Consider the following 51,527-nt stretch of genomic DNA (forward strand, 5'->3'; position numbering starts at 1 on the left):
ATGATCCGCAAGAGGGTGTTGCGCTTGCCCGGACGATTCGGCACCAGCGTGCTGGACAAGGCGTACAACAGCACGCCCACACTTTGCAGCACTGCCGCAGTGACCTTTCCCGGAAAGTCTTCCGCCCAAAAAATGCTGAAAAGGCAGCCCAACCCCAAAAAGAGCGATCCCAAAAGACTCAGTCGCAGGAGCTTCGCTGTGTCTACCGAATTGCGGAGGCGCATAGCGCCGTCATATCACTTCTTCAGCGCAGTAGGGCGCAGTTATGACCGGGAATGAAGCGCAAATGACGAGAAGAAATGCTCTCATGCTGCCTGAGGGTCAGGAGAAACAGGTTTGCCTGAAGAGAGGAGAATTAAGGCGACAGCAAGCGGTAGCGGCCCCGTGCCACCCGTTCCAAGTCTGGATATTTGCCTGCACCCTGACCGACCGCGTTTTGGCACATCTCGCTGGCGACATGCCGCCGAATGGTGGTGTCGAGGTGCTGGGTGCCTTTGGCTCGCATGGCAGCCACCACGTCTTGTGCGGAAAACGTTCCGTCTGCTTGTTGTTTGCTCAGCTTGCGAGCCACAGCAAGAATGTCGTCACGGCACGTCATCCCTGCATTCTGCCTCAGCCGGTGAGCCGATGACTGCGCTTGTACATGCGCAAGCATGGCGGGCACGTTTTCCAAGCCTCGCACATGTTGAGCGGTATCTGAGCACCATTGCCGATCCTGAGGTGCGGGCCAACACCCGGCTGAAGTTGGGGCTGGTGGAAGTGGCGCAGCTTGTCCCCCAAACGAGTCCACTTGTGCAGCCGCGCCCAGTGCAGGAAAAACAGCCTGAGTGGACTTCTGAGCCGAAACACGCCGAAATAAGTCCACTCGGAACCCTGACCTTTACCCTGCCTTACCCACCGTCTCTGAACAGCATCTGGCGTTCGATCCTCGTGCGCTGCAAGCCTAAGAATCCGAACGCCATCCCGTACCGCGTGCAAGTGCTGCTGAGCGAGCAGGGGCGCAACTACCGGAAGGCCGTCATCTCGTGCGTGCAGAACTGTGGGCAGCCGAAAACCCCGCCCGGCGCACGGCTCGCCCTACTGCTCATCGTCTCGCCGCCGGATCGACGAGCACGCGACCTCAGCAACATTCCTAAGGCCCTAGAAGATGCCCTAACTCACGCAAAGGTGTGGGCGGATGATTCGCTGATTGATGTGCTGATCGTGCGGCGTGCCCCGGTGCATCCAGGTGGGCGGGTCGTGGTGCAGATCACGCCCTTGACTGAGACACTGTTTGGAGTGGAGTGAAGCTCAGCTTAGGGTTTATCTGTGGGTTTCAAGCGGTACACATTCAGCTCCAGTCGTTCCAAAACCCCTTCATTGGCCAGTTCTCTCAAATAGGCTTGAATCGTGCCCCGTCCCCAAGTGATGCCCCGTTTGTAGAGGGCGTCTTGGAGGTCGCCGACCAAGACCGAGCTATCTGGGCGTTGTCCTTGCAGGTGATGCATGGTGCCCAAGATCAGAACTTTGCTGTGCATCCCACCAGTCTGGAAGGCTGGCCCTCACGTCATTCTGACAAGGGCAAACAGGAACAGCTGTGAGACCCCGTGAGCGCAAGCGGCTCGCCAAAGCCCTGCTGAGGGTGCAGGCGGTACTGGCGGGGTTAGAAGACCCGGTAGAGCGTGCCCGCGTCATAGCGGCCCTGAAACGACGCAAGCAGGGGTATCTGGAAATCAAGGACTGTGAACCGCACTATCTGCGGCAATTGGGTCTGGAAGACGTGCTGTACGGGAGGAACTGAAATGAGTGAACAGGTGTTAGGAACGCGACAAGAGAGCGAACAGTACGGCACCCATGAACAGCAAGCCGAACGCAAAACAACCCCAGATGAAGGCTCGTCGACGCTTGGACGTCGGCGTTCGGTTAGCCTCCAAAGCCGAATTGAGCGCGAAACAAATTACAAACAAGGCCGTAAACAGGTCTCCCCAGGTGATGCCTGGAGGGCCCCCAGGCATCACCGCCTCCACCCAACTCAGCAGCAGAAAGATGGAACTGAGCAGGATCAAGAACTGATTGATCACAGGGGTACCCCACCAATTTCTGGCCTCAGTTTGAAAGTACTGTCGAAGAGCCTGCATCGGCTTCAGCGTATAGGAGTGAGCGGGAGCGGTAGGCCGCACATCCGTCAACAGGTTCACCGATGACCCTCACCCTTCCCCGCCCACAGGAGGCGCACTTGAAGCAACGCCAAGCCAAGCGGCCCATCGGTGTCAGCCGGGGCCGTCAGCAAATCGAGAAACTCACCGCGCAACGCACCGAACGCCGGGACACCCGCCTGTATGCTGAACAGTGGTACAACGCGCTCTACATTTGGGACGTGCGTGTGGTCAAGATTCTCAGCAGCTTCCACTATGAGCCGCATTCTGATCTGGACTTTCTGACTTCAGGTGACGCGCCTGCGCCACTTCGCTACCTGAAAACACCCGTTGGTGAATTTACTGAGGGTGAGGTGGGCAGCATCATTACGGAGATGAGTCTCTCTTGGGTGCCCGAGGCCCGGCAACTCGGCAAGATGCTGGACAAGTTGCGGCGTGAGCAGAGTACGTGCATGGGGAGCTTGTTGCGCGGTGCGTCGTGGTCACAGCACCGCGAACGGGCCTTACGTTATGGCGTGGCTGTCCTGACACTGGCCGTGCGGTTGGGGGATGTGTATGCAGAAGGGCCGCTGCAGCAGGTCAAGCAGGAGCTTTCACAACTTCCACTTGTTAATTCTGTCCAAAGCTGTTAACGTTTTTGTAAGCTCCACGAAAAGACCAATTTAGCCGCCCTAACGGGCGGTTTTTCGTTGAGCCTTACCCCATACCCGCGCCTCAGCCATCCCCTCCGGTGGCGGGCGCAGCATCAGAGGCCTACGCGGAAGCAGGCGAATTCACCCCCGTCGCTGGCACGGTGCAACTCCATGCCCTCCGACCACCACCAGCAATCAAAGGAGCGACCCCATGTCTGACACGAAACATCTGTTCGAGTATCAGCATTCCGTGTTTCGTTTTAAGGTTGTCTTGTGGGGTCGGGGATGAGGAGAACGGTTCCTGCACCAGAACTGCCGGTTTCATTGATGAAAAACGTCCCCGTAGTGGGCGGGCCTATGGGCGTACCGAGTGGAAACGTCATCTCCACCCTGAGATATCGGGTGCCTATTCCGCCGCCCGTTGAACCTGTGACCTCAATATCCAGGGTGTTGTTGGTGACTTCGGCTGACAATAAGGCGTGGCCGGGGCCTACGATCAGCAAGGGATACCAACCAGAATAGGAGCCGTTTCCATCCGCTTTGAGACAGAAATCGACCAGACGTCCGAACTCTGCGCCCCCGGACGTCATGGTGTACTTAGCGGTGTAGCAGCCTGTCAGCGGATCTGGAGCGGCACCCAGCAAGGGCGGTCTGGTAGTAGGTGCTGGGGTGGGGGCCGCAGGCTCTGGTGCTGTTGAGCAGGCAGTAAGCACGGTCAGGGCAAGCAGGGCCAGTCGCTTCATGAAGGAAAGTGTGCGTCCCAGAACCAAACAGCTCTCTGACAGGCACTACGGGTGCATTTGCGCTTGTGGGCCAACAGAAGCGATTGTTTTGAACTACTCCGAGCGCACTACGCGGAGCTTTGCGCCGTTGCCCAGGCTGATTAGGCTCACTGTGCCGTTGATGGTGAACACTGGGCCGATGACTTCCACCGTTTGGTTGTTGCTGACGGCTTCTTCTAAAGCCTTGATCTCGTGGGATGAGCTGCCCATTGGGTAATCCACCCACGCGAAGCTTTGGCCGCTGCGGTACATCTGGCCGTCAGTGATTCGGATAGCAGGGACAGGCATGAGGTATTTGAGCATGCCTTTCAATCCATTCGGGACATTCCCCTGACGTTCCCTCGCTAGCTTCTCTTCATCCCAAACAATTCAGAGTGACCCGCCAACAGTGGCGGGTTTTTATCCTCCCGGTGCCGCATTTATTTTTTCTAACAACGGCAAGGCATGTTCGTAAACCGTTTCAAACAGCTGCTCTACGTCATGCCCAACATGGGTGGACACCAAGTGATCGCCATTCAGCAGCTCAATCACGAGATGTTCGCCCAGGGGTTGAGGCTCACCGTCTTTCACCTGAACTTGCACGGAGAGCCCATGTCGCTTCATGTGGCCTAAGAGTTCCCGGTTCTCTGGACTTAAAGCGACGTACCACGCCTTCTCTATTCCATTGGGGTATCTCGACATTCCTCAACATACTTAAGGGGGCGATCTATGTTGGTCAGCTCCCATGACAGAGAGGCAGAAAGCGAGCTGTGATTAAGATTCTGACCCCCTACGACAGCGGTGGGGGTTTTGCATTGCCCGTGGAGGCCGCATGTTGATGCAACGGTTCCAACTGATCAGGCGGGAGGATGTCAGTGGTTGCAGCGGTACCGGGGCGGTGGCTGAGGGCGTGATCTTCAGCGACGGCACAGCAGTGATGCGCTGGAACGTCGCGCCGTACTCCTTAGCGATTTACGGCAGTGTGGACGATCTGATTCAGGTGCATGGTCACGAGGGCCGGACAGTCCTCCAGGTGATTGACCAGCCTGCGCCTCGGGAGTTTCCCAGTGGCTAAGAAGTTGCTGAACCGGGCTGCCCGCCGTGCCCACCTTCAGTCCAGCACCGATGAGGGCCGTGACCGGGTGATGGAGCAAGAGGAGCGAGGGGAAGTCGAGATCACGCCAAAGCAGTGGAAGCAACTCGACCCTGCGCCTTGGTACCTGCCTGAGCTGGGACTGGAGCGCGAGCCGTTTATGGGACTCGTGCCGAGGTATCAGGTTGGGGTGATCATCCGGAAGCGGCGTCCTGCCGCTCCTTGTTCTGAACATCATGGATAGCCTGAAGAAGTTCGCGGGCCATTTCATCCGAAATTTGAGACGAGGGGTGTGACTTCACAACCTGATCCCCAAGCCAGCCTGCCAGCACAAATTGAGGATCGATTACCCCTCCGACGACGTAAAAGCCTACATCGTCGGCCCCGAGATCAGTGGCTGTTTGGAACGCGGTTCTGATGAACAGGCTGAAGCCATCCAAGTCCACACCCATCTGTCTGAACCCGGTCAGCGGGTAGCTGTTGTCATTCAGCCCCAAGTCAATCTCGTTGGGGTTGGAGCTTCTTTCGGTCATTGCCATCCCGCCACCCTACACCTGAGGAGGTGAACCGTATGACCCAGCCCGAGACTCTCAATACCGCAGACGAGCTAGGGCAGACCAGCAGCAGGTTCACCTCCTGCCTTCCCGCTAAGAACCTTATTGGGTGTGATCGATGTGATTCCGCGCACTCTGCAGGTAGATCTCCATGACGTCAAGGGTGGGGAGGGGTTGAGGCCCAGCAGTTGCCTGTCCGTCGATCAGCACTTCAACCATGCTGCCGACGACACCACTCCCGACGACTTCCGGTTCGTGCGCGGCCACAGCACGGACTTCAATGGTCTTGCCTCTGTAGACCTCAGTTTTGAGAACCATTCCCCACCCTATACCTCAGGAGGTGAGTTATGTTTCCATCCTTTCGGCTGATGGTGACGAGACCATTGCGCTGTAGACTCTGTTTACCCCACAACTCAAGCCGACCGGGTGAAGTCGGCGGGCAGCCTCGCAGAAGCGGGGCTTTTTGTTTATCTGATCAAAGGCAGGGCTAAGATAAAAATAAACAAAATGATTATAACAATCACAAAAATGATTGTCATTTTTGCCCATGTGTTCTTTCTTGTTCCTTCTTCGATAAAAGGGTCTAACCGATCTGACCCATTAGGTGGAGGAGAGTTGGAGAGTTTTCTGCGAAGTGCTTTGAAGCCTTCAACTAGATAAGCAAACATGAGTAAGGCAACGACAAAATTGAGCCCTACTACTATCCAAAACCAGAGGATGTCAACTGTCATTCGTTCATTTCCCCTCTTCTCACCATGACTGATGTGGTGTGAAACTCCCTTCACCCTGCCAAGGAGGTGACCAATGGCATCCCCCAAACGAGACAACGCCAAAGCTGCTCGCGCTCTGGTGGACGCCGCCCTCCAAGGTGACGCGCAAGCTTGCACAACCCACGGAATCGCGCTCAGGACGCTCCAAAACTACCGTAAACTGCTCGAAACCGACGAAGAGCTTGCGCAGTTTTACGCCGAGCTTTCGCGCAGCGTCACCACTCAGAACTGGGCCAACGAACTCAACCTGACCCTGACCATCGCCATCCGCAAACAAGGCGAGATGATCCGGGGTCTGGAGACGAACACTGCGGAGAACATCAGTGCCGTGACCGGGGCCATTAAGACCCTCTCCGAGATTGCTATCACCCGTGACGTCCTCGGACAGGGGGTGGACGATGTTGGAGATGGTGACGCGGATTAAGAGCGCTCAGAAGCGCGCGGCCCGAATCCAGCCGCGTAAACCATTGGTTGTCAAAGGGCAGACTGCCCGTCAACGCTGGCTACTTACTGCCCGCTTGAATCAACTGCCGCCCGCTGGGGATTGGTTCGTCTGGTTGATCCTGGCAGGCCGCGGCTTTGGCAAAACCAGAACCGGAGCGGAGACCATCGCCGAGTGGGCACGCAACACCCCGCGAGGCCGCTTCGCCCTAGTGGCTCAAACCATTGCCGATGCCCGAGACACGATGGTCGAAGGGCAGTCCGGCCTGCTGAACGTGCTGGATGAACGCGAGCTGCGAGGGGGCAGCATCGACACCGCCTGGAACCGGTCGATGGGAGAGCTGTACCTGCGGAATGGGGCCAAGTTCAAGTGCTTCAGCAGTGAAAAGGCCCGGTCGTTGCGTGGGCCTCAGCATCACGGTGCTTGGGGAGACGAGCCGGCCACCTGGAACGATGCCGATCAGGGCACGGCAGAAGACACCACCTGGACAAACCTGCTGTTCGGATTGCGCCTCGGCAACGATCCACGGGTGGTGCTCACCGGCACACCTCGCCCAGTCCGCCTGATCCGCGAGGTCAAAAAGGATGAGGGCACGGTGGTCACTGGTGGCAGCACCAGCGAGAACATTACGAACCTTGCCGAGACCTTCAAGCGCAACGTTATTCGGAAGTACGAGGGTACGCGCTTAGGCCGTCAGGAGTTGGACGGCGAGCTGCTCGAAGACACGCCAGGCGCCCTATGGAAGTACGCGATGTTCAACCGAGAAGGCTTCCGGATCAAGCTTGAAGACCTGCCCCCTATGGTGCGGATCGTCGTGGCTATCGATCCACAGGCCAGCCAAGGGAGTGAGAACGCCGAGACCGGCATCATCGTTGCTGGGAAGGATGCGGCGGGTAAAGGGTACGTACTCGATGACCTGAGTGGGGATTACAGCCCGACCGAGTGGGCGGAGAAAGCGATTGGAGCCTACGAGTACTGGAAGGCTGATTGCGTGGTGGCCGAGCGGAACAACGGCGGGGACATGGTGGAGAACACCATTCGGGCCGTGAATCCGAGGATCAACGTCAAGGCGGTCTGGGCCAGCCGGGGCAAACACACGCGAGCGGAGCCGGTCAGTGCTCTGTACGAAAAGACCAATGTCCAGCACGCCAAGATCTTTCCGGATCTGGAAGGCCAGATGACGACCTGGGTACCGGGGGACAAAGTCAGTCCTGACCGGATGGATGCGCTGGTCTGGGCCTTGACCGAACTCATGCTGGGTGTCCAGTTTGAGCCCGAAGACGATACCGGCAGCATCGTGACCCACTATTAGGAGGTGAACCCATGACCCTGAAAGCCCCTGCTCTTCCTGCTGTCTCTGGCACGCTGGCCGTGACCACCTCCCTGATTGATGCGGTCACGCTTGGCTTGCCCACCGCATTGCCGGGTCTGCTGAGCGCGGCCCTGAGCCAGAAGACCACCGACCTCGATGTCCTCTACGACTACGCCCACGACAACCAGATTGGGAAAAACGGTCAGTACTGGAAAGGCCGCAAGCCTGCCGACGGCAACTTGCAAGACGCTCTGCCTCAGCTGGTGCAGGATGACCAGATCGGGCCAGCGCAGGAGCGTGAGGTGGATGCCCAGTTCGCCAAAGACCCGGAGTGGGAAGTGCAGGAAGCTGGCCAAACTCTTGAAAATGCTGAACTGGTTACGGCCCTGACCGACTGGCACCGCGAGGCCGGACTGACAGCGATTCTGAAAGACGCAGCCCGTGCCCGCTGGTGGGCTGCCCGCATGGTGGGCCGGGTCTACATCCCCGAAGACTATGCCGAGCAGTTGCAACGCACGCCCAAGACTCTGGCCGCCATCCTCGAACTGATCCACGTTGAGCCGGTTGATCCCCGCTACGGTGGCCCTCTCTTGGATGCCCACAAGCGCGTGCTGGGTTACTGGAACCGCTACGGGCAGATCGTGAACGGTGAGAAAGTGATCATCGTGGAGCTGTACACCCCAGACCGTTTTCTGGTGTTTCAGCAAGGGGTAGACGGGCACCTCACGCACCTGCCTGAGCGTGACGCCGACAGCCCCTTCAAAGGCGCCGGCACGGCTCGCCGCGCCGAATACCTGATGTGGCACGCCGACCGTGATGGGGGGAGTTCGATCACCCGCAGTGTGCGGGACGCCCAAGACCGGCTGAACGTGGTGGGTACCTACATGGGCCGCAACGATGAGCAGACGGGCTACCGCCAATTCATCGTCAGCAACGCGGAAGGCCCGGTGGATCGGGAGGGTAAACCTGCCGCTTATCAAATGGGGCCAGGCGTGGTAGTGAACCTCAAAGGACTCACCATTGACGCGGTGAAGACGACGGCTGGCGAGCGGCCCCAGCGCCATACGCCGACCTGGCAGATCGTGGATCCTCTGAACCCAGAAGAGTTCCATATTCCCAGCATCAACCAGTGGAAGCGCAGCCTGCTGGAGAAGCTCGATCAGCTCTGGACGCTGACCCCGGAAACGAATGTCAGTGGTGAAAGCAAACGCCAGAGCCGCAAGCCGTTCGACAAGCGCGTGACCTTCGGGAGTCAGGACACAGGGGGTTTTTTGGCATGGGCACTGCGGGCCGCGTTGATGCTGGCCGCACAGGTCATGGAGAAAACCAGCGAATACCAGAACGTCACCTTCCTGCCCAAGCTTTATCTGGACGTGGACGCCGTCAACTTGGAAGAGCTGCGCGTCAAGCTCGCGATGTGGCAGGCCGGAGCACTCAAGCTCACGACCCTGCTCGAAGCCACACCAGGTGTGGCCGATGCCGCCGCAGAAGCCAAAGACCTGGACGAAGGTGGGGGCAGCCCCGAGAGTCAGGCTCAGCAAGCCGCACTGAACCGGTTGGTGAATCCTGACGCCGGGAACACCGGGTGAGCGTCCGCTGGGCTGACCTGGCGCTGGAAGTGGCCCAGCTTCAGCAGGGGGTCACCGTTGATCTGACAGAGTTGCTGCATGACCTGTGGAGCAAGGCCCAGCAGGAGGCTGATACCTCCCGTCTGTTGGCCGCACTGGAAACCCGTGCCCGCCGCGGCATCTTCCAGGCCTGCGATGTCAGCGCCCGGTTCCAGCATGCCGAGTTGCGGCCTGGTGTGCGGCATCCACAGGTGCTGCTTGATACCGCTGAACAGTTGGCGATCTTGCGGGCCAAGGTCGTTCGAGACCGCGCAGAGACCGTGATCCTGAAGGCTACCCAAGGGCTGGTCAGCCCGTATGCGCGGCTGGCCGCTCAGGTCTTGATCACAGATGCCGCCCGCACTGGCACCACGGCGGGCGGTTTGGTGGGCGGAGCTACGCACAAAGAATTCATTCGAATTCGGGGAGCCAAGGAACCTCGAACCCATAGTCGCTACGAAGACACCGTACGGCCCATCAATGGGACATGGCTGATCGCAGGCATCGAAGTGGACGGCCCCGGCGATGCACGGCTGCCGTGGTCGGAGAAGGCTTTCTGTGGGCATATCTGCCGGTACTTCCGGCAATAGGAGGTGAGGAATGTTGCACCACAAACGTCAAGCAGAGCTGTGGGGTTGCCTGTATCACACGCTTTACGCCTTGACCGGAGATACAGCCGTACTGGAGCATGTGCGGGATATCAGTAACGCCCGCTTTTACTGCCGTCTGCACGAGATGGGCTTGATGGCCGTGGCCCTGCACAAGGGTGCGCCGGCTGAACCGGAGTTCTGGGAGACGCTGAACCCCGATGGGGCGCACAGCTTGCTTCTGACCGTACCTGCTGACCATCTCCAAGGGGTTGAGCATGCGGTGGCGGTTGAACTCTGGCCGGGGCGCAGCGCGTGTATCAGCGACAGCAAGCAGCCCACACACCAATGGGTGGACTGGGCCGCGTTCCTGGCGAGCCCGTATGGACGCCCACTCAGCGTCGAAGTGTTGGCGGTGGCAGATCTGAACCGCTACCCCGCTGAAGACGCTGAATACACCCTCGGTCATGCCCTGATTCGGAGCCGAGACCGACCTGACCCACACCCTGACCTCGTGCTCTGACCGTTTCCGGCACCCAGACAAGGTTTGGGGTAAGTCCAGCCCACCCCCAGTTGCCCCCGCAAGGTCGGGGGCTTTGCCGTTCCTGCCAAGGCGCAGGGCCGCGCATGCCCAAGGAGGCATAGACCGTGCACAAACAGACCTTTTCCCGTTCGCTGTTCCTGACCGCCGCCCTCTCGCTCGCCTCCCTGATGCCAAGGGCCGAAGGGAATGAACCCGACGAGGCCACCAAAGCCCGCAACCTGCAGAGCCTGCTGGACAAAAAGAACGGCGACTCTGTGGCGCTGGCGGCGCAATTGCTGGCAGAGAACAACGAAGCCCGCGAAACGATCCGCACCCAACGGGCCGACCTGCAGAAGCTGCAAGTCCCGGAAGGGGGCGTGGTGTTGACTAAAGAGCAGGCTGCTGCGTGGGCAGAGTATCAAGCCCACGGCACGCCAGCCGAGGTCAAGACCAAGATCGAAACAGGTGCGGCGGCTATTGGTGAGCGCGACACCCTGAAGCAGGAAAAAGCGCTGACCAGTGTGGCCGAGGCCGCAGGCTACAAGCCGCGTGTGCTGGGAGACCGGTTGACCGCCGATAAATTGACCCCAGAAGTTCGGGAAATTGATCAGGATGGGAAAAAGGTCAAGGTTGTCTACGTCAAGGGCGAGGACAACAAAGAGCACCTGCTCAGCGAGTACGCCAAAGCGAATTGGGAAGATTACCTCCCTGCACTGACCGCTCAAGGCAGCGGCACAGGCAACGAGCAGCAGCAAAACAACGTCTTGCGGGTGGCCCTCGGTGGCAACGGCAGCAGCGCCACCACCACTCGTACCCCTGAGCAGATCGCCGCGGACAAGAAGTCCAGCGGTGATTACTCAATGTGACCTAGGAGGTCATGACAGATGGCAAATATCACTCGTAGTCCGCGCTCTTCGGTGGACACCACCAGCGCCCAGTTTGCTCAGCAGCACGCCGGGAAGATCCTCGGCGAAGACGTCGCTGCCGGTCAACCGATGGAACTCCGTACCAACGGCCAGCTCTACCGCTTTGTCGGCACCGCTGGGGCCGTGTTCTTCGGCATCGCGCCCCGCAGTGGCCGCACGGGTCAGCCCATGACCGCGTTTGGCCTCAGCGTGCAGTTCCGCGCTTCCGACGTCGCGCTGGTCATCGGCAAGACCTACTTTCTCTCCGACACCGTGGGCGAAATCGCTGACGCGGCAGGCACCAAGGACACCACGGGCAGCTTTTTCGCCGTGAATGCCAACGATCTGATTCTCACCCGCAGCTTCGGGAAGGTGGGCTAATGCGTAAATTTGTCTCTCTGGGCAGCCTGACCCTCTTGGGTGCGGCCCTCTCGATGTCCAGTGGTGCTCGCCGTGGCGTACGCACTGGCACCTATGACCTGCGTGACCTGCAGAACGTCACCAACCAGACCGTGATCCAGTTCGGCTTGGAAGACGTTCAGGGTGCAGTACAGGCTGAACTTGCGGTGCACAACACGCAGGTGAACGACATGGTGGGCACGCTGGTGTCTGCCGCGCCCAGTCGAATTGTTGCGGATGCTAGCGGCCTGATGCTGGACGGCGAAATGCGTGAAGTCGACGAATATGGCCGGGTGGCGACCCAGAAGACGGGCGCTCCAGACCAGATCGGTATTCCCATGCGCCGTTATCAGTTTGGTGTGGGCTTCACGGGTGACTTCCTGTCCCGCGCTACTCCTGCACAGGTAGCCATTGCCACCTACAACGCGGAGTCTGCCGACCGCCGCAAGACCATCCAACTGGTTCGCAATACGCTGTTCAACCCCTTCAACACCAGCTTCTACGACTTCCTGCGCGACAACATGGAACTGAAGACCAAGGGGCTGTACAACGCCGACGGCACGACGCCTCCACTGGGGCCGAACGCCGAGACGTTTGACGGCACGCACAACCACTACATGGGCTTTACAGCGTTCAACCCTGCGGCCCTGGACGCCCTGATCCTGAACGTTGCTGAGCACACCAACAACGCCAAGATCGAGGTTGATCTGAACGTGGCGCAGGAAGCCGCCGTGCGGGCGTTCCCCAACTTCACGCCCGCCGTTGACCCCAACGTGATCGTCAGCGTGAACCAGCAAGTCACGGTGCAGCGCCTGAACACTGGGCGTCAGAACAACCGCATGATCGGCATCTACAACGGCGCGGAAATATGGATCAAGAGCTGGATCTTCCCAAACTACGGTTTGGCGGTAGACACCAACGCTCCGGTTAAGCCGATTGCTCGCCGTGAGCCTGTGGGCGAAGACAGCATCATCGGTCAGCCTGGCCTGCGCATGGTTGGCACCATCGTGACCTTCCCGCTTCAGAGCGAGTACTGGGGGCGTGAAGCTGGCTATGGCGTTCGCAACCGTGGTGCAGCGGCTGTAGCTCAGTTCAACTCGGGTACGCCCGGCGTGTACGCCGACCCAACCAATGGAGGTCTGGCATGATCTTTTTGAACTCAGAGGGAGTCGAGGTCGATTCCAGCGGCAAGCCTGTGGCTGAAGTTAAGGCTGAGGGCACGTCCGAAGTGGACACCCTTAAGCGGCAGGTGGCCGACCTGGAGAAGAAGCTCCAAGACGCTCAAACCGGAAGTGCGTCTGAAGTGAGCACGCTCAAAACGCAGGTTGCTGATCTGACCAAGAAGGCCAAAGACGCAAAGGCTGAAGGCTCAACTGAAGCGGCTGGACTGAAAACGCAGGTAACCGATCTCAACAAACAGCTGAAGGAAGCTAAGGCCAAGCCTGCGCTTCCGGAAGATGCAAGAGACCGTCTGGTGGGCGTTGACGGGATCAATGAAGCCCTGGCTGATAAAGCCCTCGCCGCGCTCGCTGCGAAGTAACTGCACCACAAATCCAGCTTTGGAGGTGACTGACCTTGACGCAGCCAACCCCACAACCGCGCTCCTACGATGAATCGCTGCTGCTTCCCGTCGACCTGACTTCAGAAGACTGGGGCCGGACGTGGGTGCGGCAGTTCATGCGTGACTACCCAGAAGTCAGAACAGGTGGCGTGAGTCCACAGCAGCCGCAGCGTGATCCGATGTGGCCTGAGTTCAGCCGCACCGACGCGGCCCTGAACGCCAGCCTGTTCCTTGACGCGGTGCAGTTGGACGTGAATGGCACCGTGACCCCCTACTACCGCCCGCACTTCACGGCGGCCCGCCTGTACCTCGGTGACCCCAACCTGTGGCGCACCCGCAGTGTGGACGGCTCCAGCGAGACGCGGCGTGATCCGCTGGAAGTCATTCGCGCCTGGCTGAATCAGGGCCGTGCATTTGACGCCCTGTTTCCGTCTGGAACACTTTTACCCGCCTTCGAAGTGGAAGAGGTAGAAACGGTGAGTGGAACGCCGGACTACTCCCCTTCAGCCATTCCGTTGATCATTGGGGGCCTGTGAACGGCTTCGCTGCACTTCAGCGTCGTCTGGCAAGCCTCTCGGATCCTCGCACTCTGGCTGAGCTGCATAACCTTGCTGGCCGTGACGTGGCGGAGCTGGTCGATGCTGGTTTTGCCGGTGAGCATGACCCGAACGGTGACCCCTGGTTACCGAGTCGGGCCGCACAGAAGGAAGGCCGCAAGACTCTGCGAAAGATCGGGAACCTGCAAGACGGCATCCAGTGGAAAGCAGATTCTCGCGGCGTGGTGTTCCAGACCACCGGCAAAGCCAACCGCTACGCCCGCTACCACCAGGACGGCACACGCCGAATGCCGCAGCGTCAGTTTCTGCCGGAAGGAGAAATCCCTTTGCCTTATGAGCGGAAACTCGTTGCGACCTTCCGCGATTACTTCCAGAGTCGGTTCGGCTGATGGAAGACTTCACGCAAGCCCTTCAGAACGCGCTGGGCGGCATCCCGGTCTACCTCGGAGCGGAATACACCGAAGAGCAGCCGGAGATTCCGCATGTGGTTGTGGTGCCCAGTGGCGGCACGTACGGGCCACCTGTTGCTGGCACTAAAGATGCGCTAGCGACCGGCACACAAGACATCCGGGTGCTCTGCAAGTGCTGGAAGTTTCAGGAAGCACAGGACTTGGCGGATCTGGTCTACGCCGCTGCGCCAGGTCGTGCCCCGCTCGCCAAGTTTTCACTTCGAAGCGAGGTCTGGGGTAAATACACCGCCCGCGTGGCCGATCTGTTGCTGACCCTGCCGACCACCCTGACCCGTCAGGACATCACTCGCGTGCGCGTGGAGACCTTCACGCAGCTCGTTGATCTTCTTCCCCTCATCCCGACCCCGGAGGTCTCGAATGACCCAACCGTCCCAGAAGGGCAAACAACCTTTAGCCCCTGAAGACAAGCCCACTGTTCAGTCGGTGGTACAGCCTGACCAGGCCGTGCCCACTGCTGCCGCCACCCATGTTCCCTTTGAACACCTCGCCGCCGAGCAGGGCGTGACGGGCTGGCGCTTGCCTGCCCTCAGAGCGTCTGCGGGCTGGCTCCCCGGCCAGGAAGTGACGGCAGAAGAGTTCACCGCTGCTGTGGAAGCCCTTGATAAGGAAGTGATCCAGTGACCCTTCCGACCGTCAAAACCGAGTTCACCGACTTCGGTCTCGGCATCGTGCCGCCCGCTGGAGCCGACACGCACGCCAAAATCGGTGTAGCTTCCGTTGGTCCGCTGACGCCCCAGAGTCTCACCCGCGCCGATCAGGTGGCTGCCATCTACGGCGGAGGCCCCTTAGCTGGGGCGATGGCTGTGGGTCTCACTGAAGCGTCTCCGATTATCGGGGTACGAGTGGCTACCGACGTGCCGGGCGTGCCTAGCGCAGTCGTCAAGACCGGCACCGGCACCAGCGTGGCTACCGTCACAGGCAGCCCAGTGGACGCGGCCACCATCAGCGTGCGGGTCACCCGCGCTGCCACTGGCCCCACCGCAGGCACCGCAGGCGTGATCGTCAACGTGAACGGCACTGACCGGGCCGAGCGTGCCCTACCTGTCTCTGGGGCATTGCTCATCGACGGTACCGGCTTGACCCTGACTTTTAGCGCAGGCACTCTCGCTGTAGGCGACGTGCACAGCCTCACCGCCACTGCGCCAAGCGCCACCCTCGCTGCTGTGGTGACGGCACTGACCGATCTGCTCAGCACCCGGCCCGCCATCCGTTTCGTGCACATTCTCGGCGTCGCCACTCCAGCCCTCGCGGCGGCGGTGGATTTTGTCTTGCAAGAGCGTGAGTCGGTCAACTACTTCGTGCACGGGGTCATCGAGGCGCGGCCCATGAACGCAGGCGAAACCCTGAGCGACTACAAAGCCGCGATTGATACGCTGTTCAGCGCGTTTGCTTCGGATCGTCTGGCGCTGGCGTTGGATGGCGGCGAGGTCTACAACCCCATTACGCGCAGCCTCGAACCCCGTAACTCGGCATGGAAGGCAACGGCTCGCCGCGCCACCCAGCCGGTCGGTGACAGTGCCTACCGCGTCCGGACTGGGCCGCTCTCCGCGATGGGCAAACTCACCTTCGATGCCAACGTGCTGGGTACCACCGGGCGCTACTTGGCCCTGCGAACCCTTGACGGCAGAGCAGGCGTGTACGTCGCCAACTGGCCGATGCTGAGCGTGGCGGGCAGCGATTACGACGAGGTGCAGGCTCGCGAGTGTGCCGACGAAGCGGCCCGCATCGGCTACCTGAGCGCACAAGAATTTCTGGGTGAAGACCTGCCTGTCGATCTCACGACCGGGTTCATCCTCGAACCCACGGCGCAGGCCTTCGAAGCCTACGTGGCGGGCCGCATTCAGGCCGCGCTAACCGACAACGTCTCCGGCATCCGCATCACCGTTGACCGGGGCGTGAACATCCTGTCCACCAAATCGTTTGCCTTCACGGTGGGCATCATCCCGAAAGGCTACGCCCGCCAGATCACGGTGCGGGTCGGCTTCATCAATCCCGCCCTGCTCGTGCAGACCCTCGCGGCGCCGACCGCCGCACCCGCGGGAGCGTGATCTGAATGCCCAAATTAGATATTGAGAATCCCCGCGCCGGGTTTGCCAGTCTCGTCCTCAACGTCGATGGCAAAGAATTTCTGGTGAAGTCTGTCAGCTATTCGGACGGCATTGACCGGGGGCAGATTGAGGGCAACGCCCGCATGAGCCTCGGCGTGTCCGAAGGCATGTACAAGGCCGAAGAAAGCACCCTGGAGCTGTACCTGGCCGAGTACGACGAAGTGATGGACGCTTTTGCAGACGAGTTTTTCAACAAAGCGTTCACGGTCACAGCAGCCTTCGAGTCGGCGGGCAAAACCCGCACGGACACCCTGGTGGGCTGCCGCTGGACGAAGCGTTCCAGCGACAACCAATCTGGCCCCGATGCCTTGACGCGCTCGCTGAGCTTTTTGCCGCAGTACATCAAGGTCAACGGGAAAAACCCCCTCAAGAAAATGCCCACGGGCGCAATTTAAACCCACACTGGGCGGCCTGGCTGCCCGGTGAAGACTTCCTTTTTGAAGCACAGGAGACGCCATGACCGACTTTGACCAGCCCACGCAGCCGCAACCCGAAAAGCCCACCACCTTCGCCGGAGCCACCCGCACACAGGTCAAAGACTGGCAGAACGAACACGGCGAAGACCGCGTCAAACTGTTGAGCGTGCCGGTGGGACAGGGGCGGCAGCAATTCATCATTCGTGCGCCCAGTCGCGGAGAGTACAACCATTATCTGTCCAACATCGCCAAGTCTGATCGCTCGTTTGACCGGGTGAACCTAGCCACACGCAACCTGTTCAGCACCTGCCTGCTGGCCCCCGACGTGGACACCATCAAGGCCATCTGGGAACAGTATCCCGCGCTGACCGACACCATGACTGAACCGGTCATGAAACTGGCGGGCACCGATCTGGAGGTCAGAGAAGAAACGTTTTGAGGGCCTCTGGCGGCGGTTCGAGAGCGACAACCGTCAGAGCAAGCTCAATCCGCTGGCTGAAGCGCTGCTGGCGTTCCAGTTCTGCGAGCGGGATGACGAGGGTGCACCCAGCCTCAAAGCCCGCTTGGGTGCGTTTTTCATGGCTGAGCAGCACTTGACGCTGCGGGCATACGTCAGGGGAGGTGGAGAATGAGCACAGCATCTGTCGAGTGGGTTTTAAGGCTTGTTGACCGCATCAGCGCCCCCGCTGCCCGCGTGGAGAAACAGCTCAGCCTTGTCGAGCGTGTCTTTGCCCGGATCGACCGCGCCACTGCCATAACGGGCGGTGGTTTTGGAGGGATGGCCACCCAGGCCGAACGCGCTGCGGCCCGTACAGGTCGGGCGTGGGAGCGCGTCAACAGCACTATTGGCACTACCCGGGCCAGCTTGCAAGGGGCGGCTACGGCTGCCCTCGGCATCGGCGCAGCGGCTTACGGTGCTGGGATGCTGGGTAAGTCCATCGTGGATGCCGGAGCGTATAAGCAAGACCAGCTCACTAGCCTCGGGCAGATGCTCAAGAGCAATGCCAAAGGTGCGGCGCTGTTTCAGCGGGCGCAGGCCTTTGCAGCGGCCACCCCCTTTACCACTCAGCAAGTGCTGGACGCCACCAAACAAACGATTGGGGCAGGCTTTACCGATAAGCAGGCCATTCCTGTCCTGAAGTTGGCAGGCGGGCTGGCCAGTGGTAACAACGTGCCCATCGAGCAGGCCATTCGGGCCTTTGCTGCGCTCAAAGGCGGCGATTTTGGACAGGCTTTCGGTGTGGGGCAGGGCTTCAACCAGCTCGGTATCTCGCGGGAGCAGTTGGTTAAAGCGGGCCTGAAATTCGACAAGGGCGGCAGTTATCAAGGCGGCATCGCCGAGGGTTTGGCTGCCGTTCGCAAGATTACTGAAGACAAATTCGGCAAGAGCATGGAGCTGCAAAGCAAGAACCTGAGCGGTCTCGGTTCCACGCTCGCCAGTCGTCCCCAAGAGCTGTTCATGTCTCTGGTGGACGCCAACGGCAACAGCAAAGCCCTCGCGCCAGTGCAGCAGCTCATGTCGAATCTGGCTGATCTGACCGACTTCACCAAAGCACCGGGCAGCCGGATTCAGGCCCGCTTTCAGAAATCAATGGAAAGTCTGTTCGGGGCGCTGTTCAATCCCCTCGCAGGGGCAACAGGCGGCACCGCAGGTGAAAAGTTGATCAACAGTTTGCTCGACAAGTTGGATCAATTCAGCTTGTGGTGGGCGGCGAACGGCCCCGGCATCCTGTCCAACGCTCAGGCGTTCGGCAGTGGGCTGATGAGCGTTTTCGGCGTCATCAAGACCGCCACCGCGCCCTTCGCCTGGCTGATTGAGAAACTGGGCGTCCTAGGGGGTGCGGGCGACGGCAGTTTTGCCCGCATCATCGGACAGATTGCGGGCCTCGCGCTGGCCTGGCGGGCCCTGAATGCTCTTACGGGTGGCGGGGCAAGTGGGGTTGCTGGTGGCCTCTCCGGGTTCCTGTTTGGCCGCTCTGACAAAGGCGGGAACGGCAGTGCGGGCGGCAATATCGACGCCAAAAACGGGACACTGGACGCCGATAACGGTGGTTTAGTGGGTTCCATCGCCGAAGCCCTCAACAAAGCGGGCATGGAGACTCAGGGCGAGTGGCTGGGGGCCATCGGCGCAGCGGCGTCGGGGGACTTCTCCCAGCTCGGCTCTCTGGTGGGGGGCACGATCCTGACCCGCACTGAAAACCTCCGCAAGAAAATCACCCTGGCCAGCAAGCGGGCCTACCGCCTCTACAAAAGCGGTGCGGGCACAACAGCAGCGTGGAACAGTGCCATGAAAATTATGGGCTTCGGTGGGCAAGCGGCCACGAGTGCGGCGGGCCAAGCGGCAGGCACGGCGGCGAGTCGTGCGGTGGCCGGAGCAGCTGGTGGGGCAGCCGGAGCCGCAGGCGCTGGAGCGGCGGGTGCCGCTGGAGCAGGCGCAGCGGGCGGGATGCTCGGCAAACTCAAGGGCCTCTTCAGCAAACTGATCGGGCCGATCATGGCGGTGGGCCGTACCGTGCTGGCCTTCCTGACTGGACCAATTGGACTGGTCGTCGCAGGCGTCACTTTGCTGGCGGGCGGTCTCGCGCTGCTCTACAACAAGTGGAAACCCTTTCATGATTTCGTGGATAAAACGGCAGACAACTTCCGGCCGGGCGGCGCGATCTACGACTGGTTCAGCCAGAAAAACCAAGCGGTTCAAACTTGGAGTTCAGGCGTCGATAACCGCGTGCGGGCAGCCTTTGGCGGCGCAACGGGCACGGCGGCCCAGCAATCGTCCAGCTCAGCGCTGACAGGTGTAGCGCAGCGCCTCGGCATCGATCCGAAGGCCCTCTTAGCGGTGGCCTTCAAGGAAAGCGCGTTAGACCCCACGGCAGTGAACCCCGACAGCAAAGCAGGCGGATTGATTCAGTTCCTCCCGTCTACCGCGGCAGAGTACGGTCTGAGACCCGGCCAGATGGAACGGATGAGCGCCGCAGATCAAGCGCCATACATTGAGCGGTATCTGAAAGATCACGGGGTTAGGGCAGGCATGGGTTTAGAGCAGGTCTACGCCGCTGTCTTCGGGGGCAATGCCAGTCGCGCCGGAAGCACGCTCTACACCACGGCTGACGGCGAGGCTTACACCAACAACAAAGGGCTTGATCTCAACAAAGACGGCTCTATTACGAGTGCAGAAGCCGCACAGGCCGCATTAACTGCCTTCCAGAAATCCGGCATCACGTTCAATCAAACCGTGATCGTGCAGGGCAATGCCAATCCTGCGGCGGTGGCCGCCATTGAGCGGGCCGGACAAACGAGCCTGCTGGCGGCTCAAGCTAGTCAAAACGCCGAAGCAGGCGGGGGAGCCAGACGATGACCAGTCCCATGAATGCGCCCGGCCTGCACGACAGCTTCGTGCTTCTCGACGGAGCCAAGCGCCGCCCGCTCCCCGGTGTGGCCCGTGTGACAGTGGGTCTCGCTGCCAACATCGACACCCAGCAGCCTGCCGGGGACAGCACAGCCGTGACGCAACTGAGCGAATCCACTGCTGAGGTCACGGTGCAGCTCACCATGTGGACCCATGCCCAATGGATGGCGTATCAGAGCCTCTTGCAGGTCTTCCGGAGGGGCACCAAAACCGGGCCAGCCGTGTTCACCACCGCGCATCCGGAAGTCACGGCGCGGCGGGTGAAGCGGCTCTATTTCGTCTCCGAGCAGGGGGAGCCCTATAACCCGGCGGTGGGCTATAAGGTCAGCATTAAGTTCTCCGAGAAGCTCAAGGAGAAGTCCGCCACCCAAAGTGTGGGCACCAGTGAAGGCAGCATTGACAACGCGGTGGGTGTAGACCCCAGCACGGGCAATACACCGGCCAACAGCGAGGCAGGGGCGCGGGTGGTCGCAGCGGCACGGGCCAACGGGGCAGGCACGCCAGCAGCCAAAACCCGCAATGGTGTCAACGATATTTCGGAGGGTGGGTACTGTTCCGCGTGGCAGCGGGTGGTAGGTACCCAAGCGGGCTTCCCAGCCACTCTTTACGGTGAGACCGCGCTCCAAACCGAAGCCCAATTCCGGGCGGCCAAGCTCTCTGAGCCGTGGTCAAGCGCGAGTCAGGGTCAATTGCAGGTCGGCTCTCAAATCTTTTACGGCAATGATCCTTCGGATTCCGGGCACGTCGGCACCTACGTTGGGATGCGGGCAGACGGCACACCGATGGTGCTTTCAAATAATTTGGTCACCTATCAGGCGCGGGGTGGAATCATTGACCGCGCCACTGGACGGGCCACTGGGTACGACTCTGCGGGCAAGAAGGTAGACGCACGCGGGGAAGTGCCCTTGCTCGGCCTCGGCACGCCCACCAGTGTTGCGCCTCCCCCCGGTCAACCGGTGCGGGTGCGCCAAGGGCCAGTCGCCCCAGCTCCAACTCGCAGCGGAGCAACCACGCCGCGTCCGACTCCGGTGGCCCTGCCTCCCAACCGTCCCAGTCAGAGCGTCCCGTTGCCACCCACAGCCGCGCTCTTCACGCCGACACCTAGTCCCCTGTTCAATCCGAGGCGGTGAGTCCCAATCGCATACCTGACTGTTTCCAACATCCCGGCAGGCCAGCCGAGTTTGCTCACACTCCCGCTTCAAGGCCGGGCATGGGCCGATGTCACGCTGGCGTTACGGGCCGTGCCTTTCAAAGCCTTTGACCAAGTCCAAGTGGCCCTGCAAGACGGCAAAACCTACCAGATGACCGTCGAGCGCATCGGCGGGAAGGGCGGCTTCACCTCGGCTTACCTCGTGGGCGGCACGGGCGGCCTCTCCCGCGACATCGGCCCGAAGTTCTACCAGAAGATTCCGGCACAAAAGGTCTTGGCCGAACTCCTACATGACTGCGGCGAAGTGCCTGGAACGATTGACTTACCTGGCATCCTGCCCATGTGGGTGCGGGCCGCTGGGCCAGCCCATGAGGCGCTGAGGGCGCTGATGATGCGGTATCCCGAACGGGTGTGGCGGATGCGCCCCAGCGGAGAAGTTGACGTCATGGTTCCAACTTGGCCCGAGCACGCTCAGGCTCAGCGCATCCTGCATGAAGACGCGGCGGTGGGCAGTTACACGGTGGCGCTCGATCCCACCCTGCGGCCTGGCAGTCACGTCACCCTGAGCCGAGGGGACGAAGAGTTTGGCAAGCGCGTCACGCGGGTCTCTCACAGCCTGACCGAGGAATACGGCTACCCCCACAACCAAGTGGTGCTACGTTCCCATCTTGGTACAGGCGACGGCGAAGATATGGGCATTACCGGACTCGAAGCCACGGTGCAGCGGGCCATGCGCTGGACAGATTATCTGGCGCTCTACGACTGCGAGGTCTTGCGCGATCACGGTGACCACACCCTAGACCTGCGCCCCAGCAACCCGCAGTTGCCGGAATTGACCAAAGTTCGGCTGGTACAGCCCATCGCGGGCTCACGGGTCAAGATCAAAGCCGGAAGCGTGGTGTTGCTCAGCTTTCAGGCCGGTGACCCTTCCCGCCCGGTGGTGCTGCATTACGGCACGGCTACCCTAGAACGGTTAGAGATCGCCACAGGGAAAGGCCAACTGATCCGCATCGACGATGATCGGGGCGAGGTCAGCCCGGAAGATGCGCTGTACACCCGCCCTCACATCCGCCTTCAGGACAAATCAGGTCAAAGCATCGAACTCTGGGCACAGGACGGGGCAGAACGCGTGAAAGTCACCGACAAGGCGGGGCAGACCGTGACCCTGACACCCGGAAGTGGGGATATCAGTGTCAAGGCCAATACCTCCGTGAACGTGACTGCGGCGGACGTCGTGAACATCGTGGCGGACGTCATCAACGTCAACGGGGGGATCGTCAATCTGGCCGGGGGCGGCCCAGCGGTTGGACGGGTTGGAGATCAGGTGCAAGTGGTAGGCGTGATGCCCGGCCCAGCAACGGTGACCGGCACGATCATCAGCGGCAGTGGCCGAGTGTTCAGCGGCTGATGGGCCTTCTTCATGCCCTCACGCAAGCCGGGCAACGCGGCACCCAGTGGGAGCTGGGGGAATTGGCCCGCGCCGCTGGCGTGCCCCCGCTGCCTGACCTCAAACTCCCCCAGCTCCCCGCGCTGATCGGTGGCTGCAATCTCGACTCTTTGGCCGCCAGTGTGGGGCCGATTGCCGCCAACGCCATTGCCGCCCAGTTCAGCGATCCGGTCATTCAAGCCCTGATGACCAGTGACCTGAGCGCCAAACGTACGCAACTCCTTGGCTATCTGGACAGCTTAGACCGTCAGAAAGACACCCTGTTGGGCCAGATCGCTGATTCACTCGGCTCTGAAGGCGCGCTGGGTACGGCACAGGACACGCTGGGCGGCATTCGCTCAGCGTTGGGCGGGGCAGTGGGTTCTCCCCTAGGGGCTGAGGTTCTGGGGGCAGTTGCAGAGGCCTGTCCTGTTGCAGCAGGACTCATTGCCTACGCCGAAAACACCTTAGACACACTCAGCGGCAACATCGCGGGCGTGCAGAGCTTCTCGCAAAGTCTGACCAGCCAGCTTGCCAGTCTGACCAGTTTACGGGCAGCGGCAGAAGACGCCCTAGCGGAGCTGGACGCCCATCTCGATATTCTTCCCGCCCTCTTTACCAGCCTCGGAGGTGGCCCCTGATGCCTGATCCACTCGGAACCGACTTCAACCTGCGCCCCCTCACCGGGGCGCTTTTAAGTGGCCGCGCACTCCTCACCGAAGACTTGGGGCGCAGGCTTCGCACCCGGCACGGCGCACTGTTCTATGACCCCGACTACGGCTCCTACTTGCCCGAATACCTTGGTGAAGGGTTCCAAGATGGCGGGGCGGAAGCTGCCGCCATTTGTATGTTGGATTTGGAAGAGGATGACCGCGTTCTGAGTGCGAGTGTCAACGTGCTGAGCACCGATCTCCGCACCATCCAACTCCGTGCCGATTTAGAAACCGTGTCCGGCCCTATCAGCCTGATCGTCGAAGCCGGAGACGCCGTAAATGTTTTGGGGTACGAGGGGGTGGCTCCCTTTGGCGTTGGCTGACCTCATCCGCCCGCGCACCCGAGAGCAGGTCATCGCCCGGATGCTCACCGCCATTAGCAACAGTCCGAACATCTTTGAGCCGACGTCCTATCTTCCCGGCGGCAGTCTCCGCACCTTGGTCGAGATTCAGGCAGAAGCACAGGCGGATACGGAACGCACGGTCGCGGCCCTTGCTGCTGGGGGTTACCTCGAAAGTGCGGCGGGGCAGTGGTTGGATGCTTTGGTCGCCAGTCATTACGGGATTGCGCGGCAACCCAGCGGCTTTGCTCAGGGCACCGTGACGATGCGCTGTCTGCCGTTGTCCGGCCCGTATGAACTCGCGGCGGGCACCGCCATTGTGGGCACCCTGAACGGCCTACGGTACACCAGCACGGCCAGCGTGACCGTCCCAGCCGGGGGCATGGTTGAGATGCCGGTACAGGCAGAAGCGGCGGGCAGTGGGTACAACGTGCCCGGTAACAACATCACCCTGCTGCATACCCCACAACCCGGCCTGAGCGTCACCAACGCGGCCAACTGGCTCACCGTTGCCGGGGTGGATCAGGAGTCCGATACAGCTCTACGAACCCGCGCCCGGTTGCGCTGGGCGGAGCGGGGCGGCGGGGCCACAGCCGACGCTTACCGGAGCTGGGCGTTGTCTGCTGACCCTGCTGTGGATCAAGTGCGAATCCTCGACGAACATCCGAGGGGACAAGGCACGGTGGACGTGGTGATTTGGGGTTCTGGTGGCATTGGTACCGACGTGGTAGCCCGCGTGAACGCCTACATCCAGTACCGGCGTCCACTGACGGCAGATGTGCAGGTCTACAGCGCTATTCCCCGAACCCTGACCTTCACGCTGGAACTCTACGCACCGGGCGCAGACGCGATCCGGGTGAGAGCTGAAGTGCTGGCGAATCTTGCGGCACTTCAACAGGCCGCCAGCATCGGCGGCACCCTCTACCGCTCCGAGATCATCGAAGCGGCCATGCTCCCTGCCGGAGTGCTGGACGCCCGCCCCGGTGCTGAGGTGCCCGAAGCGTTCAGGTTGGCCCCCACCGAAGCCCTCTTGCTCGCACCCACGCTGGTCTTGAGAGCTGGCCCGTGACCTATACGGCCTATGTTCAGCGGCTCAGCCGGATCAACTCCGAAGACTTTCAGGACGCCGGTACTCAGACCCATCTGGGGGCAGTGGGTGTGAGTCTCGACGACTTGGCGTTACGGGCCTACACCGCCATGCTCAGCCGCCTGATTCTGGTGGCCCCCGAAGAAGCCGTGATGCTGGCTGGAGGCGAGCGTGGCCTGAAGCGGTACCCGAGTGAATCTCTCGACACCTACCGCCGCCGGGTGATCGATGCGTGGGCGTACTGGGAGATGGCGGGCACGCTACCGGGAATGATTCAGGCTTTAGCGAGTGCAGGCTACCGGGCCACCGTGACCGAGCACTGGCGCACCCAGCCCGAGAAATGGGCGGAATTTAGCGTCACCGTCAGCCCACTCAATCCTCTGCCGAACAATGCCCGCTGGGATGGGCAGCGCCGCTGGGGAGAGGGTGCCCGCTGGGGCGTCGATCCCAACGCCGTACCCACCGACTACCTCGCCGACTTGGTGAATTCCGTCAAGCCTGCCCATGCCCGCCTGCGCGAACTCAACTACTACCCGCGTGGCCGTTTCTGGGGCGGCGAAGTCGAGTGGGGCGAAGGCCGCCCACCGCCTGAACCTGCGTTTGGATGGGGCCTGAACTACGGCATTCCCGATTACCGCGATACCGGCACCGACTCTGGCCCCCGTTGGGGCACTGAACCGCCCCTTGTGCTGTACCGAATGGAGGGCTAAATGCCAAAAACCATCAACGCATCCACCAATCAACCTCAAATTAGTCTCTCGACCGAAGTGCCGATGGACACTGAAAGCATTGATGCCGCTGATGTGGTTGTCCCGTTTCAGGCCCTGCTCGACAATGACGGCTTTCTCTACCGCCGCCAGCAAGTGATGCTTCAGCGGCTGGATGAGCTGGGCCGCCAGAGCGCCAGCTTCCAGTTGCAGAGCGCGGTGACCAGTCTGCTCGCAGAGCCTGCCCGGACGTACACCTTTACCGGCGCGATCCAGGTGCAGAAATTCGGGGGCCTCGCCGTCGACATCGCCATCACGCCGATTAACGCGCCTGCTGGGGTGACCGTCACGGTGGTCCCCAATCCGGTGGCAACGACTGCCGACCTGACTATCACGACAGCAGCCAACATCGTGGCAGGTCAATATGACTTGATTTTGCGCGGTGAAGCAGGCGGGCGCATCGTGGATATCCGCATCCCGCTGACGTTGGTGGCCGCCACCCAACCGGCCACCTTTGCCATCACTGCGCCCTCTGCCCTGATCATTGACCGCGCCTCAGGAAACAGCGCCGCCGCTGCGTTTATCAATATCAGCCGTGAAGGTGGTTTTAACAGCCCGATCAATTTCTCTGCCGATCTTCCAGCGGGTATCAGCGCCAGCTTTACTCCGGTACAGGTCACGGGCAATGACACCTTGCAGCGGAACGCGACGACGGTGGCTTTTACGGCGCTGGCAACGGTTCCAGCAGGCACGTATAACCTCCTGATTCGGGCGGTCAGCGGCTCTCTGGTACGGACCATCGGCCTCGCCCTGAGCGTCGGCACTGCTCCAGTGGTGGGCACGCCTGACTTCACCATGAGCATCGTCTATGACGCGGGCGATCCCCTGACGGTCAACGGCGCGACCCTATACATCAACCGCTCTGGCGGCTACAGCGGGCCAGTGTTTCTCAAAGCGTCTCAACCCTACGCCGAGGCTGGAACTGGGCCACTGGTGACCATTAATAACTCGCTGGGCATTGTGCAGGTGGACGGCAACGCCGTGCGCGTGACGGCAGATGGCGTGTCTCAGGGCTGGTCTGGCAGCGGCGTGGCCCCGCAGACGGGCGGCCTGAGCGGGGCCAGCACCTACGTGGTGGGGCAGGACAATGAGCAGCAACTCCGGGACAGTTACGCCGGACCGGAAGTCCTGCGGCGTTACGTGGGCGTGGAAGTGCGGCGCGGCAACCGGACGGTCGGCGGATGACCGACATCAACATCCCCCGTCCGGAACTGGGGCGACCCAGCGACAAACGGGTGACAGCGGAGTTCCTCCAGGCCCGCAATCTGAACGGCCCAGCCTTCGATCCTACGCGGGACGTGGATGTGCTCGACGCGGTTGAGGATGCTCTGGTCGATCTGCACGCACTGGTGGCCTATGCCGACCCTGAACTTGGCCCGGCCTTGCAGGAGCTGGTGGTCGAAGCCGAGCAATCGCTGGCCGATATCGCGCAGAGTACGGCAGGGCTTCAAGCTGCCGCTGCTGGAGCCGTGCCCTACGTCAATCTTGCGGCGTTCCCAGCGGCCAACCTGTACAACGGCAAATCTGCTTGGGCCACCGATACCGGGTTTGTGTACAAGAGTGACGGGGCGGCGTGGGTGAAGACAGGGGAAGTGGCGACGCCGGGGGCCGTGCAAGCGGCTTCAACCGCTGCGGCAAGTGCACTCGCACAAGCCAATCTGCTCGCGGGTGACTTCTTGCTCAGCGCCTCCGTTGCCGCCATCCCCAATACGGCGGGCACCTACCGGGTCACGCAGGGCATAGACGCCGGACAGGTGCATCAGCGGCTTGGCAACGGCACGCTGGTACGGCTGAACGGCCTAGAGGCCATGAGCGTCGGCGGCCTAGAAAGCCGTGATGGTGTCAACGTTCTGGATTACCGCCTCGCCGCAGACGGGTTTGACATTGCCCCCGCTGTTCTGCGGGCGGCTCAGAAACTTGGCGCGGGCGTGGTGAGGCTGGCACCGGGGCAAATCTACACTTGGAGCACCAATATCACGATCCCGGCAGCGGTAGCCGTCCTTGCCACAGGCGCGGTCATTCAGGCCAATCCCGCCGCCCTGCTGCCCCGTGATGCCCTGATCAACTGGGACGCAGGCGCAAGTGGCGGCCTGATCGAGCGCGTGCAGATTCAGGGCGGCGCATGGTACGGCAACGGCTACATCGGCAAGATTGGCGTCCTCAAAGGAAGTGGCACGGTCACCCCCGGAACCGTGCGGGGCGTGAGCATCACCCATACTTACGCCGAGGGCTTCAACGATCAGTTTTGGCGCATAGGGGCAGACGGAGACGCCACCAGTAATTTTGTTGTCGAGGATGTGCTGTATGCCCACAGTACGGCCAAAAACGGGGGCCTGCTCAACCGGATCACCGCTACAGGTGCGAACGGAGCCAGCACGCTCACCCTCACGACTCAAGATGAGTTTCCGTTGGCGTCAAAGTTGGGCATGGGTGCGGGACTGCGGTTCAAACTCGGCGGTGGCCCAGAAATTTACACCATCACCACCTACAACGCCGCTGCGGGGACAGTGGCGATCACGCCTGCGTTGACTCGCGCCGTCACCGACGCTTGGATGTATACGCAGGCCAACACGTTCCCAACGGCAAGCGGCACGGCAGGCCAGACCGCCGTGACCCTCGCCAGTGCCTCGGCAGAGATGATGCCTGGAATGCGGCTGGCCTTTTTCACCTGCCCCGGACAATACGTGGTGTCCAGTGTGGCCGGAACGACTGTCACGCTGACTGCCCCATTGCTGGGTACGTTCGTCGCCCAGCGCATCTTTAACGGGGCAGGCGAGACAGGCAACGCCCTTTATCTGGGAGCCGAAACGAGACGCGCCACCGTGTTTGCCAACGTCTGCCGAGGCATGTCCGCAAACTTCATGGGCAAGCAGGGCGATAAACGCCCCTACACCAAAACCAGCGACGGCGATTTCGTGCTCCTGGCGAACCGGATTGGATACGTCCGTATGGCGTTCGAGAGTGCCGCTCTCGGAACCACGGCCAGCACAGGCACACGGCCTACCGCCACAGGCACAGCGGGGGGCACAGTGCTGACGGTCACCAACAACGGCGGGGCGGGGACGTTTGCCTCACGCGGCTGGACAGTGAACAGTCTGATCAATGTGGCCCGCATTCCGGGGCTATACCGCATTACCGCTGTGGATGACGCCGCAGGAACGATCACAGTGACCCGGTACAACCTCACCACCCGGGCTGATCTGACGGGTGGTCTGACAGAGAGTGTGACGGCGGCAAACCTCTGGATGGTGGAAACGGCAGCAGGTATGGCCGCCACAGAGATCGGTGGGCACCGTGTGATTGTCGTTGGCAATATTCTTGACGAAATCACATGCGAATCAAACGGGTATTTCGTCTCGTGGGGCGCGAATCAGGTTGTCCTCAGTGACAACATCGTGCGGATCACGGAACGCACCGCCATTGAATGCAGCGCAGAAAATATCAGCGGCGGAAACAATACGTACCTGATTCGTAAATGGTTGCCGGGGATGATTGCCCCGCAGAGCATCCTGACGACCCCGAACTGCGGCTGGCTTGTGGGTCACTTTAACTCTGGCACGTTGACCGGGGATACCGTGACGTTTGACGGGTTTGCGTCTTCCGATGTGGTGCAACCCTTCGGGTTTTACGCCCGGAATGGATTTGCGCCGCAGAGCACGGGTTTCACGTTGTCCCATGCCCGGATCACAGGCTTTACCCGCTTCTTTTCGCTGGCAGACGCTGACGCCCGCGCGGATCATCTGCGCTTGGATGATTGTGTGTTTGACGCGCCACTCTGTACGAACCAATTTCAGGTGCGCGGACGGGGGTGGCGGGTCACAGGCGGGCAGATGAAACTGGGTGCAGGACTGGGTGTGTTCATTGCGCCGAGTGGTGTACTTGCCAGCATCGTTGACGGCGCTCTGGATTTCGCCGTGAAGCGTGTGGAAGTGCAAAACCGGGCTGCACTGATTGACGCCACCCTGACCGCCAATACCCGACTCGTCAACAACGAATATCTCAGCGGGGGCGTGTGGGCCTATGACATTCCCGCAGGCACTCCGCCCCTTCCCGGCTACCTCACCAAAGCAGCCGCAGTGCTGGGGCTTGATCCCAAAGCCGTGTTTGTGGACAACTGGCGTACCAAAGCGGACAGTGCCACGCTCACGGCTCCAGTGGTGGGCAGTGGGTACGGCAAGATCATCTTTGGTGGCGCAGGGGATTGGAGCATCAGCGGCGGGAAGGCCACGCTCGCCACCGCCGCCCAGTTGATTGCCTTTGAACCGCAGATCGGCGGCGTTGCGATCTCCCGTGCAGATGCCGACGTGAGTTGGGTGATTGGCGGGTCAGGCGAGGCCAGCCTCCGTTTCCGAGTGGCCGCAGACAACAGTGAGTACCTCGTGTTTGGAGCCAACAATTACCAGGACGGCGTGGCGACGAGTGCCGAATACATTCTGAGCAAGCGGGCAGGCGGCGTGACGACGCGGTTGTGGGGCAGCAACATCGGCACTGATGGCAAAATCGGGGATGAGGTGCGGGTGGTCTACGTGGGCAGCCTCATTAAGCTCTACGTCAATGACGTGCTTAGAGCAACGATCACAGAAGCCGCCCTGACGACCAATACTCGCTTGTTCCTGCTGGGCTTTAACAACGGCACCCGCGCTCCGGCCCTGAAGGATTTCATCGTCCGGACTCCCTGATCCCACACGCCATCGGGCGTTTATCGGCCCCACAACACGACCGCCCTCGGCCACCGCTTAGGGCGGTTATGTTGAAACAGGTGTTTGCGGAAGGGGTGAAGGCGGCGCTGTGAGGAAGCAGGATCAATATTGGTAGATGACCCCTCTTGCTGTCGCTCCTTGTCCTTAGGTAACGCACTAGAAGCGTTTTTGTGACGCCTCACACCTATGCTGATACAAGATGGAAGCTAAGAGTCCACTATAGAGGCCTCGCGCACTCATCCCAAGCTCATTTCACAGCAGTTAGCTCCCTCTAAAACACTTGAGTAGGAGTCCTTTTCAAAACCGTGAGACGGATATCTGTGTGAGATATCTAACTTTGGTCAACCAAAGAAGCCAAAGAAAGAGTGTAAGACTTGTGGCTTGACAGAGGATTGTCCCTGCTAGGATATCTCTAGGAGTGATAGAATGACAGCAAGTATGGGAGACGATATGCACACAAAAAATGCGTCAGGGACGGATTTTTACGTTAAAGCATGTCAGGAATTGCAAGCCGCACTAGAATTTATGCGCAAGAAGTTTGCAACTGTCTCTAAGTATCACGGCAAGGCTGCGAAGGCTTTTTGGAGTGAGTCGAAAGGTATGGCCGAAGATGCTATCGACTGCCTTGAGAGTAATCTCGGTTATTTAAACGTCAAGAGTCAGGACGATTGGGAAAGCCTAGAGGACGCGATCTATCGGATGAAGAGAGGCTACAACGCTTACACCGATCAGATGTCTTTAGCCTACTGGACAGCCACTGCCGCCGTTGAACTACGAGACAGACTTGAAGGACGCAAGCTCATAGTTCTCGTATCGCAGGCTGAACTCCTGATGGAAAGTCTTTTTGATGTAGACCTCAGAGATCTCGACTGGGATTTTCCCGCTCCAAATAAAACGAAACCTGTGGCTGCCCGTCCTCACCAAGCTTGGAGCCCCCCGCCCTCACATCCGAGAAGTAAGTCACAAGCCCCGGCAAATGCCGGGGTTTTTCATAACGCTTAACTGTAGGATAGCGAGGTGCTAAAAATCACTCAGAATCCTCACCCTGTTTTCCTTCGAGAGGTTCTCTATCCTCGCTTTGAATTTAAACGCAATCCCAGTGCCAAGACACCGCTCCAGTTTCCAAAGTTTGAGATAACTGCTTCAAGTTTTATGAAAGACGACGATCAAGCCCTTTTCATTGGCATTAACGTCAAATCAAAGGACAAGAGGAAAAGTACTGCATTGAGTTTCGATGTACTTTGCATGGCAGTCTATGAGTGTACCGATACAGAAAACTTTAAAGAGATACTGAACCAATTCTCAACCTTGGATTCTCCCTACACTATTCTTTGGGCATATGTAAGAGAATTCATGTCACGTACTATCGGACAAACCGGTCTACCAGAGTTCTACTTACCGCTTGTAATCGGCTGGGTGATAGAGGAGGGGAGTGCGCAGGGAAGGGTAGATGATCCGAAGGAAGTCAATTTCCTTAGGCAGAGATAATGCCAACAAAGTTAAACCCAAGCTCAGGAAACGCTGTGGATATCGAAAGCCACAGGGTTGTATTAGACGATTTAATGAAGCTGATAGATAACCGCTCAACGGCGATCATGGATTTCAAAGATCTCATGAATCCGAAAAACAATCTCGCCGAATCTCTTAAACTCATAAAAAGCTCTAGAAAGGCTCATGTGGGGGATGTACCTGCTATGGATCTTTTCTTGAAGTTAGAAGCTGTTGCAAATGCATGCGGCAGTGACTCAGACTGGTGGAAGGTTTTAGGAGAGATTACGGAGTCTACTTTCATAGCACTTCTGCAACACAAGTATGGTCAAGTACCTCTCCAAGAGAAAACAGTAATTTTGGAAAACCCTCAAGGAGTAGAAATTTTTAATTTAGAAGGGAAATCTATGGACGCTATTGTATGGGATGTAGATTTAGATTGTGGGGAAATGCATGAGGTTAAGAAAGCAATCATATCAAGAGTAGGAGATAAAGGATTTGGAAGGAAGTTGCAACTTTTAGCGAAATTCAAGAAGTTGGCAATGAAGCAGAGTGGGAAAACTAACTTTATTGGAGTGTCAACGATTTTTGAACAATCGAGGCTAATCGCTAATCTTTTGGAAAGCAATTTCTCCATTAAAGAGAGGGATATAGACGTTTTGGGTAGAGATAGAATCCACGTGTGGCTAGGGAAAAAGTACGTTGGTAAAGCTAGTTAGTTTCAATAGTATAAGCGCGTACATACCCAAAGACTAGAGGCCTCTATCGAAAACAATGCCTCTTCCGTCAACGAAAAAGAGAAGCCCCCACCAGTTCGGTAGGGGCTTTTGATTGGGAGGGGAATGAGTTGCACAACCTTACGCACCCGCCACCGCCCCGCCCGTTACGCTGGCAAGGCATGTAAAAATCTTTGAAGTTTTTCACTGAATTTAATGGAAGCCATGTCTCGTAGTAGCCGACTGGAGAGAGAACAGACAGATCTACTGGCCCAACCCCTTGAGGGAACTTACAGGTAGATGAGCGCGTACAACTTTTATGGACTTAGATAAAATCACACAGTATCTACCTGCACTGGCGAGCGTCATCGCTGTGGTTGTTTCTTATATTGTGTACGAGTCAAGTAAGATAAAACAGCGCATTGATTCCGGAAAGCTAAACATTGATCTTGTTGATCAGCTTGAAATTAATTTAGCTGGTGGTAATATGCGTAAAGTCGAGTATGCTTTTTTATCTTTGACCGGAACAATGGCTAACGGTAAGTATGTAGATAAGATTTGGTCTTCTGGAGCAAGTATTCATCAAATGGCATATCTCGCAAAGTCGTGCAATGTATATCTGAAGGTGAGTGGGGGAGTAGTTGAGCTTAAAATAAAGAGAATTCGTTTGCAAATGATCATCAGGCTTGCTTGGTTGTTTTTGTCAGCCTTAATAATCTGCTCTTTTTTCTTATTGTCTGTGGCAGAACTTGACCAATCCAATCCAAATCTATATATTTTCTTTCTAATAGTATTTATTTACGCATGTTTTATGTGGTCTTTTATGAGCACTATGGTCTCTATAGATAGGATTTCTGATGTAATGACTTTGATGGGAGCAAGTAGTGTTCCTTGGGTAAACAGTCTGATAGCGTCAAGAAAGTTATCTACAATTTGAGTGTTGAAGTCCAATTTTTTAGGAGTAGCTTGTAAGCAAGGCCCGCATTTGGTTGCGGGCTTTGTCGTTGGAGGAAACATGACCAAGAAAAAACCCGCATTGGGCGGGCTTATCGTTGCTTTGAGATTCGTAGATTTACGAATTTGACTCTTCAAAGGTGAAGAGGTCACCTACAGTCAGGGATTCATCGCCCGTGAGGGTACGCAGGGCAACAATCAAATCGTAGAGCGTAGTCCGGTCAACCCGTTTTGACCGCCCAGCCGCAATCTCGTAGGCGCTATTCCGGTTCACTTTCCCGGCTAACGCCTCGGCCAATTTATAGGCCGTCAAGTCGTGCTGCTTAAGGATTTCCGGTACTCGCCACTCAACCACAACTTCAGGGTACGTCATCGCCGCCGTCATACGAAAATCCTACCATACTTCTAGCGTCCATAGAAGTATTGACGTAGTACATAGAAGCATGTACTATAGGGGAACCAAGAGGGGGCAGAAGCCCTAGGAAGCTTCCCCTCTTGGAATCCGAGTTAAAGGTGGATTGACCCATGATACGAGTTCAGACCCAGAAGGTTCCCCCCGCCATCACCCGCACTTGGGCCGTTGTGACCGTGTACCGCGAATGCGGCGTGATCACCAGCGTTGAGCGCGACACCGTGACCCTCACTCGCACGGCGGCAGGCATTGAAGGCACGATCAACGGTGAGCCTGTGGAAGCCATCAAGGCTATCCGCTTGCTGCACGGCGCTCACGACCTGACCGTCATCAGTGAGGAACTGGAACCCGCCACCATCGGCAACGCTACCGCTGCCAACCTTCATCGCCGTCTGGCCCGCGCTGGCATCCCTGCCAAAGAGCATTACGGCTTTGCCACCGCTGCGCTGGACAAGCCCGTGTACAGCCTCGCGCTGCTGACGCCTGAAGAGCATGAAGTGGTGCTGGACTTCTTGGCCTTCACCCATCCCGCTCCTGAAGCCGAGGCGGTGGCCGTATGAGCGACCTGCCTTTCACAAAGCCGGATGGCTCGCCATTACCCCATCTGACCAACGCCCGCCTGACTACCGATAAAAAGACGCTGATCTTGTTCATTCAGGACAACGGTACTCACTACACCCGGCGCATCGACATGCGGCGCAGCGGCGCGGGGCTGAGCAACTTCACGGAGTATTGCGGCCACCTCATGTTTGCGCGGGGGGTCAAGGACTACCCACCCACTGACGCTACGCCGTGGATTCACACCATCCGAGATGTGGTGGGAGTATTCACAGCCCGCCGTGATTTGGCAGAAGCCTTGGTGTTTTTCCTCTGGGGTGAAGAGGTCAGTTTGACTCAGTGGCCTGAGCCGGAGGGCGTTCCAGCCGTCCAGTCCCTAGCTGAAGCTGCCGACTGACAACCACTGGTTGACACTTCCCCGCCCGCCCTCACCCGGCGGGCGACACCTTAGCCGCACCCCGGAGACACCATGACCCGTACCAACAACGCACCTCAGCCCGTTATCCCCGCCGCCCTGCTTCAGCGCCACGCCCTCGAAGTGCCCTACCAGCGCGGCAAAGTTTCCCAAGCCACCGTGCGCCGTGTCTTTCGTGAACCGGGTACGGTACTGGGGAATTTTGTCAACAACTGGCTGGGCGGCGGACTGTTCGCCACCATGCTTCACAACGTCTTTTTCGGAGAGGAGGAACGCTATGTAGAAGCCCGTAAAACCCTACGTGAGGCTGGCCTCCGCCGCCGCCCCCGGCAACTGCACTTTGACGCGCTGGCCCTGATTGAAGAAGCTCACCCCCGCCTCCTTTCCAGCGAAGATTTGGCCGCAGGTTTGGAAATCAGTCTGAGTGAAGTCAACCAAGTGGTGACCTACTTGCGTGGGTTCGTGCTGGCGATGTGCGGCGTATGCGTGCTGAAGACCAGCAAAGGCGAAGTTTGCATTGCCACCATTGATTTGTGGATGGATTGGCAAAACCAGATGACCCGCATTGAAAACGGCATCCGCAGAAGCAAGGAACGGCACGGCATGAAAGAGGAGAACTTGAAGAGCAACAAATTGCAGGTGGCCGAGCGGCTGCCTACCTACCAGCCCGTGATGTTGGAACTTATGCCCCCCGCCCGAAAGCAGGTGCTTCCCAGTGATACGAACTGAACTCGAACCCTTTGAATACGCCGCCCTTGCCCCGGACGTGCGGGAGATGGTGCAGGAACATACAGGCGAAATCCGCAACCTCGCCCGCCGCGCTGCACAAGACATTGTGGAGATCGGAGAGCGGCTGACTCAAGTGAAGAGTGCGCTTGAGCATGGACAGTTTGGATATTGGGTCAAGAGTGAATTTGGTTGGAGCTATCCCGCTGCTGCCAGATTTATGCAAGTGGCTGACAGCTTCAAAACTCTCAATTTGAGAGATTTGCAGATCGCCCCCTCTGCCCTCTATGCGCTCGCCAGTGGTACGACTCCCGCACCTGTTCGGGAAGAGATTGTGCAGCGTGCTCAAGCGGGGGAGCCGATCACTCACAAGGACGTAAAGGCCCGTCTTGTGCAGCATCAGCAGCAATACGAGCCAGAGCCGCCTGTACCTGTTGTGGCTCTTCCTGTAGCCGCGCCGATCCCTGCCCCTCCCGGCCCAGCTCCGGTTAAGAAGCCTTACAAGCCGCTGCCCGTGGAATTTGAGCCGATGGAACTGCAAGACGGTTCGTTCATCCAAGTGCCTAAACCGCCCGTGTTGCCGATGCAGCGGGAGTTGCAAGAGAAGGATTACGGCAAAGCCGCCTCGCGTTTTGACAACGTGGCGTCCAAGCTTTCCGCTGCCCTGACCGCAATGGACGGCTACAGCATGAAAGAGATTCAGGAGATTGCGGACAGCGTAGAGGGGCGGCAATTGTTCGCACCTGTGCGGGTGACCCGGATCAGAGAACTCTTAGGCGAGTTGCATCGCAAATGGTCAGCGTCCGAATCCAAGGGGCAGATCATAGAAGCTGAGTCCCTGTTTGACGATCCGCCCAGAGTGGGACTGAAGACGCTTGACGCGCTGAACTGAAGACAGACTAAAGAGTAGGCCCGCATGGTTGCGGGCTTTGCTGTTGGAAGTGGCTGGATTCAACCACGCTGTAGTGTAGAAAAGGGCACGTAGTATTCTCAGCATATGAAGGGGTTTGTACATATTAGCGGTGACGCGCCGGGGTTAATCCCTATCGACTACTTTGATGTCATCCTTCTGCCGCTCAAAACATTCATTACAGAACTCAGCGAACTAGAACCACAAGAAGTTTATAGCGAGTGGCTGAACGAGCTGTATATCGATGAGGTTTCGAGAAAAGATTTTCGAACGATAGTTTCAATGCTTAAGAACCATATCGAGTCTACCCATAAGGCTGATCTTCCAGACGGATTTTTGGAGTTCTGGAATCACGAGATTATGCCTTTACTGGATGGAGATCCGAGAAATCCTGGGGAGGATGCCAGAGAGATTTAGCCCGCCAGAGGCAAAGGCAGCAGATTAGGGTGTGTCGGCCAAGGGTGAAGAGCAGACTGTGGGCATGGATGAACCATTCAATCGTTCTCAGCTTGTTGCGCTAGTGCAGCGTCTCCTTCAAATGGACTACCACAATGAGGAAGAAGCGGATCAAATAATCATGGAGGTGCAGCGTCATGTCTTGGATCCTCAGGTGATTGATTACATTTTCTGGACAGATGAGGGAGTAACTGCTGAGAAGGCCGCTGAGGAAATTGTTGATCGCGCTCTTGCCTACCAGCCAATTATCGCAACTTGGTCGCTTGATCAGTAACAACCTCACTTAGCCGACACGCCCTAGAAAGAAGGCCCGCAATCACGCGGGCCTCTGTTATTGGAGGTGAGATTGGAGGACAGTCAAAATAAGACGGTCTGGTGCCACACTACCGGCCTGTTATCAAGGCCGCAAATACAACACTTTCAAAGGGTCGCGTTCTAAACGCGACCCTTTGCCTTGGAGGTTTATGAACCGAATCCTGCTCTTGCTGGCCGTGTTCCTCTCGGCCTGTTCTGTCACCGCGCCGCCGAGAGACTCGGGGCAGTGGACTACGACGGTCTTCGACACCTCGATCACTTGGCGCTGGGTCGCGCCCGGTGGCCTTGGCCCCAACTGGGGCTATGCCAACAGCGCACCCGGCGGTGGGAGTTGCGTCGTGGACTTAGACCCAGCCCTCGCCCGTGACGTTCTGGTGAGGGTGGCCGCCCATGAGGCTGCCCACTGTTTCGCGGGGCGCTACCTCATCTCTGGCTTTCCCCGGCCTGACCTCGGCCCCTACTACAACACGCCGTTCGAAGGGTACGCCCAGACCTATGCACTGGCCTACCTCGCAACCTGTGGAGAGTCGCTGGCCCCGCTCGGCTGGGTAGATCCCCGGCCTGCCCTGTGCGCCTCTCCGCCTGATCCCCGTTCGATTCGTCAGCCTGAAACGCTGTAGTCCGCTTGCCCATCCTCTGTCCCGCCCATGCCCTCGGCTGCTGGGCGGTTCTTCTTGCCGATTGGAGGCCCATGCACCGACTACTCTTGCCCCTGCTCTCTTTGCTGCTGGCCTCTGCTATAGCCCTGCCTGCGCCCGCCCCCACCTACTGCCGCACCATTGTCATTAAAGACAGCGTGGTGCTGGTAGCCTACAAACCCGTCATCCGTCTCGCCCCGGACTGCCCCCCAGACGCACAGGCCCGTGTGCGAAAGTCCAGTACGCTCAACACCCGGCGCAACGGCGCACCCTACCAACCCATCCGCCCGCTGATCGGCGCATGGATCGTCACCCCGTACGGCAGCACCATTCCCGCCAACGAACTCTGGACGCTGCTGACGTGGCGCTGGGAATGGTGGGACGGTACGCGTTGGCAGGCCAGCGAGGTCTTCTGATGATTCGTACCCATCTTGGTATCCGGGCCGTCGTCATCGCTGTGCATTTCGGCTGGGCAGCAGCGGTCTATCACAAGCCGAACGCGCCGCTGCTGTATCAGTCCTACAGCGCCTTCACCGACTTCGCCCCCTGGCACGCTTTTGGATGGTCAGCTCTCGCCATTGCCCTGCTGATGCTGCTGAGTCGGCCTGGCACCATGGCCGCGCAATGGGCCAGCTTTCTGAGCAGCATCTTCTTTTTCACCGTAGTAGCCGCCATTGGGCGCGGCGTGGGCTTTACCACCGGCGTCAGCACTTACAGCATCTTGGCATTCGCGTCGCTGGCGATGTTCGCGCTGGATTTTCGGGCGTGGTTCTCGCAGCGTGATTGGGTGAAGCGGCTGATCGCCAACCCACCCCAACGGTGGCGCAAATGAGCGGGATCGACTTCAGCGCCTTCCTGCCGATCATCGCCAAATCTGGCGCGGCCACCATCATCCTCGCCATCCTGTTCGGCCTGTCCTACGTCATTCGGGAGTGGCGCGGCGGCAGCATGAGTGAGAAGAAAGACGAGGAAACCCAGAAGCGACTGGCCGACGTCGAAGCGCGGCTGGCGACGGCGGAGAAGCGGATTGCGTCTCAAGGGCGGCAGATCAACGACTTCCGCTTCCAGCGAGATCAAGCGCGGGTACGGGTCGAATTCTTGGAACTCAAACATAGCGAGGAACCACGCACGATCTGGGCACCAGACCCACCAGAGGACACCTGATGATTACCAAAGAACTGCTGCTCAAAATCCGCCCTGATCAGTCCCCTCGTAAAGCCGAGGTGGCCGCTGAGAAACTTGCGTGGGCACTCCCTCAGTATCAAATTGATACACCGCTGCGAGTGGCGCACATGCTGGCGCAGCTGGCCCATGAATCCGGGTTCATGCCGATCAGCGAGAACCTGAACTACAGCGCCAAGCGCCTGCCGCAGGTGTGGCCCACCAGGTTCACGACGCTCGCTAGTGCTCAACGGTATGCGGGCGATCCAGAAGCACTGGGCAACTTCGTTTACGCGGGACGGCTGGGCAACGGTGGCCCCGAATCTGGCGACGGCTACCGCTACCGAGGCCGGGGCATGATCCAACTCACCGGACGGGAAAACTACCGCACCTACGGTAAGATCATCGGCTTTGATCTGGAGCGTGATCCCGACCTGCTGCTGCAATACGGCGTGTCTGCGCTGGCAGCTGCGGCTTTCTGGAAAGCTCATGGCCTGAACCGCTGGGCCGACATCGATGACGTGACCAGTGTGACGCGGATCATTAACGGCGGGCTGAACGGCCTGCAAGAGCGGGTGGTGTACCTACAACGTGCCAAGAAAGCCCTCGGCATCTAAACCCCTCCCATCCCAATCCGCCCTTTCCCGGCCCTGCCTTCACGGTGGGGCCGTGCACTTGGAGTGTGCCCATGTTGAAAGCTCAGATCTTGTCTACCCTTCTTGCTCTCGGTACCGCCACCCGCGCGGGAGACGCCCTCACCCCTGACCTCGTGAAGCCGTGGCTCGACAAGCACATCGGCAACCTGACCAGCAAAGCTCAAGCGCTGCGCGACGGCGCGACGTGGACAGAAGTGGGGGCGCTGCTCGAAGCCGCAGTGCAGGCCGCACAGGAACTCAAGCCGGTGCTGGCGGGCACGGCACGCGCCCAATTCGTGCTGGCCGTTGTTCAGGCACTGGTGCGCGAGTTCGCGCCGCCTTCCGCGACGTGGCTGACCGTGATGCTCAGCAGTCCGTTCACGCTGATGCTGATCGAGATGGCCTTCAAGCGCCTGTTTCCCGGCAGCTAAGTACCAGACAACTCAGGCGAAACGCCCCGTACTCCCAGCCCTGAAGCTGTGGAGTACGGGGCGTTTTTTTGCGTCTAGGGCACGTAGCGCAAGCGGACAGAGAATGGATAACCGAGCGATGAGGTACTGAAATTGTCTATAGACCGACTCAGATAAGCGGTAAATTCGTTGGATTCACTGGGATCGGGTGCTCTCAGAAGCGTAATTCTCACTGGAATTGTTCCACCTTTTTTCGACACTGAGCCGTCGCCCGAGACTTGATACAACTCCGGTTCAAATCTTGCGTCCGGGTCATTGGATATGCCCAACGATGGCCCCGTTGTCTCCCCACCCGGAGAGACGGTCACTGTGGCCTGCACAGTAATGGTCTCTCCCACCCGGATGTCATATGGCTGGTCAGAGAAGAAGATGTCGATGTCCTGCGCCAAGCCATATACCCCCATAGGCACGCGGGTCACTTCCTCACCGTGAGCAAAGATCACAAGTGTATCGGGCAGCGTCAACGGATTAGAGTCGTTGCTGTATTCAACAGAGATGTCAGGAGGGGCAAAAATGCTGAGCGTCTGTGTCGTGACTCCCGCCCCATTCAGTCTGATACCGGGCGTCTCCAAATCGAAGCGTGGATTTTCAAAAGCATCTTCGTCTTGGTAAGCGCTGACTCGATAAGTCAAATCACCCTTAAAGGAAGCACTGCGGTTGGTCAACGTTAGGGGCAAAGTGCCATGTGCGTCTTGCAGTAGTCCAGTCTGTTCGGGCACGGTAGCCGTAATATCTGGCACGCAGGTAATCGTTGGGTTGATCCAGTCGGCATGGTCAAAGCTCTTGCCATTGCCGCCGTCGGTCACCACCATGCGGAACGTCGATTGACCCCGCAAATCCACGTTCACCGGTTTGGTGGCACTGGCCCCGGTCATGAGGCCACTGTCGAACAACTTCTCTGTATCGCCCCAAATCTGGAACACGGCGCTGCCCTTGTCGCCCACTTCATCGTCCAAACCGATCTCTGCTTTGAAGCGGACGCATTTGGCATTGTCTGTTCCCGCGAGGCTGTACTTCAATTCGCTGGGGGCATGGACACCATACCCCTTGGCGTGCTTCACACCGTTCAGGGTGAGTGTTTTGCCGTCGCCTATGCCGCGCTCGCCGTTGCTCCGGTCTACCTCGATTGGCCCCCATGCGGAGGTAGCCGTCAGTGCCCGCTCGTAATACAACGTGTTAGCTCCGTCTGGGGTGAGCGACTGTGGGCTAAGACGGCCTGTCAGTGTCCAGTTGCCGTCTATCGCATCGTAATTGCCGCTTTCGGCGGCGTCGGGCGAAGCTCCACAGGCGGTCAGGGCGAGGGTCAAGAGCACGAGCGGGCCAGATCGGTTCATAGCGTCTCCTCTACTGCGTTGTGCGAGAGGAGACGCTAAGTGATGACCCGTAAAACAATCGCTAATCCTGCGGGGGTGGGGGTTGACTCTTTGGCCGAGTTATCTGCGGCTTACATCTGTTTGCACTTATGCATGAGCATGGGCTTTTTTAGCGGTACTGTGAACTTATGCCCTCTATGTCACCAACAAACAAAAAATCTATAGGGTTTCTGATTCTTGCCATTCTCGTCGGTATCGGTCTATTCGTCGTTGTGTTTCCAGACCTTTTCGATAATGACCGCCCTGTAGCAGTTCAGGCTGTTGCAGCTATTGCCACATTCATAGCCACAGTATTTTTAGTCATCTTCAGCTACCAAGCTGAGGGACGTTCTGAGAGAGCTGAAATAGGCAATGCTCAGACACGGGATGCTGTACTGGAACAAGCGAAACAAACTGAACGTTTTGCTGAAGCCGCTCATGAACAGGTGGCTGTTCTCCGAGAACAAAACACAGTGTTGTCAAATCAACTGGAACAGCAAAGGAGTCCTCAACTGGTGCTGTTTCAAGGCGCAGAGGGTGCACTCCGACCACTATTTATTGCGAACTTAGGCAATTTGCCCATTCAAATTGTTGCAATGGAGACACAATTTGGATTTCTAAAGATGCCGTTCGACTACACCCCAATCTTTGATGAGCGTCCCGATGGGGTCATGGGTTTGAAGGATGTAGAAGTTAATTCTCATGGAACCGGACTTTTGTCACCGGGAGAAAAGAAGATGATCCTCTTTCCTATTGACCTCGCTGATTTCAAAATGCCTGAGCATCAGGGTTACCGTAGCTTTTATATGACCATATATTTTGTTTACGGGCCGACAGGCTCAGTTCAACAAACCAAAAGATTTACAATAATTCAAGAGAATATTGATGACGTTCATAAAATAATTACTGAGCGGTTTCCTGATCGCCCTTGGACGGAAGATTGATAGCGGGCGATACAGACCTGTAGGTGATGTTATCCACAGGGTAACCTTGGGGGTGTTGATAACTTATTTCCAGACCGACGGGAAACGCTCTGGCCCATAGAAATCCAGCAGCGCGGCCCTGAGCAACCCTTGAGCCTGAAGCGTCTCCCCTGCCCCATCCGTGAGACTCAGCAATCGGCGGTTGACCTGATACCCCATCACAAGCGCTTCCCCCAGCGCCTCCGCCGTCGCACAGACCTGCACGCCTCCAGAGTTGGTCAGAGTGACAGGCCAGACGATCACAGATAACGTGTCTGACACGGCAGTTCGAGCGTTTGTAGGAAATGGGGGTGTATGTCCATACGTACTCACCATTCTAGCGGTCAGAGGAGGGCCAAAAAGTGCAGAACGTAGACTGCGGATTGTGGGCTAACACTAAACTGCGCTCCACGATCAGCCGTCCCACGCTCCGTTCTCAGACCCTTCGACCCTAGACCCTTAGACGCCCTTCAATCCACCCGTCCCGCCATGCCTAACGCTCGTTAGTTTTCCTGCGCTATCCTTTGCTCCATGAACAAAGCAGTGATTGTGGCGGCCTCGCGCACGCCGACGGGCAAGTTTTTGGGGACGCTGGAATCGGTGCGGGCGGTGGAACTGGGCAGCATCACGTTGGCCGACACCCTACGCCGGGCCGGGATTCCTGCCGAACTGGTGGAAGAAGTGATTATGGGTCATGTGGTGCAGGCAGGCTGCGGGCAAAATCCGGCGCGGCAGGCGGCACTGGCGGCGGGCCTCAGCAACGAGGTGGGCGCGCTGACCATCAACAAAGTGTGTGGCAGCGGCCTGAAAGCCGTGATTCTAGCCGCGCAGAGCATCCGGGCAGGCGACCAATCGGCGGTGCTGGCGGGCGGCATGGAATCCATGAGCAACGCGCCGCACCTACTCCCCGGCGCACGCAAAGGCTACCGACTGGGCCACGCGCAGGTGCTGGACGCCAACACCCAAGACGGCCTGTGGTGCAGCATTAACGACGAGGGCATGGGCCTGACCGGAGAGCGCGTGGCCGACAAATACGCGATTACGCGGGACGAGCAAGACGCCTACGCTACCGCCAGCCACCAGAAAGCGATTGCCGCGCAGGGGGCCGGGCGCTTTGCCGAAGAGATTGTGGCCGTGACTGTGAAAGGCCGCAAGGGTGACACGGTGGTAGACGCTGACGAAGGCCCACGTGCAGATACGAGCTTGGACACATTGGGCCGTCTGAAACCCGCCTTCCGCAAAGACGGCTCGGTCACGGCAGGCAACGCCCCTGGCCTGAACGACGGGGCGGCCAGCCTGCTGGTGATGAGCGAGGACGCCGCCGCCGCGCACGGGCTGAAGCCTCTGGCCGAAATTACCGGATACGCCACAGGCGGCCTTGCCCCCGAGTGGGTGATGATGACGCCCGTGCCCGCCACGCAAAAGCTGCTGAAGAATCTGGGCATGGGCGTAGGCGACGTGGACTTGTGGGAACTGAACGAGGCCTTCAGTGTGCAGAGCCTCGCCGTGAGCCGTGAACTGGGCCTTGACCCCACCCGCGTAAACGTGAACGGCGGCGCGGTGGCGTTGGGCCACCCCATTGGAGCCAGTGGCGCACGCATTTTGGTTACGCTGCTGCACGCGCTGAAGGCACACGACAAGGAAACGGGCGTAGCAACGCTGTGCATGGGCGGCGGCAACGGGCTGGCGTTGGCGGTTCGGCGGGTTTGAGGCGCGGCTCAGGGGGCTGTGTCTAAGGTGCTGGGGCGGTGTGGTTTTGGGTGGGTAGAGCAGTTGGAAAAAGCGTCTAGCACAGCCTTTGCCTTTCTTAGACTCTCAGACTCTTGACCCTTAGACCGCCCTTACCCGTAGACTCCGCATATGACCGCCCCCACCCTCTGGATCATCCAAAGCCGCTACCTCAAGACAGGCGACGAACTGGCCGCCATTACGCCGCTGCACCGCGCTTGGCTGGATCAGCACTATGTCAGCGGGCTGTTTTTGGTCTCGGGCCGGATGCTGGACGGCACAGGCGGAGTTTTGCTGGCCCACGCCGACACTCAGGCGCAACTAGAAGCTGTGTTTAAGAATGATCCTTTTGTGGTGAATGGATGCAGCGAATACAGCTACACGCCGTTTACGCCAGTCAAACGGGGCAAGGCACTGGAGTTGGAGGGCGTGGCGTTGGTGGAGTAGAGAAAGTCTAAGGGTCAAGGGTCTAAGTGACTAAGGCCTTGCTGGGCGCTCTCTATCACTGGTCTACCCACCTATGACCCCACCGCCCTAGCACCTTAGACCCTTAGACACAGCACATATAAGCCATGCACAAGGAGCCAAGAAATGAATTTCGGAGTCGTAGGCGCAGGACAGATGGGCGCAGGGATTGCACAGGTGGCCGCGCAAAGTGGCTTTAGCGTCATCGTGCAAGATGTCAAACCAGAGTTTCTGGAACGTGGACGGGCCACCATTCAAAAGAGTCTTGCCAAGTTGCATGAAAAAGGCAAATTGACCGAAACGCCCGACGAAATTATGGGCCGTATCCGCTTCAGCACCGATTTGGCCGATTTTGTCGACAGTGATCTGGTAGTGGAAGCCATCGTGGAAAACGAAGCCATCAAAGCCGAACTGTTTCGCACGTTGGGCCGCATCGTCAAGGCAGACGGAATATTGGCCAGCAACACCAGCAGCATTCCTATTACGGCGCTTGCCAGTGCATCGGGCCGCCCTGAGCAGTTTATCGGAATGCACTTTATGAACCCAGTGCCGCTGATGGCGCTTGTAGAGGTGATTCGCGGCCACAGCACCAGCGATGAAACCGCCCAAAAAGTCATTCAGACCGCCGAACAGATGGGCAAAACCCCGCTGACGTGCAATGATTTCCCCGGTTTCGTGTCCAACCGAATCCTGATGCCCATGCTGAACGAGGCTATTCAGTGCGTGATGGAAGGCGTGGCCGAACCCCAAGCCATCGACGGCATCATGAAACTGGGGATGAATCACCCGATGGGGCCGCTGACCTTAGCGGATTTTATTGGGCTGGATACCTGCCTCGCTATTATGGAGGTGCTGCACAAGGGGCTAGGTGACGACAAATACCGGCCTTCGCCGCTACTGAGGAAGATGGTGCAGGCAGGATTATTGGGGCGAAAAAGCGGGCAAGGCTTCTACACCTATTGACCGGCGTGCGGCCCATCTGAGCCAGTGATGAAGGCTTGGTCAGAAGCCCCTAGGGCACACATGTTAAAACTAAGGAATATGAAATCCAGTGTGAAGTGGATCGTCTCGGCAGCCATCGCTGCGGCCAGCATGGGCATGATGGGCACCGCCAACGCCGCCGAAGTGCGTTTGGGTCTGAATACCGGCTTCGGGTTGGGCTGCCAAGTGGCGGGGGCGCGTGTGGGCGTGCAGGAGGGGCGCATCGGCGGTTTTGTGCAGGGCGTGTACTGCAACAGCAACGTGCAGGGCGTAGCAGGCGGCGTGTCGGTGGGCGGCGCACTCACCTTCGACGTGTACCAGTCGCAAACCGTTGGAGCCTACATTCTGGCCGGAGCCAACACCAATCCCAACACCGATCCCAGCCTGTTTGCGGGCGCGGGCGTGCGCTACGGCATTCCTCTGTTCCCCGTAGAAGGCTACCTAGAGGCGGGCGTGCAGCGCACCAGTACCCTGCTCGGCGCAATCATCGGGCCACGCGTGGGCATCGGCCTGAACTACGTGTTTCGCGGCGTAGACCTCACGGCCCCGCCCGCCGTAACGGAGGCCGCTATCAACAGCGGCGGCACTACGTCTTCGGGCGCACCGGTGGCCTGCAACGTCAGCCCCTCTCAGGACGCTTCCAACGCCGCATCTGCTGCTCAGGGGGCCATCCAGAGTGCGATTCAGGCGGGCGCGAGTGCGTACTCCGGCATTTACAGCAACATCAATCCCAGCATCAGCATCGGGTCGGCCACCGTCAGCGGCAATACGGCAACGGTCAGCGGCAGCGTTTCCTTTAGCGCCACGCAGGTCAGCAACGGGCAGGCTGTGAGTGGCAGCTACGGCGGCACCGTCAGCTTGGTTCGTAGTGGATGCAGTTGGCAAAGCACGGGCTACACCCGCAGCGGCGGCTAAACACGACGGGCAAGGCAGTTTCCGGCAACGCTGAGTAAACCAGCGTTGCCGGAAACTGTTTCAGGTCGCTGACAGCATACGGGTCAGCTCCCAAATCACCGCGCCTGCCCGTGATATTCGGCGTTGGGCAAGAATCCCAGCGCCCCACTGACCCGGTTGGTGAGGTTAAACATTCCGATGACCTGTACCAGTTCCAGAATCTGCTGATCGCTGAGGCCCACGTCCCGTAGCGCTTGCAAGTCGGCTTCGGCCACTTCTGCCGGATGCAGGGTCAGGCGCTCGGCGTAGGCGCACAGGGCCGCCCTGCGGGGGCTGAGGCTGGCATGTCGCCAGTTCACGGCCACCAAGTCTGCCATGTGGGGGTCTTCGCCCGCTTGCTGCAATAATTCGCGCAGGGCCGCTCCATGCGATACCGCGCAGTAAATACAGCGGTTCGCGCCGCTGACCACCACCGCCACTATCTCGCGCTCTAGCGGCGTCAAAAAGCCTTCCTTGTTCAGCAGCAGATTGAAGTAACCCCACCATGCCAAAAACTGTTCGCCGCTGAGGGCTTGAGCGCGGAACACGTTGGGCACGAATCCTACGTTGGCCTCAGCTTTAGTCCACAGCTTGCGCACGCCTTCCGGCACGTCGGTTTCGGTAGGTACGGCCAGCCATGAAATTCGGTTGTGGGCAGGATCGGTGGGGGTCATGGGAACAGGGTAGCGTAGGAAAACTAACGAGCGTTAGGAAAACGGTGAGTAGGAACGGAAAAGAGGTCTAAGGGTCTGAGAAAGGAGTTTGGTGGCTGCTTGAAACTAAAATTCAGGGACGAGCGTCTCTCCTCTTCCACTGGAAACCCGCGCCTTTCCTACACACCACCCACGCCCCACACCCTCAAAATTCCATCCACACGCGCCCGCCGAAGCCGCCCCGCGCCTGTGCCTTGGCGGCTCGCAGTGCTTCCAACTGTTCCGGCGTCAGGCCGTGCTGGGCGGCGAGAGCGTGCAGGACTTCCAGCACATCGGCCAATTCCTCCGGGTTATGTGCGTCCAAATATTCCGACACTTCTTCTTCCAGTTTGACTCTTAAGGCAACCACGTATTCGTCTGCGTCCAGAACCCGCGCCACAGCACTTGTTCCCATGATCGCCGGGATGCCGTCTCTGACCAATTTGCCCATTTCGGCACTCTATCCCGCCTGCACAACAAAGCGGCCCCCGGCTGCGTGGTAGCCTCAAGGCATGTTTGAGGCGCTGGGCAACAAGTTACAGGACATCCTTGACCGGGTGGGCCGCGAGAGCAAACTCACCGACACGCAGGTGAAGGCCGCCATGCGCGAGATTCGGATGGCGCTGCTGGAAGCCGACGTGAACTTTACGGTGGCCAAAGATTTTGTGGCCCGCGTGAGCGAAAAAGCGGTGGGCCAAGACGTGCTGGGCAGCCTGAACGCAGGCCAAACCATGGTAAAAATGGTGCACGACGAGCTGATTGAGACGTTGGGCGGCAAAGCGGCGCAACCGACCCTGAAAACGGAAGGCAACGTGTGGTTCATGGTGGGTCTGCAAGGGGCAGGCAAGACCACCAGCACGGGCAAATTGGCCGCCCACTACAAAGCCAAGGGCCGCCGCGTGCTGCTGGTGGCCGCCGATACCCAGCGCCCCGCCGCCCGTGACCAACTGGAAGTGCTGGCAAAGCAAGTCGGCGTGCCCATTCTGAAGGTGGCCGATGGCGAAACACCCCAGCAAACGCGGGCGCGGCTGGACGCTCACCTGAAAGAAGATTTCCGTGATCTGGTGATCGTGGATACGGCGGGCCGCCTGCAAATAGACGCCGCGCTGATGGATCAGTTGGCCGACCTGCAAAGCGAACTGCAACCCAGCGAGACGCTGTTGGTGGTAGACGCCATGACCGGGCAAGAAGCCCTGAACGTGGCCCAGACCTTCGATGCCCGCGTGAATCTGTCGGGCCTGATCATCACCAAAATGGACGGCGATGCACGCGGCGGCGCGGCCCTCAGCGCCCGCAGCGTCACCGGAAAGCCGATTTACTTTTCGGGCACCAGCGAAAAACTGACTGGGCTGGAGCCGTTTTACCCTGACCGTGTGGCAGGCCGAATCCTCGGCATGGGCGACATGCTGGGCCTGATCGAGCGTGCCCAACAAGCCGACCTGAAGGCGATGGAAGTCAAAAAGCCCGGCGACTTCGACTTGGAAGACTTGCTGGTACAACTCCGCCAGATTCGCAAAATGGGGCCACTGGGCGACCTACTCAAGCTGATTCCCGGCATGAGCCGCGCCCTGCCCGAAGGCTTCAACGTGGACGAGGCGCAGATTCAGCGCATTGACGCCATGATCAGTTCGATGACCCTGAAAGAGCGGCGCAATCCCAAGATCATCGACGGCAAACGCCGCAAGCGCATCGCGGCGGGCAGTGGGCATACCGTGCAGGACATCAACCGCATTCTGAAGATGCACGAGCAGATGAAGGACATGATGAAGATGCTGGGCCGCATGAGTGGCCCCGGCGGAAAAGGCCCCGGCAAAGGTGGATTTCCCCCGAAAATGCCGCCCATGCCGCGCAATCTCAAACGCTGAGTGTGTAACTGTTCAGCCCAGATTTGACAGAACTGTACAGCGTCCGTATACTCATTCCCGCTGCCACACGCGGCCCCGCGCAGGTGGCGGGAAGAGTATGGGATGTTAGCTCAATTGGTAGAGCAGCTGACTTTTAATCAGCGGGTTGTAGGTTCAAGTCCTACACATCCCACCACAGAAATTGCCCGCCTAGTGCGGGCTTTTTTAGTTTCTGAATATACTGATGTTGGAATATCGGTTCCTAAAAGCACCTGTTGTTGAAGGCAGCGAGGGAGGCAGGCCGATTACCTACCTCTCCCCGCTTCACTTCAGTCCAGCACGTCTATTCCTGCGTCCCGTACCCGCGCCCGCACGTCTCGCACGCCTTCTCCGGTCACGCGCATTACAAAGCGGCGGCGGCCTGCTTCGGTGTCTTTGTGGTAGGTAGCCACGCTGATAATGTTGCTGGGCTGAATAGCTTGGGTGGCCCGTGCAAGGCTTCCCGGCACGTCGGGCATATCCAGCGTCAGGCGTTTGCCGCCCTCGCGCAGGCCCATGATGTTGGTAAAGGCCCGCAGCACGTCGGTGATGGTGATGATGCCGCACAATTGCCCAAACTCACCGATCACAGGTAGGCCGCCTACAGCGTGTTCCTGCATTCTCAGGGCCGCATCTTCCATGTATTCGCCCTCGGAGGCGGTGATGACGGGGCGGGCCATCATTTCGGCCACCGTCAGTTTGCTCAGCAGATAGTTCAGTTCCCACACGCTGAGGGTGGTGGCCTTGTTCGGCACAGCGTCCTTGAGGTCTTTGCGGGTGGTGATTCCCACCAGTTGGCCGCCCTGCATCACGGGCAGCCGCCGGAAGCCCCGTTCCTTTAAGATCTTGAGGGCGTCCATGACCGGGGTGTCGGGCAAAACAGTGATGGGATCAGGAGTCATCCAGTCGCGTACCAGCATACAGGCCAGTGTACGTTGCCCGGAGCCGCAGCACCCGGCGGCCCCGGCCTGACGCCTCTCTGACGGCGTATGTGAACTGGCTGTGCCTACCTTCATTCGGCTCAGAAAGGAGCGTGATACGGTGCAAATCATGAAGCTTTCCGCCAAAACCTTTCTGTCTCCCAAGGCACTCGCTCCATTGGCTATCGTCGCTGCGTTCGGCCTCGGCACGCTTGCCCCTCACGCCCAGACCACACCCCAAAAAATCGGTTTTGTAGATGTCCAGAAGCTGCTGACCTCTCACCCCTCCAACACCGAGATCGAGGCCATTCAGAAGAAGGCCGCCACTGAACTCGACGCTATTAATAAGCAGATTCAGGCCATCGACACCAAAGGCACGGCTGCCACCGCCGCCGACAAGCAAACCCGTGAGCAACTGGTCAAAACCGGTCAGGCCAAAGCCGCCGAGTACGACAAGCAGCTGGCCCCCAAAGTTGCCGTCGTAGAAACTGCCGTAGACGCCGCCATCGACAAAGTCGCTAAGGCCAACGGCTTCGGCGTGATTATGGATCGCAATGTCGCCAAAAACAGCGGCCTCGTGGTTTACGCCGATCCTGCCGCCGAAATGACCGACGCCACCGTCAAGGTCTTGAAGCCCTGATCGAGTCGGCGTGACCCTGCCTCTTCCGAGTTCAGGGGTCATGCTGCCCGCCCCCGCGCCTGATGCGGGGGTTCTTCTTTGCTCCGACCAACTTGATCCCGAGGTGGACATGAATCCTAAACTGACTTTTCTTCTTTTGCCTTTTGCCCTGATGGTGACTGTGCCCTACGCCCAACAGTCCCGCTCGCGGGTGGGCTTCGTGAACGTGCAGGCCGCTGTAAAAGCCCTGCCCAGCAGCGCCGCTTACCTGAAACTGAACACCAATGTCGCCGCCGATCTGGCAGCCAAAGCCAAGAACATTCAAGCTCTCGCCGCCAAAGCCGCCGCTTCGCGCAAACCCGCCGATCAGCAGGCGCTCCTTAAGGCGCAGCAGGCTTACCAGACCACCCAAATCGGCTACCAGTCGCGCCTGAACACCGCCTTTGCGCCGCTGGCGACCAAGCTGAATGCCACCGTTGCCAAAGTTGCCAAGACCAGTGGATTTACAGTGGTGTTCGATCAGGGTGTCGCCGCCAAAACGGGCCTCGTGGTGTACGCCAACGCCCAGACCACCGACCTGACCGCAGCCGTCATCAAAGCGCTGAAATAGCCGGAAAAAGTGGTTGAAAATAGGAAAGAGGCCCAGCCAGAGTGTTGGGCCTTTTTTTTCTACGGTGGCAAAATCAGCTTATCCCAATCTGCTTCAAGTTGAGCGA

At 59.0% G+C, this 51,527-nt stretch carries 69 protein-coding genes and 1 tRNA gene (1 of these 70 running past the window's edge); 55 read left to right on the top strand and 15 right to left on the bottom strand.

The window, feature by feature from the left end; genetic code table 11:
* Positions 1-224: the 5' portion of a hypothetical protein gene (locus E7T06_RS07165; protein WP_136365147.1), read on the bottom strand. 88 nt of this gene lie to the left of the window's left edge; 224 of the gene's 312 nt are visible here — the first part of the coding sequence; its start codon is at positions 222-224; its stop codon lies beyond the left edge, outside the window.
* Between the two features lie 131 nt (positions 225-355).
* A complete protein-coding gene (locus E7T06_RS07170) occupies positions 356-598 on the bottom strand; it encodes a hypothetical protein (protein WP_136365148.1) in 243 nt (80 codons plus the stop codon).
* Between the two features lie 29 nt (positions 599-627).
* On the opposite strand from E7T06_RS07170, the gene E7T06_RS07175 reads away from it, so the two are divergent.
* On the top strand, positions 628-1,287 hold the full coding sequence (locus E7T06_RS07175; RefSeq protein ID WP_136365149.1) for a RusA family crossover junction endodeoxyribonuclease: 660 nt from the start codon (positions 628-630) through the stop codon (positions 1,285-1,287).
* Between the two features lie 8 nt (positions 1,288-1,295).
* Here E7T06_RS07175 and E7T06_RS07180 read toward each other — a convergent pair whose 3' ends face one another.
* A complete protein-coding gene (locus E7T06_RS07180) occupies positions 1,296-1,517 on the bottom strand; it encodes a hypothetical protein (protein ID WP_136365150.1) in 222 nt (73 codons plus the stop codon).
* A gap of 59 nt (positions 1,518-1,576) precedes the next feature.
* Here E7T06_RS07180 and E7T06_RS07185 point away from each other — a divergent pair, with 59 nt between their 5' ends.
* Positions 1,577-1,780 carry a hypothetical protein gene (locus tag E7T06_RS07185; protein ID WP_136365151.1) on the top strand — a complete coding sequence of 68 codons (204 nt, stop codon included), beginning with the start codon at positions 1,577-1,579 and terminating at the stop codon, positions 1,778-1,780.
* A gap of 16 nt (positions 1,781-1,796) precedes the next feature.
* On the opposite strand, the gene E7T06_RS07190 is transcribed toward E7T06_RS07185, so the two are convergent.
* Complete coding sequence (locus E7T06_RS07190; RefSeq protein WP_136365152.1) at positions 1,797-2,177, bottom strand: hypothetical protein; 381 nt, start codon at positions 2,175-2,177, stop codon at positions 1,797-1,799.
* Between the two features lie 38 nt (positions 2,178-2,215).
* On the opposite strand from E7T06_RS07190, the gene E7T06_RS07195 reads away from it, so the two are divergent.
* On the top strand, positions 2,216-2,767 hold the full coding sequence (locus tag E7T06_RS07195) for a hypothetical protein (RefSeq protein WP_136365153.1): 552 nt from the start codon (positions 2,216-2,218) through the stop codon (positions 2,765-2,767).
* Between the two features lie 260 nt (positions 2,768-3,027).
* On the opposite strand, the gene E7T06_RS07200 is transcribed toward E7T06_RS07195, so the two are convergent.
* The 3 genes from E7T06_RS07200 to E7T06_RS07210 all read right to left on the bottom strand — a co-directional run bounded on the left by E7T06_RS07200 (position 3,028) and on the right by E7T06_RS07210 (position 4,152).
* Entirely contained in the window at positions 3,028-3,510 is a 483-nt protein-coding gene (locus tag E7T06_RS07200; RefSeq protein WP_136365154.1) for a hypothetical protein, read from the bottom strand.
* Positions 3,511-3,603: 93 nt separating this feature from the next.
* Positions 3,604-3,837, bottom strand: a complete 234-nt coding sequence (locus E7T06_RS07205; protein WP_136365155.1) for a hypothetical protein — start codon at positions 3,835-3,837, stop codon at positions 3,604-3,606.
* A 111-nt stretch (positions 3,838-3,948) separates the two neighbouring features.
* Positions 3,949-4,152, bottom strand: a complete 204-nt coding sequence (locus E7T06_RS07210) for a hypothetical protein (protein ID WP_136365156.1) — start codon at positions 4,150-4,152, stop codon at positions 3,949-3,951.
* Between the two features lie 208 nt (positions 4,153-4,360).
* On the opposite strand from E7T06_RS07210, the gene E7T06_RS07215 reads away from it, so the two are divergent.
* Both E7T06_RS07215 and E7T06_RS07220 read left to right on the top strand, forming a co-directional pair.
* Entirely contained in the window at positions 4,361-4,603 is a 243-nt protein-coding gene (locus E7T06_RS07215) for a hypothetical protein (protein ID WP_240740900.1), read from the top strand.
* Positions 4,596-4,865: a hypothetical protein gene (locus E7T06_RS07220; RefSeq protein WP_136365157.1), complete on the top strand. Its 270-nt coding sequence runs from the start codon at positions 4,596-4,598 to the stop codon at positions 4,863-4,865. The genes E7T06_RS07215 and E7T06_RS07220 overlap by 8 nt, the downstream gene beginning before the upstream one ends.
* On the opposite strand, the gene E7T06_RS07225 is transcribed toward E7T06_RS07220, so the two are convergent.
* Both E7T06_RS07225 and E7T06_RS07230 read right to left on the bottom strand, forming a co-directional pair.
* On the bottom strand, positions 4,816-5,160 hold the full coding sequence (locus tag E7T06_RS07225) for a hypothetical protein (RefSeq protein ID WP_136365158.1): 345 nt from the start codon (positions 5,158-5,160) through the stop codon (positions 4,816-4,818). The two genes, E7T06_RS07220 and E7T06_RS07225, sit on opposite strands and share 50 nt — an antisense overlap.
* A gap of 117 nt (positions 5,161-5,277) precedes the next feature.
* On the bottom strand, positions 5,278-5,493 hold the full coding sequence (locus E7T06_RS07230) for a hypothetical protein (RefSeq protein ID WP_136365159.1): 216 nt from the start codon (positions 5,491-5,493) through the stop codon (positions 5,278-5,280).
* A 486-nt stretch (positions 5,494-5,979) separates the two neighbouring features.
* On the opposite strand from E7T06_RS07230, the gene E7T06_RS07235 reads away from it, so the two are divergent.
* The 29 genes from E7T06_RS07235 (at position 5,980) to E7T06_RS07375 (ending at position 33,563) form a co-directional block, all read left to right on the top strand.
* Positions 5,980-6,369, top strand: coding sequence for a hypothetical protein (locus E7T06_RS07235; protein ID WP_136365160.1), 390 nt, complete (start codon positions 5,980-5,982; stop codon positions 6,367-6,369).
* A 133-nt stretch (positions 6,370-6,502) separates the two neighbouring features.
* Positions 6,503-7,699, top strand: a complete 1,197-nt coding sequence (locus E7T06_RS07240; RefSeq protein ID WP_205750841.1) for a terminase family protein — start codon at positions 6,503-6,505, stop codon at positions 7,697-7,699.
* Positions 7,700-7,710: 11 nt separating this feature from the next.
* Complete coding sequence (locus E7T06_RS07245) at positions 7,711-9,288, top strand: hypothetical protein (RefSeq protein WP_136365161.1); 1,578 nt, start codon at positions 7,711-7,713, stop codon at positions 9,286-9,288.
* On the top strand, positions 9,285-9,896 hold the full coding sequence (locus tag E7T06_RS07250) for a hypothetical protein (RefSeq protein WP_136365162.1): 612 nt from the start codon (positions 9,285-9,287) through the stop codon (positions 9,894-9,896). Before E7T06_RS07245 ends, E7T06_RS07250 begins: the two co-directional genes overlap by 4 nt.
* A 10-nt stretch (positions 9,897-9,906) precedes the next feature.
* Positions 9,907-10,416 (top strand): hypothetical protein, encoded by a 510-nt coding sequence (locus E7T06_RS07255; RefSeq protein ID WP_136365163.1) that lies wholly within the window; start codon positions 9,907-9,909, stop codon positions 10,414-10,416.
* A 125-nt stretch (positions 10,417-10,541) separates the two neighbouring features.
* Positions 10,542-11,282: a hypothetical protein gene (locus E7T06_RS07260; protein ID WP_136365164.1), complete on the top strand. Its 741-nt coding sequence runs from the start codon at positions 10,542-10,544 to the stop codon at positions 11,280-11,282.
* 18 nt (positions 11,283-11,300) lie between these two features.
* Positions 11,301-11,702: a hypothetical protein gene (locus E7T06_RS07265; protein ID WP_136365165.1), complete on the top strand. Its 402-nt coding sequence runs from the start codon at positions 11,301-11,303 to the stop codon at positions 11,700-11,702.
* Complete coding sequence (locus tag E7T06_RS07270; protein ID WP_136365166.1) at positions 11,702-12,868, top strand: hypothetical protein; 1,167 nt, start codon at positions 11,702-11,704, stop codon at positions 12,866-12,868. The genes E7T06_RS07265 and E7T06_RS07270 overlap by 1 nt, the downstream gene beginning before the upstream one ends.
* The gene (locus E7T06_RS07275; protein WP_136365167.1) at positions 12,865-13,260 is read left to right on the top strand and encodes a hypothetical protein; all 396 of its coding nucleotides are present in this window, start codon (positions 12,865-12,867) and stop codon (positions 13,258-13,260) included. The genes E7T06_RS07270 and E7T06_RS07275 overlap by 4 nt, the downstream gene beginning before the upstream one ends.
* A gap of 35 nt (positions 13,261-13,295) precedes the next feature.
* Positions 13,296-13,817 (top strand): hypothetical protein, encoded by a 522-nt coding sequence (locus E7T06_RS07280; protein WP_136365168.1) that lies wholly within the window; start codon positions 13,296-13,298, stop codon positions 13,815-13,817.
* Positions 13,814-14,227, top strand: coding sequence for a phage virion morphogenesis protein (locus tag E7T06_RS07285; RefSeq protein ID WP_136365169.1), 414 nt, complete (start codon positions 13,814-13,816; stop codon positions 14,225-14,227). The genes E7T06_RS07280 and E7T06_RS07285 overlap by 4 nt, the downstream gene beginning before the upstream one ends.
* Entirely contained in the window at positions 14,227-14,709 is a 483-nt protein-coding gene (locus E7T06_RS07290; protein ID WP_136365170.1) for a hypothetical protein, read from the top strand. The genes E7T06_RS07285 and E7T06_RS07290 overlap by 1 nt, the downstream gene beginning before the upstream one ends.
* Positions 14,666-14,929, top strand: a complete 264-nt coding sequence (locus E7T06_RS07295) for a hypothetical protein (RefSeq protein WP_136365171.1) — start codon at positions 14,666-14,668, stop codon at positions 14,927-14,929. Before E7T06_RS07290 ends, E7T06_RS07295 begins: the two co-directional genes overlap by 44 nt.
* The gene (locus E7T06_RS07300; protein ID WP_136365172.1) at positions 14,926-16,356 is read left to right on the top strand and encodes a DUF2586 family protein; all 1,431 of its coding nucleotides are present in this window, start codon (positions 14,926-14,928) and stop codon (positions 16,354-16,356) included. The genes E7T06_RS07295 and E7T06_RS07300 overlap by 4 nt, the downstream gene beginning before the upstream one ends.
* 5 nt (positions 16,357-16,361) lie before the next feature.
* Positions 16,362-16,811, top strand: coding sequence for a hypothetical protein (locus E7T06_RS07305; RefSeq protein WP_136365173.1), 450 nt, complete (start codon positions 16,362-16,364; stop codon positions 16,809-16,811).
* A gap of 61 nt (positions 16,812-16,872) precedes the next feature.
* A complete protein-coding gene (locus E7T06_RS07310) occupies positions 16,873-17,271 on the top strand; it encodes a hypothetical protein (RefSeq protein WP_136365174.1) in 399 nt (132 codons plus the stop codon).
* A gap of 189 nt (positions 17,272-17,460) precedes the next feature.
* The gene (locus E7T06_RS07315) at positions 17,461-20,187 is read left to right on the top strand and encodes a transglycosylase SLT domain-containing protein (protein WP_136365175.1); all 2,727 of its coding nucleotides are present in this window, start codon (positions 17,461-17,463) and stop codon (positions 20,185-20,187) included.
* A complete protein-coding gene (locus E7T06_RS07320; RefSeq protein ID WP_136365176.1) occupies positions 20,184-21,368 on the top strand; it encodes a hypothetical protein in 1,185 nt (394 codons plus the stop codon). Before E7T06_RS07315 ends, E7T06_RS07320 begins: the two co-directional genes overlap by 4 nt.
* Positions 21,369-21,419: 51 nt before the next feature.
* Positions 21,420-22,796: a hypothetical protein gene (locus E7T06_RS07325; protein WP_136365177.1), complete on the top strand. Its 1,377-nt coding sequence runs from the start codon at positions 21,420-21,422 to the stop codon at positions 22,794-22,796.
* Positions 22,796-23,455: a hypothetical protein gene (locus E7T06_RS07330; RefSeq protein ID WP_136365178.1), complete on the top strand. Its 660-nt coding sequence runs from the start codon at positions 22,796-22,798 to the stop codon at positions 23,453-23,455. Before E7T06_RS07325 ends, E7T06_RS07330 begins: the two co-directional genes overlap by 1 nt.
* Complete coding sequence (locus tag E7T06_RS07335; protein ID WP_136365179.1) at positions 23,455-23,850, top strand: hypothetical protein; 396 nt, start codon at positions 23,455-23,457, stop codon at positions 23,848-23,850. Before E7T06_RS07330 ends, E7T06_RS07335 begins: the two co-directional genes overlap by 1 nt.
* Positions 23,837-24,937: a baseplate J/gp47 family protein gene (locus E7T06_RS07340; protein ID WP_168733423.1), complete on the top strand. Its 1,101-nt coding sequence runs from the start codon at positions 23,837-23,839 to the stop codon at positions 24,935-24,937. Before E7T06_RS07335 ends, E7T06_RS07340 begins: the two co-directional genes overlap by 14 nt.
* Positions 24,934-25,665 carry a phage tail protein gene (locus E7T06_RS07345; RefSeq protein WP_136365181.1) on the top strand — a complete coding sequence of 244 codons (732 nt, stop codon included), beginning with the start codon at positions 24,934-24,936 and terminating at the stop codon, positions 25,663-25,665. Before E7T06_RS07340 ends, E7T06_RS07345 begins: the two co-directional genes overlap by 4 nt.
* A complete protein-coding gene (locus E7T06_RS07350) occupies positions 25,666-26,907 on the top strand; it encodes a hypothetical protein (protein ID WP_136365182.1) in 1,242 nt (413 codons plus the stop codon).
* The gene (locus tag E7T06_RS07355; RefSeq protein ID WP_136365183.1) at positions 26,904-30,401 is read left to right on the top strand and encodes a hypothetical protein; all 3,498 of its coding nucleotides are present in this window, start codon (positions 26,904-26,906) and stop codon (positions 30,399-30,401) included. The genes E7T06_RS07350 and E7T06_RS07355 overlap by 4 nt, the downstream gene beginning before the upstream one ends.
* A gap of 447 nt (positions 30,402-30,848) precedes the next feature.
* The gene (locus E7T06_RS07360) at positions 30,849-31,424 is read left to right on the top strand and encodes a hypothetical protein (RefSeq protein ID WP_136365184.1); all 576 of its coding nucleotides are present in this window, start codon (positions 30,849-30,851) and stop codon (positions 31,422-31,424) included.
* Between the two features lie 15 nt (positions 31,425-31,439).
* Complete coding sequence (locus E7T06_RS07365) at positions 31,440-31,910, top strand: hypothetical protein (protein WP_136365185.1); 471 nt, start codon at positions 31,440-31,442, stop codon at positions 31,908-31,910.
* Positions 31,910-32,629, top strand: coding sequence for a hypothetical protein (locus tag E7T06_RS07370; RefSeq protein ID WP_136365186.1), 720 nt, complete (start codon positions 31,910-31,912; stop codon positions 32,627-32,629). Before E7T06_RS07365 ends, E7T06_RS07370 begins: the two co-directional genes overlap by 1 nt.
* A gap of 316 nt (positions 32,630-32,945) precedes the next feature.
* Positions 32,946-33,563 carry a hypothetical protein gene (locus E7T06_RS07375; RefSeq protein ID WP_136365187.1) on the top strand — a complete coding sequence of 206 codons (618 nt, stop codon included), beginning with the start codon at positions 32,946-32,948 and terminating at the stop codon, positions 33,561-33,563.
* Positions 33,564-33,698: 135 nt separating this feature from the next.
* Here E7T06_RS07375 and E7T06_RS07380 read toward each other — a convergent pair whose 3' ends face one another.
* Positions 33,699-33,965 (bottom strand): hypothetical protein, encoded by a 267-nt coding sequence (locus tag E7T06_RS07380; protein WP_205750843.1) that lies wholly within the window; start codon positions 33,963-33,965, stop codon positions 33,699-33,701.
* Positions 33,966-34,105: 140 nt separating this feature from the next.
* On the opposite strand from E7T06_RS07380, the gene E7T06_RS07385 reads away from it, so the two are divergent.
* The 12 genes from E7T06_RS07385 to E7T06_RS07440 all read left to right on the top strand — a co-directional run bounded on the left by E7T06_RS07385 (position 34,106) and on the right by E7T06_RS07440 (position 40,237).
* On the top strand, positions 34,106-34,552 hold the full coding sequence (locus tag E7T06_RS07385) for a hypothetical protein (protein WP_205750845.1): 447 nt from the start codon (positions 34,106-34,108) through the stop codon (positions 34,550-34,552).
* The gene (locus E7T06_RS07390) at positions 34,549-34,947 is read left to right on the top strand and encodes a hypothetical protein (RefSeq protein ID WP_136365188.1); all 399 of its coding nucleotides are present in this window, start codon (positions 34,549-34,551) and stop codon (positions 34,945-34,947) included. The genes E7T06_RS07385 and E7T06_RS07390 overlap by 4 nt, the downstream gene beginning before the upstream one ends.
* A gap of 72 nt (positions 34,948-35,019) precedes the next feature.
* The gene (locus tag E7T06_RS07395; protein ID WP_136365189.1) at positions 35,020-35,694 is read left to right on the top strand and encodes a hypothetical protein; all 675 of its coding nucleotides are present in this window, start codon (positions 35,020-35,022) and stop codon (positions 35,692-35,694) included.
* Positions 35,681-36,583: a DUF3102 domain-containing protein gene (locus tag E7T06_RS07400; RefSeq protein ID WP_136365190.1), complete on the top strand. Its 903-nt coding sequence runs from the start codon at positions 35,681-35,683 to the stop codon at positions 36,581-36,583. The genes E7T06_RS07395 and E7T06_RS07400 overlap by 14 nt, the downstream gene beginning before the upstream one ends.
* A 105-nt stretch (positions 36,584-36,688) precedes the next feature.
* A complete protein-coding gene (locus tag E7T06_RS07405; protein ID WP_136365191.1) occupies positions 36,689-37,018 on the top strand; it encodes a hypothetical protein in 330 nt (109 codons plus the stop codon).
* Positions 37,019-37,082: 64 nt separating this feature from the next.
* On the top strand, positions 37,083-37,331 hold the full coding sequence (locus E7T06_RS07410) for a hypothetical protein (protein WP_136365192.1): 249 nt from the start codon (positions 37,083-37,085) through the stop codon (positions 37,329-37,331).
* A gap of 190 nt (positions 37,332-37,521) precedes the next feature.
* Positions 37,522-37,992: a hypothetical protein gene (locus E7T06_RS07415; protein WP_136365193.1), complete on the top strand. Its 471-nt coding sequence runs from the start codon at positions 37,522-37,524 to the stop codon at positions 37,990-37,992.
* 71 nt (positions 37,993-38,063) lie between these two features.
* Positions 38,064-38,426 carry a hypothetical protein gene (locus E7T06_RS07420; protein ID WP_136365194.1) on the top strand — a complete coding sequence of 121 codons (363 nt, stop codon included), beginning with the start codon at positions 38,064-38,066 and terminating at the stop codon, positions 38,424-38,426.
* Positions 38,426-38,842: a hypothetical protein gene (locus E7T06_RS07425; protein ID WP_136365195.1), complete on the top strand. Its 417-nt coding sequence runs from the start codon at positions 38,426-38,428 to the stop codon at positions 38,840-38,842. Before E7T06_RS07420 ends, E7T06_RS07425 begins: the two co-directional genes overlap by 1 nt.
* Positions 38,839-39,174: a hypothetical protein gene (locus E7T06_RS07430; RefSeq protein WP_136365196.1), complete on the top strand. Its 336-nt coding sequence runs from the start codon at positions 38,839-38,841 to the stop codon at positions 39,172-39,174. The genes E7T06_RS07425 and E7T06_RS07430 overlap by 4 nt, the downstream gene beginning before the upstream one ends.
* Positions 39,174-39,788 carry a glycoside hydrolase family 19 protein gene (locus E7T06_RS07435; RefSeq protein ID WP_136365197.1) on the top strand — a complete coding sequence of 205 codons (615 nt, stop codon included), beginning with the start codon at positions 39,174-39,176 and terminating at the stop codon, positions 39,786-39,788. Before E7T06_RS07430 ends, E7T06_RS07435 begins: the two co-directional genes overlap by 1 nt.
* Before the next feature lie 71 nt (positions 39,789-39,859).
* A complete protein-coding gene (locus E7T06_RS07440) occupies positions 39,860-40,237 on the top strand; it encodes a hypothetical protein (RefSeq protein WP_136365198.1) in 378 nt (125 codons plus the stop codon).
* Between the two features lie 74 nt (positions 40,238-40,311).
* Here E7T06_RS07440 and E7T06_RS07445 read toward each other — a convergent pair whose 3' ends face one another.
* Positions 40,312-41,610 carry an NPCBM/NEW2 domain-containing protein gene (locus E7T06_RS07445; RefSeq protein ID WP_136365199.1) on the bottom strand — a complete coding sequence of 433 codons (1,299 nt, stop codon included), beginning with the start codon at positions 41,608-41,610 and terminating at the stop codon, positions 40,312-40,314.
* Positions 41,611-41,777: 167 nt separating this feature from the next.
* Between E7T06_RS07445 and E7T06_RS07450 the strand changes: the two genes are divergently transcribed.
* The gene (locus tag E7T06_RS07450; protein ID WP_136365200.1) at positions 41,778-42,572 is read left to right on the top strand and encodes a hypothetical protein; all 795 of its coding nucleotides are present in this window, start codon (positions 41,778-41,780) and stop codon (positions 42,570-42,572) included.
* Between the two features lie 63 nt (positions 42,573-42,635).
* On the opposite strand, the gene E7T06_RS07455 is transcribed toward E7T06_RS07450, so the two are convergent.
* Positions 42,636-42,854 carry a hypothetical protein gene (locus E7T06_RS07455; protein ID WP_136365201.1) on the bottom strand — a complete coding sequence of 73 codons (219 nt, stop codon included), beginning with the start codon at positions 42,852-42,854 and terminating at the stop codon, positions 42,636-42,638.
* Positions 42,855-43,121: 267 nt separating this feature from the next.
* On the opposite strand from E7T06_RS07455, the gene E7T06_RS07460 reads away from it, so the two are divergent.
* The 4 genes from E7T06_RS07460 (at position 43,122) to E7T06_RS07475 (ending at position 46,679) form a co-directional block, all read left to right on the top strand.
* On the top strand, positions 43,122-44,300 hold the full coding sequence (locus E7T06_RS07460) for an acetyl-CoA C-acetyltransferase (RefSeq protein ID WP_136365202.1): 1,179 nt from the start codon (positions 43,122-43,124) through the stop codon (positions 44,298-44,300).
* A gap of 150 nt (positions 44,301-44,450) precedes the next feature.
* Positions 44,451-44,765 (top strand): YciI family protein, encoded by a 315-nt coding sequence (locus E7T06_RS07465; RefSeq protein WP_136365203.1) that lies wholly within the window; start codon positions 44,451-44,453, stop codon positions 44,763-44,765.
* A 144-nt stretch (positions 44,766-44,909) separates the two neighbouring features.
* Positions 44,910-45,746 (top strand): 3-hydroxybutyryl-CoA dehydrogenase, encoded by an 837-nt coding sequence (locus E7T06_RS07470; protein WP_136365204.1) that lies wholly within the window; start codon positions 44,910-44,912, stop codon positions 45,744-45,746.
* A 78-nt stretch (positions 45,747-45,824) separates the two neighbouring features.
* Positions 45,825-46,679 (top strand): hypothetical protein, encoded by an 855-nt coding sequence (locus E7T06_RS07475; RefSeq protein WP_240740901.1) that lies wholly within the window; start codon positions 45,825-45,827, stop codon positions 46,677-46,679.
* A gap of 95 nt (positions 46,680-46,774) precedes the next feature.
* On the opposite strand, the gene E7T06_RS07480 is transcribed toward E7T06_RS07475, so the two are convergent.
* Together E7T06_RS07480 and E7T06_RS07485 are read right to left on the bottom strand one after the other, a co-directional pair.
* Positions 46,775-47,371, bottom strand: coding sequence for a peroxidase-related enzyme (locus E7T06_RS07480; RefSeq protein ID WP_136365205.1), 597 nt, complete (start codon positions 47,369-47,371; stop codon positions 46,775-46,777).
* 184 nt (positions 47,372-47,555) lie between these two features.
* Positions 47,556-47,840 (bottom strand): nucleoside triphosphate pyrophosphohydrolase, encoded by a 285-nt coding sequence (locus E7T06_RS07485; RefSeq protein WP_136365206.1) that lies wholly within the window; start codon positions 47,838-47,840, stop codon positions 47,556-47,558.
* 61 nt (positions 47,841-47,901) lie between these two features.
* Here E7T06_RS07485 and ffh point away from each other — a divergent pair, with 61 nt between their 5' ends.
* Together ffh and E7T06_RS07495 are read left to right on the top strand one after the other, a co-directional pair.
* Positions 47,902-49,254, top strand: coding sequence for a signal recognition particle protein (ffh, locus tag E7T06_RS07490; RefSeq protein WP_136365207.1), 1,353 nt, complete (start codon positions 47,902-47,904; stop codon positions 49,252-49,254).
* A gap of 99 nt (positions 49,255-49,353) precedes the next feature.
* A tRNA-Lys gene (locus tag E7T06_RS07495) sits at positions 49,354-49,429 on the top strand.
* A gap of 133 nt (positions 49,430-49,562) precedes the next feature.
* Here E7T06_RS07495 and E7T06_RS07500 read toward each other — a convergent pair.
* Positions 49,563-50,192: a CBS and ACT domain-containing protein gene (locus tag E7T06_RS07500; RefSeq protein ID WP_136365208.1), complete on the bottom strand. Its 630-nt coding sequence runs from the start codon at positions 50,190-50,192 to the stop codon at positions 49,563-49,565.
* Positions 50,193-50,322: 130 nt separating this feature from the next.
* Here E7T06_RS07500 and E7T06_RS07505 point away from each other — a divergent pair, with 130 nt between their 5' ends.
* On the top strand, positions 50,323-50,832 hold the full coding sequence (locus E7T06_RS07505; RefSeq protein WP_136365209.1) for an OmpH family outer membrane protein: 510 nt from the start codon (positions 50,323-50,325) through the stop codon (positions 50,830-50,832).
* A gap of 109 nt (positions 50,833-50,941) precedes the next feature.
* Positions 50,942-51,421 carry an OmpH family outer membrane protein gene (locus E7T06_RS07510; RefSeq protein ID WP_136365210.1) on the top strand — a complete coding sequence of 160 codons (480 nt, stop codon included), beginning with the start codon at positions 50,942-50,944 and terminating at the stop codon, positions 51,419-51,421.
* Positions 51,422-51,527 lie beyond the last annotated feature (106 nt).

It is taken from the genome of Deinococcus sp. Arct2-2, from assembly GCF_004801315.1.
Taxonomy (GTDB): Bacteria; Deinococcota; Deinococci; order Deinococcales; family Deinococcaceae; genus Deinococcus.

Coding starts and splice junctions, on each gene's coding strand:
- E7T06_RS07445 (WP_136365199.1), bottom strand. CDS start 41,610: ATGAACCGATCTGGCCCGCTCGTGCTCTTGACCCTCGCCCTGACCGCC.
- E7T06_RS07415 (WP_136365193.1), top strand. CDS start 37,522: ATGAACCGAATCCTGCTCTTGCTGGCCGTGTTCCTCTCGGCCTGTTCT.
- ffh (WP_136365207.1), top strand. CDS start 47,902: ATGTTTGAGGCGCTGGGCAACAAGTTACAGGACATCCTTGACCGGGTG.
- E7T06_RS07255 (WP_136365163.1), top strand. CDS start 9,907: ATGTTGCACCACAAACGTCAAGCAGAGCTGTGGGGTTGCCTGTATCAC.
- E7T06_RS07370 (WP_136365186.1), top strand. CDS start 31,910: ATGCCAACAAAGTTAAACCCAAGCTCAGGAAACGCTGTGGATATCGAA.
- E7T06_RS07485 (WP_136365206.1), bottom strand. CDS start 47,840: ATGGGCAAATTGGTCAGAGACGGCATCCCGGCGATCATGGGAACAAGT.
- E7T06_RS07350 (WP_136365182.1), top strand. CDS start 25,666: ATGCCAAAAACCATCAACGCATCCACCAATCAACCTCAAATTAGTCTC.
- E7T06_RS07505 (WP_136365209.1), top strand. CDS start 50,323: ATGAAGCTTTCCGCCAAAACCTTTCTGTCTCCCAAGGCACTCGCTCCA.
- E7T06_RS07215 (WP_240740900.1), top strand. CDS start 4,361: ATGTTGATGCAACGGTTCCAACTGATCAGGCGGGAGGATGTCAGTGGT.
- E7T06_RS07295 (WP_136365171.1), top strand. CDS start 14,666: ATGACCCAACCGTCCCAGAAGGGCAAACAACCTTTAGCCCCTGAAGAC.
- E7T06_RS07355 (WP_136365183.1), top strand. CDS start 26,904: ATGACCGACATCAACATCCCCCGTCCGGAACTGGGGCGACCCAGCGAC.
- E7T06_RS07360 (WP_136365184.1), top strand. CDS start 30,849: ATGACAGCAAGTATGGGAGACGATATGCACACAAAAAATGCGTCAGGG.
- E7T06_RS07510 (WP_136365210.1), top strand. CDS start 50,942: ATGAATCCTAAACTGACTTTTCTTCTTTTGCCTTTTGCCCTGATGGTG.
- E7T06_RS07315 (WP_136365175.1), top strand. CDS start 17,461: ATGAGCACAGCATCTGTCGAGTGGGTTTTAAGGCTTGTTGACCGCATC.
- E7T06_RS07380 (WP_205750843.1), bottom strand. CDS start 33,965: ATGACGGCGGCGATGACGTACCCTGAAGTTGTGGTTGAGTGGCGAGTA.
- E7T06_RS07480 (WP_136365205.1), bottom strand. CDS start 47,371: ATGACCCCCACCGATCCTGCCCACAACCGAATTTCATGGCTGGCCGTA.
- E7T06_RS07405 (WP_136365191.1), top strand. CDS start 36,689: ATGAAGGGGTTTGTACATATTAGCGGTGACGCGCCGGGGTTAATCCCT.
- E7T06_RS07335 (WP_136365179.1), top strand. CDS start 23,455: ATGCCTGATCCACTCGGAACCGACTTCAACCTGCGCCCCCTCACCGGG.
- E7T06_RS07440 (WP_136365198.1), top strand. CDS start 39,860: ATGTTGAAAGCTCAGATCTTGTCTACCCTTCTTGCTCTCGGTACCGCC.
- E7T06_RS07225 (WP_136365158.1), bottom strand. CDS start 5,160: ATGGCAATGACCGAAAGAAGCTCCAACCCCAACGAGATTGACTTGGGG.
- E7T06_RS07420 (WP_136365194.1), top strand. CDS start 38,064: ATGCACCGACTACTCTTGCCCCTGCTCTCTTTGCTGCTGGCCTCTGCT.
- E7T06_RS07430 (WP_136365196.1), top strand. CDS start 38,839: ATGAGCGGGATCGACTTCAGCGCCTTCCTGCCGATCATCGCCAAATCT.
- E7T06_RS07305 (WP_136365173.1), top strand. CDS start 16,362: ATGCCCAAATTAGATATTGAGAATCCCCGCGCCGGGTTTGCCAGTCTC.
- E7T06_RS07205 (WP_136365155.1), bottom strand. CDS start 3,837: ATGCCTGTCCCTGCTATCCGAATCACTGACGGCCAGATGTACCGCAGC.
- E7T06_RS07180 (WP_136365150.1), bottom strand. CDS start 1,517: ATGCACAGCAAAGTTCTGATCTTGGGCACCATGCATCACCTGCAAGGA.
- E7T06_RS07390 (WP_136365188.1), top strand. CDS start 34,549: ATGAGCGACCTGCCTTTCACAAAGCCGGATGGCTCGCCATTACCCCAT.
- E7T06_RS07410 (WP_136365192.1), top strand. CDS start 37,083: ATGGATGAACCATTCAATCGTTCTCAGCTTGTTGCGCTAGTGCAGCGT.
- E7T06_RS07230 (WP_136365159.1), bottom strand. CDS start 5,493: ATGGTTCTCAAAACTGAGGTCTACAGAGGCAAGACCATTGAAGTCCGT.
- E7T06_RS07425 (WP_136365195.1), top strand. CDS start 38,426: ATGATTCGTACCCATCTTGGTATCCGGGCCGTCGTCATCGCTGTGCAT.
- E7T06_RS07210 (WP_136365156.1), bottom strand. CDS start 4,152: ATGAAGCGACATGGGCTCTCCGTGCAAGTTCAGGTGAAAGACGGTGAG.
- E7T06_RS07245 (WP_136365161.1), top strand. CDS start 7,711: ATGACCCTGAAAGCCCCTGCTCTTCCTGCTGTCTCTGGCACGCTGGCC.
- E7T06_RS07435 (WP_136365197.1), top strand. CDS start 39,174: ATGATTACCAAAGAACTGCTGCTCAAAATCCGCCCTGATCAGTCCCCT.
- E7T06_RS07375 (WP_136365187.1), top strand. CDS start 32,946: ATGGACTTAGATAAAATCACACAGTATCTACCTGCACTGGCGAGCGTC.
- E7T06_RS07450 (WP_136365200.1), top strand. CDS start 41,778: ATGCCCTCTATGTCACCAACAAACAAAAAATCTATAGGGTTTCTGATT.
- E7T06_RS07465 (WP_136365203.1), top strand. CDS start 44,451: ATGACCGCCCCCACCCTCTGGATCATCCAAAGCCGCTACCTCAAGACA.
- E7T06_RS07290 (WP_136365170.1), top strand. CDS start 14,227: ATGGAAGACTTCACGCAAGCCCTTCAGAACGCGCTGGGCGGCATCCCG.
- E7T06_RS07270 (WP_136365166.1), top strand. CDS start 11,702: ATGCGTAAATTTGTCTCTCTGGGCAGCCTGACCCTCTTGGGTGCGGCC.
- E7T06_RS07470 (WP_136365204.1), top strand. CDS start 44,910: ATGAATTTCGGAGTCGTAGGCGCAGGACAGATGGGCGCAGGGATTGCA.
- E7T06_RS07500 (WP_136365208.1), bottom strand. CDS start 50,192: ATGCTGGTACGCGACTGGATGACTCCTGATCCCATCACTGTTTTGCCC.
- E7T06_RS07310 (WP_136365174.1), top strand. CDS start 16,873: ATGACCGACTTTGACCAGCCCACGCAGCCGCAACCCGAAAAGCCCACC.
- E7T06_RS07235 (WP_136365160.1), top strand. CDS start 5,980: ATGGCATCCCCCAAACGAGACAACGCCAAAGCTGCTCGCGCTCTGGTG.
- E7T06_RS07330 (WP_136365178.1), top strand. CDS start 22,796: ATGGGCCTTCTTCATGCCCTCACGCAAGCCGGGCAACGCGGCACCCAG.
- E7T06_RS07175 (WP_136365149.1), top strand. CDS start 628: ATGACTGCGCTTGTACATGCGCAAGCATGGCGGGCACGTTTTCCAAGC.
- E7T06_RS07320 (WP_136365176.1), top strand. CDS start 20,184: ATGACCAGTCCCATGAATGCGCCCGGCCTGCACGACAGCTTCGTGCTT.
- E7T06_RS07395 (WP_136365189.1), top strand. CDS start 35,020: ATGACCCGTACCAACAACGCACCTCAGCCCGTTATCCCCGCCGCCCTG.
- E7T06_RS07265 (WP_136365165.1), top strand. CDS start 11,301: ATGGCAAATATCACTCGTAGTCCGCGCTCTTCGGTGGACACCACCAGC.
- E7T06_RS07200 (WP_136365154.1), bottom strand. CDS start 3,510: ATGAAGCGACTGGCCCTGCTTGCCCTGACCGTGCTTACTGCCTGCTCA.
- E7T06_RS07170 (WP_136365148.1), bottom strand. CDS start 598: ATGACGTGCCGTGACGACATTCTTGCTGTGGCTCGCAAGCTGAGCAAA.
- E7T06_RS07460 (WP_136365202.1), top strand. CDS start 43,122: ATGAACAAAGCAGTGATTGTGGCGGCCTCGCGCACGCCGACGGGCAAG.
- E7T06_RS07275 (WP_136365167.1), top strand. CDS start 12,865: ATGATCTTTTTGAACTCAGAGGGAGTCGAGGTCGATTCCAGCGGCAAG.
- E7T06_RS07475 (WP_240740901.1), top strand. CDS start 45,825: ATGAAATCCAGTGTGAAGTGGATCGTCTCGGCAGCCATCGCTGCGGCC.
- E7T06_RS07385 (WP_205750845.1), top strand. CDS start 34,106: ATGATACGAGTTCAGACCCAGAAGGTTCCCCCCGCCATCACCCGCACT.